The organism is Streptomyces sp. NPDC000134, assembly GCF_042899225.1.
Lineage (GTDB): Bacteria > Actinomycetota > Actinomycetes > Streptomycetales > Streptomycetaceae > Streptomyces.
The window spans coordinates 1-57671 of the sequence record NZ_JBIAZN010000017.1; the positions used below are offsets into that span (position 1 = coordinate 1).

48 protein-coding genes, 1 tRNA gene and 2 pseudogenes (1 of these 51 running past the window's edge) are annotated in these 57671 nt (G+C 68.7%); 17 read left to right on the forward strand and 34 right to left on the reverse strand.

Features of this window, described 5'->3' with window-relative positions; translation table 11 throughout:
- Positions 1-315: 315 nt before the first annotated feature.
- From ACFY32_RS24230 to ACFY32_RS24240, 3 genes are all read left to right on the forward strand, one after another.
- Positions 316-837, forward strand: coding sequence for a hypothetical protein (locus ACFY32_RS24230; protein ID WP_359204724.1), 522 nt, complete (start codon positions 316-318; stop codon positions 835-837).
- A 68-nt stretch (positions 838-905) separates the two neighbouring features.
- Positions 906-2414 carry a flotillin family protein gene (locus tag ACFY32_RS24235; protein ID WP_390675224.1) on the forward strand — a complete coding sequence of 503 codons (1509 nt, stop codon included), beginning with the start codon at positions 906-908 and terminating at the stop codon, positions 2412-2414.
- Between the two features lie 43 nt (positions 2415-2457).
- Positions 2458-3528 (forward strand): PucR family transcriptional regulator, encoded by a 1071-nt coding sequence (locus tag ACFY32_RS24240; protein ID WP_390675225.1) that lies wholly within the window; start codon positions 2458-2460, stop codon positions 3526-3528.
- A gap of 50 nt (positions 3529-3578) precedes the next feature.
- Here the strand turns inward: ACFY32_RS24240 and ACFY32_RS24245 are convergent.
- The 4 genes and pseudogenes from ACFY32_RS24245 to ACFY32_RS24260 form a co-directional block, all read right to left on the reverse strand.
- Positions 3579-3791, reverse strand: a pseudogene (locus ACFY32_RS24245) (transcriptional regulator); the annotation flags it as partial.
- A 98-nt stretch (positions 3792-3889) separates the two neighbouring features.
- Positions 3890-4288 (reverse strand): hypothetical protein, encoded by a 399-nt coding sequence (locus ACFY32_RS24250; RefSeq protein WP_390675226.1) that lies wholly within the window; start codon positions 4286-4288, stop codon positions 3890-3892.
- A 26-nt stretch (positions 4289-4314) separates the two neighbouring features.
- Complete coding sequence (locus tag ACFY32_RS24255; RefSeq protein WP_390675227.1) at positions 4315-5940, reverse strand: hypothetical protein; 1626 nt, start codon at positions 5938-5940, stop codon at positions 4315-4317.
- Between the two features lie 374 nt (positions 5941-6314).
- Complete coding sequence (locus ACFY32_RS24260) at positions 6315-6455, reverse strand: hypothetical protein (protein ID WP_390675228.1); 141 nt, start codon at positions 6453-6455, stop codon at positions 6315-6317.
- Positions 6456-6993: 538 nt separating this feature from the next.
- Here ACFY32_RS24260 and ACFY32_RS24265 point away from each other — a divergent pair.
- A complete protein-coding gene (locus ACFY32_RS24265; protein WP_390675229.1) occupies positions 6994-7926 on the forward strand; it encodes an FAD-dependent oxidoreductase in 933 nt (310 codons plus the stop codon).
- Positions 7927-8109: 183 nt separating this feature from the next.
- Here the strand turns inward: ACFY32_RS24265 and ACFY32_RS24270 are convergent, their stop codons facing one another.
- Positions 8110-9252, reverse strand: a complete 1143-nt coding sequence (locus ACFY32_RS24270) for an FAD-dependent monooxygenase (RefSeq protein WP_390675230.1) — start codon at positions 9250-9252, stop codon at positions 8110-8112.
- A gap of 174 nt (positions 9253-9426) precedes the next feature.
- Here ACFY32_RS24270 and ACFY32_RS24275 point away from each other — a divergent pair, with 174 nt between their 5' ends.
- Positions 9427-9762, forward strand: coding sequence for a winged helix-turn-helix domain-containing protein (locus tag ACFY32_RS24275; protein WP_309052126.1), 336 nt, complete (start codon positions 9427-9429; stop codon positions 9760-9762).
- 186 nt (positions 9763-9948) lie between these two features.
- Here the strand turns inward: ACFY32_RS24275 and ACFY32_RS24280 are convergent.
- Positions 9949-10296, reverse strand: a pseudogene (locus ACFY32_RS24280) (transposase family protein); the annotation flags it as partial.
- Positions 10297-11112: 816 nt separating this feature from the next.
- Here ACFY32_RS24280 and ACFY32_RS24285 point away from each other — a divergent pair.
- From ACFY32_RS24285 to ACFY32_RS24295, 3 genes are read left to right on the forward strand one after another with little or no spacing between them, the layout of a single operon-like run.
- Positions 11113-12288 (forward strand): RNA polymerase sigma factor RpoD/SigA, encoded by a 1176-nt coding sequence (locus ACFY32_RS24285; protein ID WP_390675232.1) that lies wholly within the window; start codon positions 11113-11115, stop codon positions 12286-12288.
- Positions 12285-15335 (forward strand): DEAD/DEAH box helicase, encoded by a 3051-nt coding sequence (locus tag ACFY32_RS24290; protein WP_390675233.1) that lies wholly within the window; start codon positions 12285-12287, stop codon positions 15333-15335. The genes ACFY32_RS24285 and ACFY32_RS24290 overlap by 4 nt, the downstream gene beginning before the upstream one ends.
- A gap of 19 nt (positions 15336-15354) precedes the next feature.
- The gene (locus ACFY32_RS24295; protein ID WP_390675234.1) at positions 15355-17109 is read left to right on the forward strand and encodes a hypothetical protein; all 1755 of its coding nucleotides are present in this window, start codon (positions 15355-15357) and stop codon (positions 17107-17109) included.
- A gap of 119 nt (positions 17110-17228) precedes the next feature.
- On the opposite strand, the gene ACFY32_RS24300 is transcribed toward ACFY32_RS24295, so the two are convergent.
- From ACFY32_RS24300 to aspS, 8 genes are all read right to left on the reverse strand, one after another.
- Complete coding sequence (locus tag ACFY32_RS24300) at positions 17229-17795, reverse strand: hypothetical protein (protein ID WP_390675235.1); 567 nt, start codon at positions 17793-17795, stop codon at positions 17229-17231.
- A 56-nt stretch (positions 17796-17851) separates the two neighbouring features.
- Positions 17852-19510: a DEAD/DEAH box helicase gene (locus tag ACFY32_RS24305; protein WP_390675236.1), complete on the reverse strand. Its 1659-nt coding sequence runs from the start codon at positions 19508-19510 to the stop codon at positions 17852-17854.
- 14 nt (positions 19511-19524) lie between these two features.
- On the reverse strand, positions 19525-21858 hold the full coding sequence (locus tag ACFY32_RS24310; protein WP_390675237.1) for an ATP-binding protein: 2334 nt from the start codon (positions 21856-21858) through the stop codon (positions 19525-19527).
- A gap of 362 nt (positions 21859-22220) precedes the next feature.
- Entirely contained in the window at positions 22221-22886 is a 666-nt protein-coding gene (locus tag ACFY32_RS24315) for a very short patch repair endonuclease (protein WP_390675238.1), read from the reverse strand.
- Between the two features lie 191 nt (positions 22887-23077).
- Positions 23078-24367: a DNA cytosine methyltransferase gene (locus tag ACFY32_RS24320; RefSeq protein WP_390675239.1), complete on the reverse strand. Its 1290-nt coding sequence runs from the start codon at positions 24365-24367 to the stop codon at positions 23078-23080.
- A 744-nt stretch (positions 24368-25111) separates the two neighbouring features.
- Positions 25112-25960 carry a hypothetical protein gene (locus ACFY32_RS24325; protein ID WP_390675240.1) on the reverse strand — a complete coding sequence of 283 codons (849 nt, stop codon included), beginning with the start codon at positions 25958-25960 and terminating at the stop codon, positions 25112-25114.
- A gap of 70 nt (positions 25961-26030) precedes the next feature.
- Positions 26031-26654, reverse strand: a complete 624-nt coding sequence (locus ACFY32_RS24330; protein ID WP_390675241.1) for a nucleotidyltransferase domain-containing protein — start codon at positions 26652-26654, stop codon at positions 26031-26033.
- A gap of 71 nt (positions 26655-26725) precedes the next feature.
- Positions 26726-28036, reverse strand: coding sequence for an aspartate--tRNA(Asn) ligase (gene aspS / locus ACFY32_RS24335; protein ID WP_390675242.1), 1311 nt, complete (start codon positions 28034-28036; stop codon positions 26726-26728).
- 610 nt (positions 28037-28646) lie between these two features.
- Here aspS and gltX point away from each other — a divergent pair.
- The gene (gltX, locus tag ACFY32_RS24340) at positions 28647-30020 is read left to right on the forward strand and encodes a glutamate--tRNA ligase (RefSeq protein ID WP_390675316.1); all 1374 of its coding nucleotides are present in this window, start codon (positions 28647-28649) and stop codon (positions 30018-30020) included.
- 7 nt (positions 30021-30027) lie between these two features.
- On the opposite strand, the gene ACFY32_RS24345 is transcribed toward gltX, so the two are convergent.
- The 9 genes from ACFY32_RS24345 to ACFY32_RS24385 are packed head-to-tail and all read right to left on the reverse strand — an operon-like array spanning position 30028 to position 39236.
- Positions 30028-31014 (reverse strand): glycosyltransferase, encoded by a 987-nt coding sequence (locus tag ACFY32_RS24345; protein WP_390675243.1) that lies wholly within the window; start codon positions 31012-31014, stop codon positions 30028-30030.
- Positions 31011-31625: an HD domain-containing protein gene (locus ACFY32_RS24350; protein ID WP_390675244.1), complete on the reverse strand. Its 615-nt coding sequence runs from the start codon at positions 31623-31625 to the stop codon at positions 31011-31013. The genes ACFY32_RS24345 and ACFY32_RS24350 overlap by 4 nt, the downstream gene beginning before the upstream one ends.
- 5 nt (positions 31626-31630) lie before the next feature.
- Positions 31631-33346, reverse strand: a complete 1716-nt coding sequence (locus ACFY32_RS24355) for a carbamoyltransferase (RefSeq protein ID WP_390675245.1) — start codon at positions 33344-33346, stop codon at positions 31631-31633.
- Between the two features lie 17 nt (positions 33347-33363).
- On the reverse strand, positions 33364-34155 hold the full coding sequence (locus tag ACFY32_RS24360; protein ID WP_390675246.1) for a radical SAM protein: 792 nt from the start codon (positions 34153-34155) through the stop codon (positions 33364-33366).
- A gap of 17 nt (positions 34156-34172) precedes the next feature.
- Complete coding sequence (locus ACFY32_RS24365; RefSeq protein WP_390675247.1) at positions 34173-35291, reverse strand: hypothetical protein; 1119 nt, start codon at positions 35289-35291, stop codon at positions 34173-34175.
- Positions 35291-36400 (reverse strand): radical SAM protein, encoded by a 1110-nt coding sequence (locus ACFY32_RS24370; RefSeq protein WP_390675248.1) that lies wholly within the window; start codon positions 36398-36400, stop codon positions 35291-35293. The genes ACFY32_RS24365 and ACFY32_RS24370 overlap by 1 nt, the downstream gene beginning before the upstream one ends.
- Positions 36401-36403: 3 nt before the next feature.
- Positions 36404-37402 (reverse strand): D-2-hydroxyacid dehydrogenase, encoded by a 999-nt coding sequence (locus ACFY32_RS24375; protein ID WP_390675249.1) that lies wholly within the window; start codon positions 37400-37402, stop codon positions 36404-36406.
- Positions 37399-38709, reverse strand: a complete 1311-nt coding sequence (locus tag ACFY32_RS24380) for a glycosyltransferase family 4 protein (RefSeq protein WP_390675250.1) — start codon at positions 38707-38709, stop codon at positions 37399-37401. Before ACFY32_RS24380 ends, ACFY32_RS24375 begins: the two co-directional genes overlap by 4 nt.
- 44 nt (positions 38710-38753) lie before the next feature.
- A complete protein-coding gene (locus ACFY32_RS24385; protein WP_390675251.1) occupies positions 38754-39236 on the reverse strand; it encodes an ATP-binding protein in 483 nt (160 codons plus the stop codon).
- 246 nt (positions 39237-39482) lie between these two features.
- Here ACFY32_RS24385 and ACFY32_RS24390 point away from each other — a divergent pair, with 246 nt between their 5' ends.
- Both ACFY32_RS24390 and ACFY32_RS24395 read left to right on the forward strand, forming a co-directional pair.
- Entirely contained in the window at positions 39483-40928 is a 1446-nt protein-coding gene (locus tag ACFY32_RS24390) for a carph-isopro domain-containing protein (RefSeq protein ID WP_390675252.1), read from the forward strand.
- Positions 40929-40938: 10 nt separating this feature from the next.
- Positions 40939-41892, forward strand: a complete 954-nt coding sequence (locus ACFY32_RS24395) for an FAD-dependent oxidoreductase (protein WP_390675253.1) — start codon at positions 40939-40941, stop codon at positions 41890-41892.
- A gap of 48 nt (positions 41893-41940) precedes the next feature.
- On the opposite strand, the gene ACFY32_RS24400 is transcribed toward ACFY32_RS24395, so the two are convergent.
- Complete coding sequence (locus ACFY32_RS24400) at positions 41941-42645, reverse strand: nucleotidyltransferase domain-containing protein (RefSeq protein WP_390675254.1); 705 nt, start codon at positions 42643-42645, stop codon at positions 41941-41943.
- A 189-nt stretch (positions 42646-42834) separates the two neighbouring features.
- Between ACFY32_RS24400 and ACFY32_RS24405 the strand changes: the two genes are divergently transcribed.
- Positions 42835-43188, forward strand: coding sequence for a DUF317 domain-containing protein (locus tag ACFY32_RS24405; protein ID WP_362107902.1), 354 nt, complete (start codon positions 42835-42837; stop codon positions 43186-43188).
- A gap of 68 nt (positions 43189-43256) precedes the next feature.
- Positions 43257-44078, forward strand: a complete 822-nt coding sequence (locus tag ACFY32_RS24410; protein ID WP_053637949.1) for a DUF317 domain-containing protein — start codon at positions 43257-43259, stop codon at positions 44076-44078.
- Positions 44079-44333: 255 nt separating this feature from the next.
- On the opposite strand, the gene ACFY32_RS24415 is transcribed toward ACFY32_RS24410, so the two are convergent.
- The 6 genes from ACFY32_RS24415 to ACFY32_RS24440 form a co-directional block, all read right to left on the reverse strand.
- Complete coding sequence (locus tag ACFY32_RS24415; protein WP_390675255.1) at positions 44334-44714, reverse strand: hypothetical protein; 381 nt, start codon at positions 44712-44714, stop codon at positions 44334-44336.
- A gap of 102 nt (positions 44715-44816) precedes the next feature.
- The gene (locus ACFY32_RS24420; RefSeq protein WP_390675256.1) at positions 44817-46553 is read right to left on the reverse strand and encodes a relaxase/mobilization nuclease domain-containing protein; all 1737 of its coding nucleotides are present in this window, start codon (positions 46551-46553) and stop codon (positions 44817-44819) included.
- Positions 46550-46942, reverse strand: a complete 393-nt coding sequence (locus ACFY32_RS24425) for a plasmid mobilization protein (protein WP_007492055.1) — start codon at positions 46940-46942, stop codon at positions 46550-46552. The genes ACFY32_RS24420 and ACFY32_RS24425 overlap by 4 nt, the downstream gene beginning before the upstream one ends.
- 318 nt (positions 46943-47260) lie before the next feature.
- Entirely contained in the window at positions 47261-48550 is a 1290-nt protein-coding gene (locus ACFY32_RS24430; RefSeq protein WP_390675317.1) for a hypothetical protein, read from the reverse strand.
- 211 nt (positions 48551-48761) lie between these two features.
- Complete coding sequence (locus ACFY32_RS24435; protein WP_087774235.1) at positions 48762-49463, reverse strand: ATP-binding protein; 702 nt, start codon at positions 49461-49463, stop codon at positions 48762-48764.
- Positions 49460-50392: a hypothetical protein gene (locus ACFY32_RS24440; protein ID WP_362107910.1), complete on the reverse strand. Its 933-nt coding sequence runs from the start codon at positions 50390-50392 to the stop codon at positions 49460-49462. The genes ACFY32_RS24435 and ACFY32_RS24440 overlap by 4 nt, the downstream gene beginning before the upstream one ends.
- Before the next feature lie 510 nt (positions 50393-50902).
- Between ACFY32_RS24440 and ACFY32_RS24445 the strand changes: the two genes are divergently transcribed.
- The 4 genes from ACFY32_RS24445 (at position 50903) to ACFY32_RS24460 (ending at position 54167) form a co-directional block, all read left to right on the forward strand.
- The gene (locus ACFY32_RS24445) at positions 50903-51160 is read left to right on the forward strand and encodes a helix-turn-helix domain-containing protein (RefSeq protein WP_053212833.1); all 258 of its coding nucleotides are present in this window, start codon (positions 50903-50905) and stop codon (positions 51158-51160) included.
- A gap of 46 nt (positions 51161-51206) precedes the next feature.
- The gene (locus ACFY32_RS24450) at positions 51207-51587 is read left to right on the forward strand and encodes a helix-turn-helix domain-containing protein (RefSeq protein WP_053637906.1); all 381 of its coding nucleotides are present in this window, start codon (positions 51207-51209) and stop codon (positions 51585-51587) included.
- 50 nt (positions 51588-51637) lie between these two features.
- Entirely contained in the window at positions 51638-53146 is a 1509-nt protein-coding gene (locus ACFY32_RS24455; RefSeq protein WP_390675257.1) for a LacI family DNA-binding transcriptional regulator, read from the forward strand.
- A gap of 178 nt (positions 53147-53324) precedes the next feature.
- Complete coding sequence (locus ACFY32_RS24460) at positions 53325-54167, forward strand: PE-PGRS family protein (protein ID WP_390675258.1); 843 nt, start codon at positions 53325-53327, stop codon at positions 54165-54167.
- On the opposite strand, the gene ACFY32_RS24465 is transcribed toward ACFY32_RS24460, so the two are convergent.
- The 4 genes from ACFY32_RS24465 to ACFY32_RS24480 all read right to left on the reverse strand — a co-directional run.
- Complete coding sequence (locus tag ACFY32_RS24465) at positions 54097-55743, reverse strand: PE-PGRS family protein (protein WP_390675259.1); 1647 nt, start codon at positions 55741-55743, stop codon at positions 54097-54099. The two genes, ACFY32_RS24460 and ACFY32_RS24465, sit on opposite strands and share 71 nt — an antisense overlap.
- A gap of 225 nt (positions 55744-55968) precedes the next feature.
- Positions 55969-56042: transfer RNA gene (locus tag ACFY32_RS24470), tRNA-Pro, on the reverse strand.
- 66 nt (positions 56043-56108) lie between these two features.
- Complete coding sequence (locus tag ACFY32_RS24475; protein WP_359203628.1) at positions 56109-56852, reverse strand: Pr6Pr family membrane protein; 744 nt, start codon at positions 56850-56852, stop codon at positions 56109-56111.
- A 97-nt stretch (positions 56853-56949) separates the two neighbouring features.
- On the reverse strand, positions 56950-57671 hold the 3' portion of the coding sequence (locus ACFY32_RS24480; protein WP_390675260.1) for a metallophosphoesterase. 208 nt of this gene lie beyond the right edge of the window; 722 of the gene's 930 nt are visible here — the last part of the coding sequence; its start codon lies beyond the right edge, outside the window — the gene reads right to left on this strand; the stop codon is at positions 56950-56952.

Sequence of the window (57671 nt, forward strand, 5' to 3'; positions counted from 1 at the left end):
GGCGGCGGGGGGGGCCGGCGCGGGGGGGGGGGGGGGGGCGCCGGGGGGGGGGGGGGGGGGGGGGGGGGGGGGGGGGGGGGGGGGGGGGGGGGGGGGGGGGGCCCCCCCCCCCCCCCCCGGCACCCCACCCGCCCGCCACCCGCACACCCACCCCCCCAGCCACGTACCTGGACACCACAACACCACCCACCCCCTGACCAATCGCGGCATCAAGAACACATAAAGATTGCCGAACCCCGGCAATGACACCCCGCCACCCCGAATGCAACGATCCCTCCCACCGGAGATCGGCGACGGGGCGAGAGGGGGCAGCACATGGCCTGGCTTCTCGGCCTGGGCATCACGGGGACCGTGCTGCTCGCCCTGTCGCTGATCTTCGACGGGCTACTCGACGGAACACTGGACGGCGCCCTCGGCGGCGCCCCCGACGGCATCCTCGACGGCTGGCTGTCCCTCCCGGTCATCGCCGGATTCACGGCGATGACCGGCTTCGGCGGCGCCATAGCCCTGGGCACCGGCGCCACCGGCCCCACCGGCGCCGTCACCGCCGGCGCCCTGACCGGCGCCGGAACGGCCTGGCTGACGTACCACCTCAGCCGCGTACTCATGCGCGACCAGACCTCCGTCACCCCCACCGCGGACCACCTCCTCGGCACCTCCGGCAAGGTGGTCACCCCGATCCCGGCCGACGGCTACGGCGAGGTACTGCTCCGCCTGGCCGGCCAACCGCTCAAGTGCGCGGCCCGCAGCGCCCGCCCGGTGCCCCTCGGCACCGAGGTGTGGGTGGAGGCGGCCCCGACCCAGTCGTCGGTGGTCGTCCGCCCGGTGGACCACTGAATCCACCGCTCTCTCCCGATCAACTCTCTTCCGATCAGCTCTCTTCCGATCAACCAGGGGGATTCACCATGAGCCCTGTCGTCATCGCGCTCGCCGGAACCGTCGTACTCCTGGTGCTGCTGGCACTGGTGGTGGTCAGCCGGTACAAGGTGGCCGGCCCGAGCGAGGCGTTCATCGTCACCGGCCGGCGCGGCAAGCGGTCCACCGACCCGGAGACCGGCCGGGTCGTCACCGACAACAGCGGCCAGAAGGTCGTGGTCGGCGGCGGCGTGTTCGTCGTGCCGTTCGTGCAGCAGCGCTTCACCCTCGACCTGTCCTCCCGGCACATCCCGGTCGCCGTGCGCGGCGCGGTCACCCTGCGCGGCGTCAAGGCCAACCTGGACGGCGTCGCCATCGTCAAGGTGGGCGGCACGGAGGACGCGATCCGCGCCGCCGCCCAGCGCTTCCTGATGCAGCAGGACGGCATCGTCGGCTTCACCCAGGAGGTGCTGTCCGGCGCGCTGCGCGCGATCGTCGGCCGGATGTCGGTGGAGGACGTCATCCGCGACCGCGCCGCCTTCGCCGGGCAGGTCGCGGAGGAGGCCGAGGCCAGCCTCTCCGGCCAGGGCCTGGTGCTGGACGCCTTCCAGATCCAGGACATCACCACCGAGGGCTCGTACCTGGAGGACCTCGGCCGCCCCGAGGCGGCCCGCGCCAAGCAGGAGGCCGACATCGCCGAGGCCGAGGCCCGGCGGGCGGCCGAGCAGGCCCGCCTCAAGGCCGAGGAGGAGATAGCGGTCGCGCAGCGCACGCTGTACCTGCGGCAGGCCGAGATCAAGGCCGAGACCGACCAGGCGTCCGCCCGCGCCGACGCCGCCGGCCCGCTCGCGGAGGCGGCCCGCCGGCAGGACATCCTCGCCGAGCAGGAGAAGGTCGCCGAGCGGCAGGCCGCCCTGAAGGACCGCCAGTTGGACACCGAGGTCCGCAAGCCCGCCGACGCCAAGCGGTACGCGGCCGAGCAGGAGGCCGAGGCCCGCCGGGTGGCCCGGGTGAAGCAGGCGGAGGCCGAGCGCGCCGCCGAGATCGCCGCGGCGCAGGCCGAGGCCGAACGCGCCCGGCTGACCGGCGAGGGCGAGAAGCAGCGGCGCGGCGCGCTGGCCGAGGCACAGGCCGTGGAGGGCCTCAAGCAGGGCGAGGCCGAACGCTCCCGCCGCGCGGCGATCGCCGAGGCCGTACGCCTGGAGGGCGAGGCGGAGGCCGCGGCGATCGGCGCCCGGGGCGCGGCCGAGGCCGAGGCGATGGAGAAGAAGGCCGCCGCCTTCGGCAGCTACGGCGAGGCGGCGGTCCTCCAGATGCTCATCGAGGTCCTGCCCCAGGTGGTGGCCAAGGCATCGGAACCCCTGTCCGCCGTCGACAAGATGACGGTGATCTCCACGGACGGCGCGAGCCGACTGTCCCGCACGGTCGCCGACAACGTCGCCCAGGGCATGGAACTCCTCACCTCCACCACGGGCGTGGACCTGGCCGCCCTCCTGAAGAACGTCACGACCCGCGAGCCCGGGACACCCACGCCCACCACCCAGATCCCCGTGGGCTAGAAAAGAGGCGGAGAACGCGGCGCGCACAGGGGGGGCTGGAGAGATGGCGACGAACGAAAGCACCACCGCCGCCACCGCGTACCTGGAGGGCTACGCGCGCATCCTCGCCGACGCCTCCGCCACCGGCCGCCGCCTCACCCGCGAGGAACTCGACTCCCGCCGCGCCCTCGGCGAACAGGCCGCCGAGGCCGGCCTGGGCCTGCGGGCCCTGGTCGGCGCCCACCTGGCCGCCACCCGCAGCCACTGGCCGACCGGCAACGGCTCCACCCCCGACACCGTCCTGGCCGCCGCCGCCCAGGCCGTCGACGCCCTCGCCGAGGGCTACGAACGCGCCCAGCGCCACGCCGTACGCCAGGAAGAGACGGCCCGTCGCGAATTCATCGACGACCTGCTCTACGGCCGCACCGACCTGGGCCGCCTCGCCGAACGCGCCGCCCGCTACGGCCTGCGCCTCTCCTCCGCGCACGCCGTCGCCGTGGCGAGCGGCCGGACACCGTACGACGACGGCGACCCGGTCCCCCGAGACGTCGAACGCTCCCTCATCGGCCGCTTCGGCGACCGCAGCATCCTGCTCACCACGAAGGACGGCCGCCTGGTGTGCATCGCCCCCGGCGACCAGGACGAGGTCCTGTCCTACTTCGCCAAGCAGGCGTACGCCGCCACCGACGGCGGCCAGGTCGCCATCGGCCGCTCCCAGCCCGGCCCCGCCGGCGTCGTCCACTCCTACGAGGAGGCCCTCAACGCCCTGGACCTGGCCGACCGCCTCGACCTGGACGCCCCGGTCCTGCGCGCCGCCGACCTCCTCGTCTACCCCGTCCTCACCCGCGACCGCCAGGCCATGGCCGACCTGGTCGAGAACACCCTCGGCCCCCTACGCGCGGCCCGAGGCGGCCCCCAACCCCTCCTCGACACCCTCACCACCTACTTCGACACCGGCTGCGTATCCGCCGAAACGGCCCGCCGCCTCTCCCTCTCCCCCCGCGCCCTCACCTACCGCCTGGCCCGCATCCACGCCATAACAGGCGCCGACCCCACCGACCCCACCCACCGCTACACCCTCCAGACAGCGGTCATCGGAGCCCGCCTACTGGACTGGCCGACAAAGCCCCTATGAACGCCCCCCAGGCAGCCCTCCCCACCACCACACTCCCCCCACCAACCTTGCTGCCCCGCCCGGAGCCGAGACCGGGCACACCGCCCTTCGGTCTGCAACAACCCGGGCACCACATGAGCCGCATACTCACGTACGACGACGGCTCGCTGGGACAACGCAATGAACGCACACGACCAGTCAGGGAACGTCTCCCGATACACATAGGGCCACAACTCGACCAGTAACTCACCCGCACCAAGCACCCGGCCCAGCACACGCCGCAGCCTGTTCCTGATCAACGCCCTGTCCCGCCACTGGGGCACCCACCCCCGCCACCCGCTGGGCAAGACGGTATGGGCCGAAATCGTGCTCCCCCGCCGGCCTAGGAGGAACCGGGCAGCAGCGCCGTGACGGTGGACCGGACGAACTCGGCCGCGGCAAGGACGCCAGGGATGCCTCCGCACCGTTCGACGAGGTTCTGCAGCATGTATCGGAGGGTGCCGGGATCACTCCCGGGTTCGGCCAGGCGCGGGGCGATCGCATCCAGGTCGCGCAGGGCCGCGTCCACCTCGGGATACAGGCCGCGCAGTGCCTCCAAGCGCCGGCGTAGGTCATCGATGCTCTCCCGTGCCCTGTCGATGGCTTCGTTGGTGATGTTGTTGACCTGGGTGGCGTTGTGGGAGAACGGCGCGGCTTGGGCAGGACCGCTCATGTGCCCGGTGTTGAAGACGCCGAAGTTGGGGTTGTTCGGGATGGAATCGGGTTGGCGGCGAGAGGCCATACGTAACTCCAGGAGTACTCGGCGGGTCAGTTCGTCATGGATGAGTCGACGGAGAAGGGCGTGGCCTGTACGGGCCCGGTCATGGTGCCGCCGTTCATGACGCCGAAGTTGTAGATGGCAGTGGACTGCTGGCGGTACGACGCGATGTCGACATTGTGGTCGCGAAGGAAGGCCTCGGTGGAGTCGAAGACCCGGCGTTGCATCATCTGCACGTAGTAGCGGGCGTCGTCGTGCATGTGCATGTCTTCCAGCCAGCGGACGCTGTAGACCTCTCGGAGGCTGACCGGTCCGCTGCCCGGGTCGAGTTCGGGGAGCGGTCGGGCTTTGCGGCGAACGAGCCGGTCGAGGCCGGCACAGACGTCGACGAGTGCGTTGAACGCGGCACGGCCCAGCCACTTCGGCGTCCCAGGGTCGGTGGAACGGAGACCGGCGACCTTCGGGTTGAGGGGACCCATGATGTGCGGACGTACGGTGGCACGGAGGAAACCGCCCTGGTAGGCGAAGTGAACGAGTACGGCGGCGATGAGCTCGCCGTTCCACGCCGTCACCCGTGCCCATACGTACCGTCGGGCGACCTCTTCGGCGGGCTTGTCACCGGTGTCGTCCACGGCGAGGGTGTGCAGGCTACGCCAGGAGGCGTCGTCAATCTGATCCCAGCGCTTTCGGTGGATGCCGGCGATTCCCACGACCTCGACGCGCGGCTTCGGATGATCACGGTGATGGGAAGGTGCCGGATCGACCAGGCGGCGCTCGATGTATGCGTGCAGTTGACCAGCGGTGAAGTGCTTCAACGGTTTCCGGATCACCGGCTTGTTGTGCTGCTCCAGCGCGTTCAGGACGGCTTGGGCGATCTCGGCCATGTCAGGGCGGTCCGGCTTGTGCGACGGCGAATCGGAACTCGGCAGCGGCCCCGGACTGGCGTCCTCATCGTCCTGGCTCTCGGGTGCGGGCTCGACATCGATACCGATGACCGCCTCCGGCCAAGCCTGGAGACCTGCTCCGACGAACCGGTGCCGATCACCGTTGCGACGCCGCTCGTAGAAGTACGGCAGGGCATGAGCCTGCTCCGCCTGTTCTGGTGCGCGCAGTTCCCCGGCGAGCAGGGCATTGACCCGAAGCTGCGCCAGGTAACGCTCGACCAGGTGAACTCCCCACAGCGTGATCAGCAGAACAAGAAGCGCCCAACCCACGCTCAGGAAACCGACGATGACTTGCCAGGACGTGATCACGACGGCGCCCACGACGACCAGTCGACGCCGCCGCATGTGCCGAATGGCACGGTCGCTAGCATGCACGACGGCTTCCTGATGGAATCCGTAGACCGGCACCGACCGTGCCGACATCTTGATCCGGCGACGGACCCACACGGCATAATCCTCGCCCAGCACGACCATCGGCGGCTGCGGTTCCGTCGTGCCTGTCGTCTGCTCGACCGCCTCGGCGGGCAACAGCCATCGCAGGTGCCGCCGCACGGCTGCCTTCATCTGCCGCCACAGCCGCGTCAGCACAGCGCGGAAAACGGCCCACCAGTCAGTACGGGCGAAAGCGGCGGCACTCAACCGGCGCGAGATGCCCTCGGTGTACGCCCCCTGTCCGAGCATCTCTCGGGTATCGGACGCGGCCCCCAAGGGCACCGCGGGTGCCGAGAACACAGACTGATGCTCCGCGAACGACAAGTCCCCACCCCGTCTTCCCCCGCGTCAGCCGCTACCAGGTCAATGGCGGACGCAAAGGGGCATTGTCTTCGCGTTCAGACATCCTCGCAACCTCTCAAACCTGCACAAACCGCGCACAGAGCCACTTCGATCAGATAATGACCGAAAGCTCTCCCAGGCAAGCCAAGCTAGCGGCCATCTCGCTGCGGGCTGATAGTGGTCGTCACCACGTGCGCATCGAACTGAAAAGCTCATGAAAGGGGAAGGTGTCGGCGCACAAGCAGTCACCATTGCCAGGATGACTAGCCCATGCCCACTGATAGGTGGCTCCGGCGCCCCGTGTCGCCGGACTGCACCTACTTCCCTGCTACCTACTTCTGATCCTTCGCCTTGAGAGCGGCTTTCACCTCCCTCAGGGCGTCCACCGCTTTCACGATCCGCTTCGCGATCTGCGGGATGTGATCGAGTGTTGTGTTCAGCACGAGAACCGCACCACTCACGACTCCGATCACGGCAAGGACCCAAGCCCCGTCCATCGGCCTCCCTTCACCTCTGTTGTTACTGCACCTCAGGCCGTCGCCTGAGGCATTTCGGGAGAGGCATCGGAAGGTCGATGGCAAGCAGCGGGGCGTGCGGAAACGACGTTAGCAGCAGGGGGACTTGATTACATACGAGTCGGTTGTACAGAGAGGAAGCGGGCGCCCTCTCCTCCCAGGCGGCGAGTCGAGGACGCCCCGCGGACGCCATCGCCCTCGGTGAGGCCGCCCGCCGGGCGAGCGACGCGGCCCCGCTGGCTGTCCGGGCGTCCGTCCTGTCCCGGCTCGCCTACGCGTACGCCGCCGCCGGCCGTGACAACGACTTCGCCTTCACCGCGGCGCTGCTCCGCCAGCTTTGCCGCCGACCTCCGCCGCCGACAGCGCAATCCTCACGTGCGCGGCTTCCTGCCAGCCCTGGAGGGCGCACTCGCCCGATACGCATCATCGACGCAACCCGGCCGTTAGGGTCAGGTTCCTGACCGCAGGGGAGCGCGTTGTCGTTGTCGGGGCTGGGGTGGCTGGGCTCACCACGGCCGTTGTTCTGTCCGAGGCTGGGGCTTCGGTGCACGTGATCGCCGAGCAGGTGCCGGGGGTCACGTCGCTGGCGGCCGGGGCGATGTGGGGGCCTTACCTGGTCGAGCCGAAGGACAAGATCGACCAGTGGGGACAACGGTCCCTGGAGATTTTCCACGAGCTGGCCCAGGACCCGGCGACGGGCGTCCGGCTCACCAGTGGCATCGAGGCATCCCGCACGGCCGAAGCCGCGCCGGACTGGGCCACCACTTTGCCTGGCTTCCGACCGTGCGAGCGGGCCGAACTCCCGGCCGGGTTCACGGCGGGCTACCGGTTCACCGTGCCACTGATCGACATGCCCACCTACCTCGACTACCTCCTGCGCCGGCTCCGCGATGCCGGGGGTGTGGTCGAGCGGCGACGGCTGACCTCGCTCTCGGAGGCCGGTCCGGCTTCGGCGATCATCAACTGCGCGGGCCTCGGGGCGACACCGTCGTCCTGGGCGGCACCGCGATCGACGGCGAGGGCGATCCGGCCCCCGATGACAAGGCGGCGGCCGGTATCCTCGCCCGCTGTGCCGAGGCCGAGCCCCGACTCGCCCAGGCCCGTGTCCTGGAGCACCGGGTCGGCGCTCGACCGACCCGCGCCACGGTCCGGGTGGAGGAAGAGGTGGGGGAGGACGGCACCGTGGTCGTGCACAACTACGGGCACGGGGGTGCTGGCGTCACGCTGTCGTGGGGGTCCGCCGAGGAGACTCGGGTTCTCGGCGGCTGGAACCCGCACCGGTCGGAGAGGCAGCAGCCTGCGGCACGGCCCGAGCCGCCGAAGCCGTGGCGCGGCTCTATCGACGCACGTCAGGATCAAAGCTGGCGATATGGACGCCAAGGTCGCGCTCAATGGTGGAGACGATGAGCCTTTTCCAACCTCAGGTTGAGGCGTGACGAAGGGCGGGGATCGTCTTCACGATGGCGGTGACTCGGTTGGTGCTACAGCGGAGTTTCCGCCGGGGCGCCAGCCCTTCAGGGCGGCCATGGCTTGCTCGCATGGCGGCGCCGACCCGGTTGGGAGCTACAGGGGAGCTGCGCACCGGCCGGTGAGCAGTCGGTGCGGGCGCGGTCTACCGGTTCGCGGCTCCGCGAGTGGCGCTCCGGTGCGTGCGGCTGACCGCGCGGCCCACCGTATTGCGCACTGCGAGGCCCGGCCGGGTGCGGGGCACCATGAGCCTGGAGAGCGGACCGACGCGTCGCTGCCGTGGGCCTACCTCGCGGCGGAGACGGGACTCGTAGACGGCGAAGGCGCGGGCGTGGTCACCGGGTTGGGCGGCGAGCTCTTCCGCGAGGGCGTACGCGCCCGCCATCGCCATGCTGGACCCGTCGCCCAGCAGGGCTGTCGCCGCCGCCGCGTCCCCGAGCAGGACGACCCGTCCGCGGGACCACGAGGGCATCCGGAGGGTGGTCAGGGGGTCGAAGAACGGGGCCGGGTGGTCGAGGAAGGCCGCCACGAGTTCCGGTGCCCGCCACCCCACGCCGGCGTAGGCGTCGGCCACGGTCTGCTTGTGAAGGGCAATGTTCTTGCGGTCGTGGGGCGCCAGCCGTGCGGCCCGGAAGGTGAAGATCGCAAGCGGAGTGGTCCGCGAGGGATGGACGACCAGCATCCGGTTCGGCACAGTCAGCATCGTCATCTCACTCGGGTCCTCGACGGCGTCGGGTTTCAGCGGCACGGTCGCGCCGTACAGGCCCAGGTCGCTCGCGAACTGCCGCTCGGGTCCGAATACCAGGCGCCGTACGGTGGAGTGCATCCCGTCGGCACCGACTACCAGGTCGAAGCGCCGTGGCGCGGACCTACGGAAGGTGACGTCCACCCCGCCTTCGTCCTGGTCGAGAGCGGTGACCGTGTCGTCGAACAAGAACTCGGCCTCGGTCTGCGCCGACCGGTGGAGCACCTCGGACAGGTCGGCTCGGGTCACCTCGACCGTCGGCGCCTTGTCCGAGGTGAGCGGGAGCTGCAGGATTCGCCTGCCGCCGGGGTCGAGCAGGGTCAGTGACCGATTGCGGGTGGCGAGCCCGCGCAGCTGCGGGAGGATGCCCATGCGGTCGGCGACCGGGATCGCGGGCCCCTTCACGACGACCGCGCTGCCACCGGAGCGCAGCTGCCGGGCATGTTCGACGACCGTTGGCCGGTAGCCGTTCCGGGAGAGCCAATATGCGAGCGCGGGCCCTGCGATTCCGGCACCGACTATCAGCACCTCGGGCTTCTTCATGACGATGACCTCTCGGAGTGTCGAGGATGACCAGCTCCCCGGCGAGTGCCGGGGTCGGCTCTCAGAGCGCGGCGGGACGGGCAGCGCAACCGGAACCAAGGTACGAAAGATTTCGTACCTCAGTGGAGCACATTCTTCAGGTACGATTCAAGTCGTACCTGAAGGAGGTGCCGCGTGGCCGGGAAGAACCTGGTCGGCCCGGAGGCCGATGCGCTCGATCTGGGGACGGTGTTTCGCGCCCTCGCCGACGAGCACCGTCGTTCGGTGATGACGGAGTTGGCCGCCGACCGCAGCGACAGCGAGCGGGGCTGCAACTCGTTCAATCTTCCGATCTCGAAGCAGACCCAGACCCACCACTTCCGAGTCCTGCGCGAGGCAGGTCTCATCGACGAGATCGACTACGGCAACCGCAAGGGCATCCGACTACGACGCGCGGACATCGACAAGAGATTTCCCGGGCTGCTCACGCTCCTGGGCGCAGAGTCCCCGGGCGGTACTGCTCCTCGCTGAGCACGGCTGAGCACGCCGGAGGGGAGTCCGGGTTGAGCCGCGAGCTCGGCCGAATCCAGCCCGCGCCCGGCTCGCAAGTAGCTGGACCCGACGCGGGCACAAATGGGATCGGTGTCGCTTCGACCACCGTTCCGCGCTTGTTATCGGCGCCGAACTCTTCCGCGCACTGAGCCCTCTCCATCTTGATCAGATGGTGAGTTCGAGAGTGACGATGGCACGGACGACGGTAGTGATCCTCGTGGTGCTGCAGCGCAGTTTGCGGAGTACTCGCCAGCACTTGAGGGTGGCGATGGCGCGTTCGCCGAGGCTTCGGATCTTTGCGTGATCGCGGTTGTGGCGGCGGCGCCAGCCGCGCAGGTGCTTGCCCCGGATCGGGACGCGGACGGCGGGTCCGGCGCCCTGGTATGCCTTGTCCGCCCAGCACTTGATGCCGTCGGCGGCGAGGGCGGCGGGTATGCCGTGGGTGCGGGCCGCGGTCAGATCGTGGACGGCGCCGGGCAGGGCGTCCGAGACCCAGAGCAGTCGTCCGGCCGGGGAGCCGGTATCTGGAAGCCGGCTCCCAAACGGCTCCCAAAACGGGGCGACAAAGCAAACCAGGCCCGGTGCTGATCTCTCAGCACCGGGCCTGACCTGGTGTTTCGGCTGTCGGGGTGGCGGGATTTGAACCCACGACCTCTTCGTCCCGAACGAGGTTCGGTTGGTGAGCCTGCCAGCAGCGACGACATTTCCGCAGGTCAGGCGCGGGGGAACGGTTGGTCTCGCGTAGGCTCGAAGGGGCTCGGGGAGCGGGTTGGCTCCCAGATGGCTCCCAGCATTGTCTCCGAACGGCTGCAGGGGCCACCTCATTCTGCGGTGCTGGCTCACATGAGTCCTCCACCTGCCGCCCTTTGAGAGGAGCCTCAGGGTCCGCCCACGATGATTGGACTCGGCAGACACCGACCGCGAATTCTCTCACCGCGTGATAGCGGGACGTCAGAAAGTGCATGCGCCAGCGCGCAAGGAATTCTGTGTGCGACGAGCGGCCTGCGAGCGCGTACAAGGCGAGGTTGCCAGCCGCTGACGCGGAACTCCTCGAACACATGATCTAAGATCGAGTTTCAGCCTGTGCGGCAAATGTAGCGGCCCGGAGGCGGCGAGTCAACGAGTCGGGCCTAACTCTCATATTGGCCTTCCTGGGAAGCATTCCGGCAGTCGGCCTTAAAAGGCGTTGAGTAGCCATAAATTGAACTTCCGCTTGCGCTCGCTAGATCTGCGGTCCTAGCTTTCTTCCACTGGGTCGAGGGGGCGGGGAACAGCATCGCTCGGCGTCCAGGAAACTCGTTTTTGATTTCAGGGGAGGGCGTCTTCAGCGTGGAAGACGTGATCGAAGCCTGCGTCGAGGCGTTGCTGGAGGACAGTGAGCGCCTTGGCCGACTTGAGCGCGCTCACGTAGTGCAGGTGGCCAGCCGCCGGGGTATTGATCCACAGCGGTTGGGCCGTGTCCTGGCCGTCCTGCGTGAGCACGGGGTGCTGAGCGAAGAACCGCAGAACAACGCTTTGGCCAGTGGCGGAGCCGAGGCGGACGCCAGGCCCACGGGCTTCAGCGGTCGAGAACAGTCGGACGCCTACCCGGGGCGGCTGGGACGTCATCGGATCCTGGCGGCCGAGGAAGAGGTGGCGCTGGGGCGACGCATCCAGATGGGGCTGCGGGCGGAGGAGTCTCTGAGGACGGAAGAGCCCGCGGCCAACTGTGAGGCGTCCGGTGATGTGGCTGAGCTGATTCGTGACGGCGAGGAAGCTCGCAAGACACTGGTCCGGCACAACGTACGCCTTGCTATCGACATCGCGAGGCGCTACCTGCCGAGTGCTGGCGACCTGGAACTGGATGACTTGATCCAGGAAGGGGTTCTCGGTCTCAACCGCGCGGCGGAGAAGTTCGATCCGACCATGGGTTACAAGTTCTCGACGTACGCGAGTTGGTGGGTGCGGCAGTCGGTAACCCGGGCCATCGCGAACACCGGCTCCGTGGTGCGCTTGCCGGTGCATGTTCGTGACGACCTGCGCCGCGTGGAGCAGTACGCGCGACGTTTCGAGGAGCGCAATGGGCGCTCCGCCACCGTGGTGGAACTGGCCGAGGGGTTGGGGGAGAAGCCGGAGAATATCCGCGCACTGCTGGACTACTCCGCCCCGGTTATCCACCTGGATATTCCGGTAGACGAGGAGGGCGGCGCCACGCTCGGCGATCTGGTACTCGCGTCCAAGGTGGAACGGCCGGAGGACGAGATCATTCGGCGGCTCTTGAAGGATCAGATCTTGGGGACGATCGGCGCCATGCTCACTGACGCCGACCCACGCTTGGCGCGGTTGTTGGAGGGACGGTTCGGCCTGGACGGCGAGGATCCCATGACGCTGGAGGCGTTGGGCAAGGAATTCGGCTGCACTCGTGAGCGGGTGCGGCAACTGGAGAAGAAATTGCTCGAGCGTCTGCGGGATAGCTGCCGCCTTAAGCGGCTGACGCTGGAGTTTTTGGCGATGGAGGCGGCGTGACGCAGGACGCGGTGGATGCACAAAGCCGGTTCGTGGACTGGCTCGACAGCCAGGTAACCGCGGAGGGTCGAGGCGATCGGGACGACGTCCTGGACGCGGACCCTGCCGGGGTGTACTGGTTGGGCCGGCTGGCTCCGGAAAGCGAGGCGGCCACAGTACGCAGGGAGCGGCGCATGGACCCATGCGCGATTGGCCTGCGAGTGCGGCCTGAGGGCGAGGGGCCATGGACCTTGCGGGCGCGCGTGCGGGCGCTGGCCTGGAACCAGGTGCGGGGTTCGGAGGGACGAGGCGAGAAGTGGGAGAAGACGGCGTCGATCGACGTAGTGTTGCCGATCGAAGTCCCCTTGGGCGCTGCGGGAGCGGCCTTCGGTGGGCGCCAGATCGCCGAGGCCCTTGATGCCGCGGGGGCGGTGGGCTCGTGTGCGGAAGTGCGCGTGACAGATGAGTCCTGGCGCGGCAGTCCTGAGCTCGTGGTGGAACTCGTGAACACCACGCCTGAGGGTTCACGTCAGCGAGGCGAGCGCCATCTCTTCGAGGTGGAACTGACGGTCCTCGACCTGTTGACCACTCCCTTCCTGCTCGAATCCCTGCCCGAGAGTTTTCGCTACGACCGGCGCCTGCCGGCCATCGGCATCAACTGTGGCGTGGCTGTCCAGAGCGCCAATGAACTTGTAACGACCGATCAGGTGGTTGTTGATCGATGCCGTCCTGAATACACCTTTGAGCGAACCGACGCACGGCTCCTGCCGTTGACCTTCGAGAACCTTGCCCAAGAACCGGTGGCCACCCTCGCGCGACTGGTAGAGGCGTACGAGGCATGGGGGCTTGAGCACTGGTCTTCGGACGCCTTGCAACGCCGCGCCACAGAGGAATCTTGGAAGCCGGAGATGCTTCAAGAAGCCGTAGAAGCCGCTGCGGAGCATACGGCCGAACTCCAGCGGCTACGTGCGGGCGCGGCCGTTCTGGAACGGGACGCCGATCTACGCAACGCCTTCCAGCTCATGAACCGCGCCATGCGCCGCGCGGCCCGTGGGCGCTACGCCGGCTGGCGCCCGTTCCAGATCGGCTTCATCCTCTCAGTGCTGCCCTCCCTGGTGAATGAAGGTGAAGACTGGCAGCAGGTGGAGATCGTGTGGTTCGCCACCGGTGGCGGCAAGACCGAGACGTATCTCGGTCTGCTCGTCCTAGCCGCCTTTTACGATCGGCTACGCGGGAAGCTCGCAGGCATCACGGCCTGGAGTCGATTCCCGCTACGCATGCTGTCCCTCCAGCAGACCCAGCGCTTCGCGGATGCCCTGGCCGCAGCCGAGCTGGTGCGTCGCGAATGCACGATCGGTGGAGAGCCTATTTCCCTGGGCTACTTCATCGGCGCTGGCGCGACCCCGAACGAAGTCCCTACCGCGCCCACCGATCACAACCCCATCGACGTGGACGAACCTCGTATGGCGGACCGTTACCAGGTTCTCACCGCCTGCCCTTTCTGCGGGTCCAAGGAGATCCGCATGAAGTTCCACCGCGGTGACTGGAGCCTGCGTCACCTGTGCGTCGCGACTGGGTGCCCCAGCGAAGGCAAGCCGCTACCGGTGTACGTCGTCGATCAGGAGATCTATCGCTTCCTGCCCACCGTCGTTATCGGCACGCTGGACAAGGCCGCTCTGATCGCCATGCAGGGCGGCATGCGGGGATTCTTCGAGGGGCCGGCCGGGCGCTGTTCACGTCCCGGCCATGGGTTCACTTACGCGAAGCGAGCCAAACGGCCAACCGGCTGTCTGGTCCCCGATTGTCCTGGTGACACCACCCCCCTGGCAGCTCGGGACCGTGCGCGATTCGCCCCCTCCTTCCGACTGCAAGACGAACTGCACCTGCTCCGGGACTCCCTCGGCGCGGTGGACTCTCACTACGAGTCGTTGCTGGACGCCTTGCAGACGGAACTCACCGGCCGAGCCCCGAAAATCATCGCCTCGTCGGCGACTCTCACTGGATTTGAGCGCCAGGTGGAGGTCCTGTACAACCGACGAGGGCGTGTCTTCCCGGTTCCAGGGCCTTCCGCTCGCGAGTCCTTTTGGTCTCGTGAGACGGATCGGCTGCTGCGCAGGTTCGTCGCGGTGTGGCCGCGCGGGGTCACACTCGAGTGGGTTTCAGACCGCACTACGACCATCCTCCAGCAGTCCGTACGCCGCCTGCTCGACGAGCCCCAGGCCGTATGCGCTCAGGCAGGCGTCGACCTCGTCCACGTGCCCATGCTCCTGAACCTCTACGGCACTCATGTCGTGTATGGCAATACCGTGCGTGATGTCGAGGCCGCCCGGCGCTCTCTCGGAACCCAGGTCCCCGTAAGCCCACTCAACGCCGCCCAACTCACAGGGCAGACTCCTTTCGAAGAAGTGCGCGAGACCCTGCAGCGCCTCTTGCGCCCGGAGGCCAACTTCCTGGAGCGCCTGCACATCGTCACTGCGTCCTCGATGATCTCGCACGGCGTGGACGTCGACCGGCTGAACGTGATGACGGTGCTCGGTGTGCCGCTGACAACTGCGGAGTTCATTCAGGCTACGGCCCGCGTAGGACGCGCTCATCCCGGCTTGGTTTACGTCATCCACAAGATCGGCCGCGAACGAGACTCCGCCGTCTTCTCCCAGTTCCGGCCCTTCATCGAGCAGGGCGACCGCTTCGTGGAACCCATCCCCATCACCCGCGCCAGCCGTCGTGTACTGGAGTTGACTACCAGCGCGGCAATCGAGTCCCGCCGTCTGTTCGTCCACGAACCGCGTTCTGCTGGCGGACGGTTGACCACCGTGGACCTGCTTCGCAAGTTCACCACCCAGACAGGCTTGACCGCCGAGGAGGAGGCCAGAGCTTGCGCCGCCGCCCTGGGCGTGGCTGAACAACACCATCTGACCTTCTCTGACGTTTCCCGGCAGCTCGAGACTTACTTCATGCGCCTCGAGAACCCCGGAGACGGAGCCAAGTGGCCCAACCAGCTGCTCGCGCGCGCCCCCATGCGTTCCCTGCGCGATGTCGAAGCCCAGATCCCCGTCAGCGACGACTAACCACAGGGAAGGCACAGCGATGAAGGACGAGCGCAGCGGATCCCAGATCCTCTACAGCTTCCTCCCGCAGCAGACCGCTGACCTCAAGGGCGGAATCTGGCGCACCACCGAATGGAAGGACCCGCGCCCCGTTGATGTCGAAGACTCGATCATCAGAGGCCGCCTAATCTCCGAACTCGAGGGCTGGGTGGGCCGCGGCTTGGACGCCACTGCGGTGAACTACCTGCGCGCGGGCGGTCCGGTCGAAGTCGTCCGCGTTAATCCCGAACGAGGAGTGCGCGTCGAGCGCTTCCCCTTGGTATGGGTGTGCAGAGTGTGCCGGCGTGTAGAGACCGGCGCCGCCAAGACCTGCCAGTGCGGGAACAATCACTGGCGACAGCTGCACTTCGTCGGATTCCACGATTGTGGACTGCTGGAGCAACCAGCGATTCCTCTATGCCGTGAGCATCGGCAGGTCCGCATGCCCCATCAGTCGAGCATGGACGCCGCGCGCATCCGATTCGAGTGCCCCGTCTGCCAGAAGGAGATCCAGAAGGGCTTCGCATGGCGCAAGTGTCCCTGCGGGCGTAGGTACTCCGAGGCCAAGAACGCTGAGTACCTACGCTACAACGTCCATCGATCCGCCAGCGTTTATACGCCCCAGACCTTCACGCAAATCAACCCAGCAAGCCGCGCCGCGATGCGCCGTGTAACCGAGTCTGGGGGACCGCGTCGTGCCTTGGTTTGGGCCTTGGGTGGTTTTGAGGACTCCCGGCCAGGCGCGGGCCGCCAGACCGAGACCTCCCTAGTCGACCAGCTCGTCGCTTCTGGGCTGACCCGCGCGGTTGCCGAGAAGATGGCCGCTGTGGCTGGCGAAGCAGGTGAACTGGGTGCTGAGGAAGACTTCGGCGAACTCGCCAGTGCCCCCAGCCTGCAAATCGAGGCCGCTGAACGGGAGGCCGTAGACGTCGCCTTGGCGGCGACCGAGAAGGGCTCCCGCCAGCGCATTGCCGACCTCATCACCCCTGCGACTCCGGTCGCCGTTCGAACCCGCTATGAAGGCGATTATCCTGCGGCTCTGCGGCGCGCTGGCCTTTCGGGGGTGGATTTGTTCACAGACTTCCCCGTCCTCAAGGCCGTATACGGGTATACAAGAGGCGGAGGCGAGCCTGGTACCTCCCGCCTTAGTCTGTTCACGGGAAAGAGCGGGCGACGAATCTACGCTGATCTACGATCCACTGAGGCGCTGTTCTTCCGCCTCGATCCGCTCCTAGTCCACACCGTCTTGCGTCAACGCGGGCACGTGCTCCCGCCAGCAAGTGACGCACGCACCGCACGCACTGTTCTCGCCGCCCACGTGACCCCGCCTTCTCGCTTTAGTGACCCGGAGGACGCGTCGCCTGTCGGCCGGGACCTTCTCACCCTCATCCACTCCTACGCACACCGGGCTATCCGCCAACTCGCTGTCTTCGCTGGTGTCGACCGAGAAGGACTGGGCGAATACCTCATCCCTCGACACAACGGCTTTTTCGTTTTCGCTGCCAGCCGCGGCGATTTCGTCCTGGGTGGCCTGCAAGCTGTCTTTGAGAACGACCTACACATTCTGCTCGGCAGCATCGCTGGCGCCGAATCCAGATGTGCCATGGATCCGGCCTGCGAACGTAATGGCGGCGCTTGCCCCGCCTGTTTGCACCTAGGCGAGCCAGCGTGTGACCACTTCAATCGATACCTGAACCGCACTGCCCTTTTCGGCCCCGACGGCTTCCTCGCCACCACCGCACACCACAAGTCATGACTTGAACGCCATCGCCTCGGCGCTCGCCCTTCCAACCAGGTGGGGCGAGCGCCGGCCTCACCCTCCAGGGCCTTGGCCTGCGGAGCTAGGCGGCTGTGGATGATCCGGAGGGTCGTGATCTATGGCATCGTGATCAGGACGGGATTATCGATCATGGAGCGGTGCAGGTGATCGAGATCGACGCCGCAGTGATTCGCCAGCCGAGCCTGACGCTCGCGCGTGTGCTGGGAGATCGTCTCGCCGTCCCTGGTCGTGATCACGATGCCGGGGCGGGTGGTTGAGTCGATGGCCTCATTCAGCGCTGCCCAGATGAGGTCCTTCAAGACCCCGGCCTTACCCCAGCAGATATATCGCGTGACGTTGCCGTCAGTGGCGAGACAGTGGTTGGGCTTGCCCTCCACCGAGTCCGGGACAACTGACCAGTCAGTTCCGCAGAAGAATTGGACGATCTCGTCCGCCCCGCGAAAACGCCGGCGGACGTACGGGACGAAGTTGCCGATACCCTCCTGAGCCCTGGCGTACTCCTTCATCGGTACGTCCTTGATCCATACCCGGACGTCCTGGTCGCTGGCGAACCTTCGCAGCTCCCCGCCGATGTCTGGGTCATCGAACCATCGGCGGTACTGAGCGGTCTTCCCGGGGTTACTCAGGAACTCCCAATCCAGCTCGTCGGCGGTGCGGTACATGCTGAGGAGGATGCGACGTCGAAGAGCTTCCGGAAGGTTGAGCTGCGGCAAGGCGGCTACTCCAAGGCGGCGAGGGCGGACGGGAACTGCAGGCGGTGCTCGTCGTACGCGGTTTCAAGACTGGCCGCGTCCTTGATCCACTCTTCCATAAGGGTCGCAACCCGTTGGTCGTTGAACTCAATCTGTGATGGGGCGACTTGGCCCAGAACCTCGACCTCGCCGCCCTCCAGGCTTCGCTTCATGTTGAGGGCTGCCGCGATCCGGCGTAGATCGCTGACGAAGTCCAGCACCGTCACGCGTTCCTTGCCCTCCCGGAGTCGGAGCCCCCTCCCCAGCTGCTGGACGAAGATGCGCCGGGAGTGAGTCACCCGGGCGAAACAGAGGATGTTGACGTCGGGGACGTCCACCCCCTCATTGAGGATGTCAACCGAGGTGAGGATGGGGACGTCGCCGCTACGGAAGGCTAGGAGGCGGCTTTGCCTCTCACGTTTGGCCAGGCCGGCGTGCAGGGCCAGCGCGCCGGACCACAAGGGAGTGCGACGCAGTAGTTCGGCCAGTCGCTCGGCGTGCTCAACTGTGCGGCAGAACACGATGGCTCGCGGATTCGCGGTTGCCGCCCACGCGGCAGCCAACTCATCACGGATGGACTCATCTCGCTGTGGCAGGAAGAGGCGGGCGTTCAGGTCAGCCAGACCGTACTCGTGCTCACTAGCCGCCTTCACGACATCCCAGTCTACGTTGTCGACGAACAACCGGTAATCCACTTGCGCCAGATAACCCCGACGCATGCCCTCCTCGATGCCGAGCGTGAAGCTCGCCGGTCCGAAATGGTGGCTGATGTCGTGCGAGTCTCCTCGCCAGGGTGTGGCCGTGACTCCGAACTGCCTAGCGGTAGACAGCACGTCGAGCAACTCATCGTACTGACCGTCCTCGCCGACGTGGTGAGCCTCGTCAACCATGACGAGTGCCGGCCGGTAGCCGAAGCGGGCGGCTGGCAGAGCGGAGCCCACCGTCGCACACGTCACTCCGGACAGGTCGTCCGGGCGAGTGTCCCCAGTCAGGAGACGGGTCGGGATGTCCTTGGGGAGGTGTCGCCAGAGGGCGCGCTCCAGCTGCTGGACGAGATCCTTGGCATGAGCGACTACGAGAACCTGATCCGTGGGGTGACGGCGGAGGTGCGCCGCGATGACCTCGCCGCCGACCACGGTCTTGCCGAGCCCCGTAGCCAGGATGAGCAGGGCGCGTCCGTGTGAGTCCAGGTCCTTGTCCAGGGCCCAAAGAGCCTCGGCCTGGTAAGGGCGAGGCGTCACCTCTCCGAAGCGGGGCGGGATCCCTTTGAAGCTGCGGGCGAGGTGACCGCCCTCCCAGAGGTGGATGCTGGGACGGATACGGGACAGAACGTCGACTCGGCGCCGGGCTTCCGAGCTGAAGCGGCTGTTGGTTCCGACGACGGCCTGATGCGCGCTGTAGTGGTCTCGCGCGTTGTCGACCTCGTCCACGGCGTCAGCGCCGACGACCCCCCGTCGCTTCCACTTGCACTGGAAGACCCACAGCTCTCCCTTCCGACGAGCGAGGACGTCGCCACCCTCGTCACCGGAGCCATCGATAACGGCGACGTCCGTGAAACCGAGATGCCACAGGAGCCGCTCGACACGCCTAGGGAACTGCAGTGGCCCGGCGTCGAGAAGTGGGCCCGGGTCCAGGAAGCTGTGCATCGCCTCTCCGATCCTCAGCTGTCGTCCGCGAGGTCACGGGCGATCAAGCGGCAGCTGACGCGAATACGCCCCAACTCTTCTGGAGTGACCTTCGGCCGGTGCTGTGCGAGGAGCGCCAGGTCGCTCAGAGGGTTCATCAAGCGTTCCACGATCAAGTCACGGGCGTCCGAGGCCGACAGCGCGGCATAGGAGCGTCGGAAGACCTTTCCGTCCATAAAGAGGGCTGGCGACTCGCTGATGACGCGCAGGACGGCACTGGCGGGAGCGAAACGGATGAAGTCGCCATTGTTCACCGCCTCGTTCCAGTCGAGCCCGGGCTCGGACTCCAAGGCGAAACGCTCCTCAGCGGCCTCCCTCTCATCCGCTCGCAGTTGCAGCCAGTGAACAGCAGGGGTCTCCGCGATCACCGGGGCCATCAGGGTGCGGATCCGCTCCAACAACCGCTCGGCCTCGTCGGCCATCGCGGTCGGGGTGAGGCGGGGGCTGGAGGAGCGCTCCTTGAACAGGAGCAGCAACTGCGACAGCGGCGTGGAGTTGTCGTTCTGCCGGACGCGCATGTACTCGGCCGCCTCCAACAGCGCGATGTCACGCATGTCCGCCCCGTGCTCTCGGTAGAGCTGGTGATCGGAGTCGACGAAGACCTCCAGCTGCGGAGAGCGCAGCATGATGGCGAAGGCCGGAGTCTCCTGATCCTTAGCGTTGGTGAGTCGCTGGTCCCGCACGGCCCAGACCCTCAGTTCGATCCGACCCATCTCGGGAATCAAGTACTCGCCGGCGAGGTCGGGGAACTGGTCCGCGTTGTCGCGATAACGCTGCAGCCGTTGTTCCAAGGTTTCTGCCGGCGCCGGATCGTCGGCTGGCGGTACGTCCTCTGCCCCAGGGACTTCCTGATCGTCGTCCTCCTCGCCAGGAGTTACGGGCCCAAGGCCCGGCAGGAGCTCGTCGGTGTCGCTGTCCGAGTCGGAACCCGGGTCGTCTTGGTGCGGATGATCGTGGCTGTAGGCCGCCTCGTACCAGATGTCGTCGCTCTGGTAGTCGGGATGGTCGTCCCGAAACAGCTTCGCCCACTGGACGGTCTTCTCGTGGATGGCTTCCTTGCCGTTTCCGGGTACCAAGTAGTTCAGGCCGGGGTCCTGGCGGCGGAAGCCCGAGTACAGAAGCGCGAGCGGACTGTCGTTCTCCGGGAGCTGGCGCCGCTTGGCGATCTCCGGTCGCAGCGGGCTTTCCCCACGAATGGCCCGCAGCACCTGGTGCCACTCGGCGGTCTCGAACTCGAAAGCTGTCTTCTGGTAGTTCGGGGTGACGTGGTCGCAGTGAATCTCCCCGACGATGCGCCCAGTCGCCGCTTTGGAGTCGATCGGATACTCGAGTTCCGGCTCGCCGAGGCCGTCCTCGTCGGTCCAGTAGAAGACCCGCTTGTCCTTGAGGAGGATCTTCCGGCCGTTGCGCAGGAAGTCGATGCCATAGTCCGTGCGGTGCACGTAGCGCTGGATCCCGAGCCAGCCCCAGATACGGCGGGAACGAACCTCCAGCCGGTCCTGGTCACACTCACGGCAGCGATCAACGTCGAGCGGGTTCCAGTACCCGCAGGCCATGCACGCCTTCTTGTCCGAGAGGGGGACGTCTATGCGCTGAACGGCGCTGATCTCCACGCCTCGCCGCGTGACGGTGCGCTTCTCGTCCCAAACGCAGGGCTTCCTGGGAGGCAGCTTCTTGCCATTGATCGTCAGCCGGAAGCCCCGCTCGGTGAGGAGGTAGCTGTACACATCACCCAGCTTTTCCCTGATCACCTTGAGGGCGTTGGGGCGACGAAGCGCCTCGAACTGCTCCCCCTTGAGGTCGCTGATGGTGATGACGGTCCCATGCTCATCAGGGTTTGCCTTGGGCACCTGGCGGTACGGAGCCTGGTAGGCGGCCGACGCCTCGATCTGCGGAAGATCAAGCGTGACCTCGGTCCAGTAGGAGTCGCCGGAACGCCCTGTACGGACGACGGTCTTGCGACCGAGGCGGGCGGTCGCGATGTTGAAGCCCATGCCGAACAGGCCGAGAGCGCCGTGTCGGCCGTTTCCGCTCCAGCCGGCGCTGATCGCATTACGCACCTCGTCCAGACTCATGCCTCGGCCGTTGTCCTGGACGATCACTTCAGCCGTAGACCGGGAGTCCTGCGCGGTCGGCAGCGAGATGCTCACGGTGGGCCTCTCGCCGCCCGTCTCGGGAGAGGACTGGAACACGTCGAAGGCGTTGTCCACGAGCTCGGCGAGGCACTGCCAGGCCGCGAACTCGATGTCCCCCAGGACACCGAGGATGCGGGGGTGCGGCATCACGTTGATGTACTGGCCCTCAGACATGCGTCGTTGCTCCCCGGGTGACCGCGTCGTCCTTGATGAAGTGCGTATGACCGGCGGGGACTGAGCTTCGCGTTGCCCGCGACTCGCCCCCCGAGATACCTCGCGTCAGCATGCGTTTACTCTACTGACGCCCACTGACAATCAGTTCGGGATCCGCAGGACCAGCCCGCGCACCAGCGGCGACGCACCGCCGACGATCCTTCCTCACGCATGCCAGACTGGTTCTCATGATCCGAGAGCCCGCCGAGGTAACCATCGATGAGAACGGCCGGGTCGAGCTGCCCATGGGCCTACTGGCGGAGGCCGGCCTTGGATGCGGCAGCCGTCTGCTCGCCTATAGCGCGGGCGACGGCCGCATCGTGCTACGTCGCGCTGAGGACGCCGTCGCCGACCTTCTGGGAGATGGCGACCTGTGAAGCACGCGTCTTAGGAGCCGTGACCCGGCGCCGCGCCCTCACGAGGGCGATGATCTTGTCAGCCGCCTCCGATGGGTCCTCGTGCTCCCAGACCCGCACAGGCAGCCACCCCGACTGCTCCAACAGGCGGTTGGTCTCGGAATCCCTCGCGCGGTTCCCCTCGATCTTGTCTCGCCAGAACTCCTCGTTCGTTCCCGGCCACCGACAGTGATCCGGACAGCCGTGCCAGAAGCACCCATCCACGAACACGGCCACCCTCACGCCGGGGAAGGCCACGTCAGCCGTTCGCCGCACACTCGCCATAGGGCGATGCGAGACGCGGTATCGCACGCCCCGCTCATGCAGGTGTTTGCGTAGGAGCTTCTCCGGGGTCGTGTCACGTGATCGGTTACCCCGCATGGAGGCACGAACCGAGCGGCTCGCCGCCCAGGACGACGCCGGCGTTTCCTCCTCGGGCAGCACGTGGCCGCGCTCGATTGCCCTGCGCCAAGCCTCGGCGAGGTTCTCGCGTCGGGTGTCGTGGTCGACCTCCCCGAGGTACACGGGCTTTCGCGTGGTCCCCCTGTCCGACCAGCGCAAATAGGCCCGGATCCGGCGGGTCTTGGTCAGCATCTTAAGCTCGACAGACGCGCGCGCTCGGCGGCCATCGCCCAAGTCCACCCAGCGCCGGTCCGGCCCGCCCGCGGCTTTGTCCTGCTCCGCCGTCGCTTGAGCCCTCGTCCTGCCAGGTCGCCCTTTCCAAGCCCGCTCGGGTGGCTGCTTGTCTTTCCAGCGGGCCTGGCGCGGAGTCGCTTTCGCGGAGGTCACCGCTTGCTCCGCGCGTTGTCCAAGGCGGTAGCCACTGCCTTAGCGAAGACCTCGCCCAAGAGAACCGGAACGGCGTTCCCGAGCTGACGCATCTGCTCTCCTCGTGGACCCTCCAGCACCCAATTGTCCGGGAACGTCATCACGCGAGCCGTCTCCCGGACGGTCATGTACCGGTGCTTGTACCTCCATCCGCCCGGAGCGGAGGGGTCGCGAACGCGGTCGTCGGTCAGCATCACCGACTCACCGCCCGGCACCCCGTGGACGCCCGCCTTCACCGTTTTCGCCGGGCGGTCCAGCTCGTTGGGAGTGTGCCCCTTGTAGATGCGCGCGCCGGGCCAGCCGATATGGTTCGTCACGCCGCCCAGGTAGCGCTCCTGCCGGTCGAGGTGTGCCCAGGGAACGGGCGGCAGGGGCGGCTCACCGTTCAGTCCGGCGAGCGCGTCACGGAATGTCCTCCAGGGAAGGAGTGACGCCTCCTCGGTATCGAAGGCGGTCTGCTTCGGCAGCTCCGCCATGACTCGCTCGCGGACGTGGTCCGGCACTTCGTGGCGGTCCCAGTAGTCGCCCTCCCGCATGGAGCGGACCAGGGCGGCATGTGAGTGGGTGGGCTTCACGCTCCGCTCGAACGCCTCAACGTCCACCCCGAGGTCTCGGCGGAAGGCGACGATGATCACCCGGTTCCTGACCTGCGGCACCCCGTAGTTCGCCGCGTTGACGTTAGTAGCGACGACGTCATATAGCTCGTGGCCTCCGGATGGGTCGGAGGTACGTCCGGCCTTCAAGTCGGCATCGTAAGCACGCAGGAGCGCGTCGTGCTCCTGCCACGTGCTGTCCGGATCGCGTTCCAGGTACGGATAGGCCAACTCCCGCAGGATGTACTGGAAGTAGGGCTCGAAGGACTTACGCCGAAGACCGACCACGTTCTCGCAGATGACGGCCTTCGGCTGGATCTCGCGAACGGCACGGAACATCTCTGGGAACATGTTCCGCTTGTCCTCGTCCCCCTTGGCGATCCCCCCCAGGCTGAACGGCTGACAAGGCGGCCCGCCAGCCAGCACGTCAACCTTGCCACCCAGGTACTTCATGTCGAGCGCGCGGACATCGCCTTTGACGAGGGGGACGGGCCCGCCAGGCTCCGGGATCCACTCCTCCGGGCCCCGCTCCTTGGCGCCGTTCGCCTCCAGCGTCTCGCAGGCGCGTGTGGCGACCTCGCTGTAGAGGAGCGGCCTGAAACCCGCCCGCCCGACGGCCATGGCCAGGCCGCCACCGCCGGCGAACAGCTCCACCGCCGTACGGTCAGGAGATCGTTCTTCTTGCTGCTCAGACATTGTAAAACCATACCGCGGAGTAGGTCCCTCTGGGAAGCGGAGTGCACTGATTCAACATTCGAGTCAAGAGCGCGCAGGCGTGTGCGAGGCCGTCTGGGTGGTGCGGCGACCGTCTCCGAGAGGCATCGAGCACCGACACACACAGGTGGTGAGAAGCGCGGCTTCGCCACTACCAGCCGGAGGGCCGTAGCCTCGGTGCATGAGCGTGCGCTACGAGAGCAAGGGGGCTCCGCTGGAGCACTACCACCTGACGCCCGCGGACCACCGTCGGCAAGAGGTAGCCGTGCGCATCGCGAGTTGGGTCCAGAGCCAAGTCGCCAAGGCTCCGCCCCTGAGCCCTGAGTCAAGGGAGCGAATGCAGGAGCTGCTGGGGGGTTCAAAGCCTCGGCAGGCACACATGAGTTGGCGGGTACGCCTCTACTGCGGGCACGTCCAATTGATCACGCGCCCGCGTGGCTGTTTCCGACCGGATGACGGCATCGCGGGAGAGGAGACCTGCGGTGACTGTGGGCTCGACCCGGCAATTATCGTCGCGTACGAGCCCGTGGAGACGGATTCGATCAGGCAGGACTAAGTTGCGCGCCCCCAGTCCGAGTCGCGTCACGTTTCGGACAAGTGCGCAGTGCGGACCCTGGAGTGGCGGCGTCGTCGGGCCGGGCCGCTCCTTCGCGGTACACGCGCTCCTCCTTGCGATCACCCGGCCTAGAGCTGCTTGATGACCTCCTCGGCCATGCGTCCTGCTGGCCGCAGCCGGGGATCCTCAGGGTGCGCGTACGGACCAAGAAGCCTTGAGCAAACGAACAGCGTCATCACCTTGCCGTCCCGAGTCTCGAAGTCGCGCCGGCGCTCCAGCCACACGCGATCAGCCAAGGCTGGGACCGCAAGGGCACTCGCCCACAACGTCGCGCTGTCCAGCCCCAGGGGCGCGCTGCCCCAGTCCTCCCAGTCGAAGAGACTGAACACCGGCGCGGTGATATTGGCCCAGTTCAGGTCTGCGTGAGCTGACACCCACCGCTCGACGGTCGTTTCGAAGTCCCCAGGGAAAACACTGCGGATGGACGCGGTGACAAGCTCCTGGGTGATGGTGGCGGTGTCCGGCGTGGCGATCCGCCTCGTGGGCTGCGACGCCAGCGCGTCCAAAGTGGCGTTCAACGCCTTCCACCACTCGTTCGGAAGCTTCGGAGCCTCGTTCAGCACAGCGGTGCCGACAGGAGGGCTCGGCAGGAGATCGGTCTCGTCCGCCCGCCACATCACCGAGCCGTCTCCGGCTCGCCAGACCATACATCCGTGCCATTCAGGCTGGGCGACGCCTTCGAGACGTGCGGCACACTCTGTGCCGTTCCACCCCTGTTCTGGGATCTTGGCGAGTGCGCGCCGCTCCACCCGGACCCACGTGTCACGGTCTGTCCGGGCCCCGACGGTCCGACGCTTGCGGATCACCGAATCCGGGAGCAGGGACACCTGGAGACATCGCTCAACCCGATCAAGAACCTCGTCGACCGGCTCCACCCGTAGATCAACTGGCTGCGTAGCGGGACTCGAGAGCGCCATACCGGCGACCGTAGCAGCGGAGCGAGCCCGGCTCAGGCGGTCGAGGCATCGGCGCAAGACGGCTGGCCTCTCAGGTTCGGTCTGCGGACAAAAGACGTTTCCGCCAGGGATGGTCTGGGGCGGTCACCGCGATCGAGTCCGCTAGCCAGACGCGTTGCGACTCGTCCAGCAGCGGCAATACCGCTTCGAAGTCAGTCTCGTCCTTGGCCCGTGTGGCCTTCGTCTTGTAGAAGAGCTGCACCTCGGGCGCAAGGTAAGGGATTCCGGTCGGACTCCTCCGTCCCACTCGCCCGAGCGGAAGTCGGACCCCTGGATCGCGCCGCGAGACCCAATGGGCGCCCTCGGCCTCGTCCAGCATGAGTTGCACTGACCAGGGCGCCTTACGTGTGCGTCTGCACCAGATGTCGTGGAGGGGCACTTCGAGCATCTCGCCCGGACGCCAGGGACGAAGGCGCCCCGCGCCAGGCGGGTCCGCAACGTGCATGTCCCAGTCGCTCAGCATCTCCCGCGCGAGCGCCTGGTCGCGGCGGAGGACCAGGACGTCGAGATCACCGTGCGGGCGTAGCTCGCGACCGACGGCGAGTTCGATCGCGTACCCGCCGGCGATCCACCACGGGAAGTCGGCTCCGGCGAACATCACGGCCAGGTCCTCCGGACGAGCAGGCACCCAGCGCCCCAGTTCGTGAACACTCATCCGTCCATGCTTTCAGCGAACGAGGCTCTGGTAGAGGGGGACATCGCAGGTGGGCAGAATGCAGTGGTCGGCTATGGGGTGAGCCGGTTCGGCCCGCGGAAGAGGAAGGTGGCCTCGCGGATCGACTCCAGGCCGAGCATGACCATCAGTACGCGTCCGAGGCCCATGCCCAGACCGCCGTGCGGCGGGCACCCGTACCGGAACGCGTTCAGGTAGTCCCGCATCGGCTCCGGGCTCATGCCCTTCTCGGCGGCCTGCTTCAGCAACACGTCGTAGCGGTGCTCGCGCTGGGCGCCGGTGGTGATCTCCAGCCCCTTCCAGAGCAGGTCGAAGCTCAGGGTCACGCTCGGGTCGTCGGCCGGCCGCATGTGGTAGAAGGGCCGGATACCCACCGGGTAGTGCGTGACGAACACGAACTCGTGGCCGGTGGCCTGCCGGATGTGGGCGCTGATACTCCGCTCTCCCTCCGGGTCCAGGTCCTCCTTGATCCCCTCCGGGTGCCAGCCGCCCTTGCGCAGGATCTCGTGCGCCTCGGCCATGGTGATGCGGGGGAAGGGCGTCGTGGGGACCGTGATCTGCACGCCGTACTGCTCGCGGACGGCCTGACCGTGGGCGTCGGCGACCTTGGCGATGGCGTGGGTGAGCATCTGCTCCTCGAACGTCATCACGTCCTCCACGCCGTCGATCCAGGCGAGCTCGACGTCGACGCCGGTGAACTCGGTGGCGTGCCGGGAGGCGAACGACGGCTCGGCACGGAAGACGGGGCCGATCTCGAAGACCTTCTCGATGCCGGCCGAGATCGCCATCTGCTTGTAGAACTGGGGCGACTGGGCCAGGTAGGCGCTGCGGCCGAAGTAACCGAGCTCGAAGACCTCCGCTCCGGATTCCGAGGCGGTGCCCATGAGCTTGGGGGTGTGCATCTCCGTGGCGCCCTGCGCGTAGGCGTACTCGCGCAGCCCCTGTTCCAGGGTGGTCTGCACGGCGAACATCAGATGGGCGGCGGGACGACGGCGCACGTCCAGGAAGCGCCAGTCCAGCCTGTGCTCGATCCCCGTCTGCTCGTCGATCGGCAGCGGGGTGGTGGCTGGGTTCAGGACCTCGACGGCCTCTGGCACGATCTCCAGCCCGCCGAGCTTGACCTGGGCGGCGTCCATGACCCGTCCGGTGATCTTGACGGCGGATTCGGGAGTGAGGGCTTGGAGCCGGGCCTCCAGCGGCCCGTTGTCACGCTTGTGGGTCACCTGCACCATGCCGGTTCCGTCGCGTACGACGACGAATTGCATCTTGCTCTGCAGGCGCAGGGTGTTCACCCAGCCGAAGACGGTGACGGTACGGCCGACGTGTTCTCGCAGGTCGGAGACGTGTACGCGGCTTTGGATCATTGCGGTCCTCCGAAGGACATCGTCATGATCCCTTGGGAGTGCGGGCGAGAAGGGCAACTCGCGGTACCACCGCACTTTCACCGCCACCAGGTGGCGGCCTCGTTCTGGCCCGGTGACGGGGGCCGGCCGGCGGGGCATTGGGCCATAAGAGGGGGCCGTTCCTCCCCGCACTCGGGAGGGTCTTCGCCTCGGGGCGCGAGACCGCCTTCCCAGCTGCCGGCGGCTCTCTCTGCTCGCGTGGTCCCTGGCTACTCGTCTCCGTCAACGCGTTGCCCGGAAGGATACGAACGCCGCGATCGCGTCCGCAATCGAGAATGCGAGGGCAGCGTCGTGGGGCTTTGTATCCGGCGTTGCGTCGCATATCCGTGCGAGCGTGGAGCGTGTCCGGGTGGCTGCCGTCGAGGTCGGCTGGAGCTGTGGCGAGCGGTCAGCCGAGGTAGGGGCACGCACCTGCGGTGGAAGGGGACGGGCGAGGGGGAGTACCGGGTCGGCCGAAAAACGTCGGTGCGGAGGTAGGGCGAGTGGTCCGAGGCGTAGGCCCGGCGTCGGTACCCTGGAGCGCATGTCTACTGCCCCGGTTCGCGTTCGTTTCGCCCCGTCCCCGACCGGCATGTTCCATGTCGGTGGTGCACGGTCCGCTCTCTACAACTGGGCGGTGGCGCGACAGTCCGGCGGCAGGTTCGTCCTGCGGATCGAGGACACCGACGCGGCCCGGAACAAGCCGGAGTGGACCGAGGGCATCATCAGCGCGCTCGCGGCGATCGGCATCCATGGCGAGGACCCGGCCTTCGAGGGGCCGTACTTCCAGTCGCACAACGCCGACCGGCACCGGGAAGCGGCTCAGCAGCTCTTCGCGGCCGGCCGGGCGTACTACTGCGACTGCACCCGGGAGCAGCTGAAGGAGCGCACGGGGTCGGAGCACCTCGGGTACGACGGGTTCTGCAGGGACCGTGGGCTGGCCTTCGAGGAGGGGCGGGCGCTGCGGTTCCGGACGCCGGACGAGGGTGAGACCGTCGTGGTCGACCTGGTCCGCGGGGAGCCGGCCTTCCCGAACAATGCGATCGAGGACTTCGTGATCGCCCGCGGCGACGGGTCGCCGGTCTTTCTGATCGCCAACGTCGTGGATGACCTGGATGAGGGAATCACGCAGGTCATCCGTGGTGAGGAGCACCTGTCGAACACGCCGAAGCAGCAGCTGCTGTGGGAGGCGCTCGGTGCCAAGCCACCCGTGTGGGCGCATCTGCCGGTGATCGTGAACGAGAAGCGGCAGAAGCTGTCGAAGCGCCGGGACAAGGTGGCGCTGGAGGACTACCTCGCCGAGGGCTTCCTGCCCGAGGCGATGGTGAACTACCTCATGCTGCTCGGCTGGGGCCCGGGTGACGACCGGGAGATCAGGCCGTACGAGGAGCTGGAGCAGCTCTTCCGGATCGAGGACGTGAACACCGCACCGGCCTTCTTCGACGTGAAGAAGCTGACGGCGTTCAACGGCGAGTACATCCGCGCCCTGTCGCCGGAGCAGTTCGCCGCCGCCTGCGCGCCGTGGCTCGTCGCCCCGTACGCGCCGTGGCAGCCGGAGGCGTTCGACAAGGACGTCTTCGAGGCGGCGGCTTCCCTTGCACAGACCCGGCTGGCGCTGCTTTCCGAGATCACCAGCTATGTGGACTTCCTGTTCCTCGACGAGCCGGTCGAGGACGAGGCGTCGTGGAACAAGGCGATGAAGGCGGGCGCCGGCGACATCCTGTCGGACGCCCGCGCCGAGCTGGCCGACGTCGCGGACTGGAAGGCGGACGACCTGAAGGCCGTCCTGCTCGCCGTCGGGGAGAAGCACGGGCTGAAGCTGGGCAAGGCCCAGGCGCCCATCCGGGTCGCGGTCACCGGCCGGACGATCGGACTCCCGCTGTTCGAGTCCATGGAGTTGCTCGGCCGGGACCGCGTGCTGGCCCGTCTGGACGCCGCCAGCAAGAAGCTGGCCGCGCAGGCTTAGCCGCTGGTCAGGCGACCTGAGCCAGGAGGTTGCCCCAGGCGTCGCCGAAGTAGTTCAGGTCGAACCGGGCCAGGGCCTCGTACGCGGCCTTGGCCTCGGTGTGGCGTGCCGCCGCGCGCTGCCGGACCTGTGCCGGGAGGCGGCGGAGGTCCGGGGCCGGCTGGCCAGCCAGCGCGGCGAGGTCGCCCAGGCCGGCCACCGGGCGGATGAGGCAGGGCAGGCCGAGGAGTAAAGCCTCGGCGGCGCAGCGGCTCCAGCCCTCCCGCATCCGCGGGAGGAAGACACCGACGTCACAGGCGCGCAGCAGACGCAGGTACCGCTCGCGCTCGACGTCGTAGTGCGCGCTGTCGAGGCCGATGGTGTTGCTGCCGCTGGTGATCACCCGCAGTCCGGGAACGCCAGCCAGGGCTGCCGAGACCTCCTCGGTCCCCTTCCAGTGCACGGCCTTGCCCGCGTAGACGCCGATCACGTCGGGTGGCAGGCCGAACTCGGCGCGGCACTCGGCCCGGTCGTAACCGCGTGCCTGCTCTACTTCGGCCATGTCGAAGGCGTTGTAGATCACCCGTACGTTGCGGACGCCGCGGGCGCGGAGCTGGTCGGCCCAGTACGGGGCGACGCACACGACGGCGGCGCACTGCGGCAGAACGCGGAACAGCCGCTCCCAGAGCATGGCCTCGATGGGGGCGGAGTCATGTTGGAGCGGCTCGTAGTGGTGCAGGAGAAACACCGTGCGGGCGCGCATCTCGGGCGTGAACAGCAGCAGGCTGAGGTCGTCCCATACGAAGGTGCCGGTGGTGCCGTGCAGCGCCCGTATGGAAGGGGCCAGGCGGGCGAGGTGGCGGAGCTTGCGCCAGCGGCGGACCCGGTAGGTCCGCTTGTGGTCCGGGACGGTGCGCCATTCCACGTCGTCGGCCGTCACCTCGTGGAGCATTCGTAGGTAGACCCGGCCGCCGGTCCGGCCGACCGGCTCCATCGAGTAGACGACCCGTTTCACGGACGTACCTCCTGTATGTGGTGGACGTACTCGTCGTGCAGGCGCGCGTGCATGGTCTCCAGATGGGGGTCGAGGCCGCGGGCGGCGTCGGCGAGGGGGAGGTGGAAATCGCCCAGGGTCTGGAGGAACCGTCGGCGCCGGTCGAGGTTCGGGGACGCGGCGAGGTCGCGCAGGTTGTGCAGGCGGTCGGCGAGCCGGACGAGGAGGCCCTCGGGCGGGAGCGCGGCCTGCTTCGCGCGCCAGCGGGTCTCGTCGCCGACGGACTTCGTGCGCTGTTCGAGGCGGTGGTCGGCCGTCATGGCACGCAGGCGTGCGGTGAACGGGCCGCCGAGGTGATGGACGAGCAGTGCCTCCGACTCAGGGGACACCTCCAAGGCGTCATGGAGGAGAGCGAGGAGGAGCGTCTCGGGGTGACGGACGCCGATCTCTGTTCGCAGGAGCCTGACGACGGCCAGTGGGTGCTCCAGGTATGGCGTGCCCTGGTCGCGGGTGTGGCCGTCGTAGACCGTGAGCGCGAGGCCGGCGGCCACGCGGGCGCGGGACTGCTCGTCCGGGCTCCACGCGGCGGCACCGAGCACGGTCAGGACGTGGTCGAGATCGATGGGATCCATCCGCCTCACCTCGTACGAAGGGTCTGGGAACGGGGATCGGGGACGTGGTCGGCGAGTAGCAGCGTGTCCCCGACGGCGAGGGCGTCGAGGCGTAGGTCCACCGCCGCTGCCACGGCTTGCTCAGCGGTCCGCAGGATCGGGGTGCCTTTGCGGTTGAACGATGTGTTCAGCAGCAGCGGCAGTCCGGTGAGGTCGCGGAACTGCTCAAGGAGGTCGCGCAGGCCCTGGTGGTCGGCTGCGATGGACTGGACGCGGGCGGTGCCGTCGTGGTGGGTGACCGCCGCGACGCGGTCGGCTCGGCACCGTCGGACGGTGGCGACGCGGTTCATGAAGGGGTCGCCCGCCGACATGAACCATTCCGTGGCGTGCTCGGCGAGGACGGCCGGCGCGAACGGGCGGTACGCGGCTCGCTTTTTGATCGCGTTGAGTCGGTCCCGCGTGGCGGCGTGACCGGGGTGGGCGAGGATCGAGCGATGGCCGAGGGCACGCGGCCCGAATTCGAGTTGTCCCCGCACCCAGCCGACGATGCGGTGCTCGGCGAGCAGTGCCGCCACCGTGGGTGCCAGGCCGAGCCCGAGGTGGGGCAAGGCGTGGTAGCCGGTCGGCACCGTTGTCGTCGGCAGCGCGCCCGGCTCGGGGCCCCAGGCCGCGTCGGTCGGCACCAGCACGCGCTCCTGCCCGAGCTGGTAGTGCCAGCCGTAGAGCGCGGCGCCCACGGCTGTGCCGGCGTCGTGCGGTGCCGGTGCGACGAAGAGGGTGTCAAAGCCGCTGTCGGCGGCCAGCTGGCCGTTGAGGTGGGAGTTCAGGGCGCATCCGCCCGAGAACACCAACGCTGAGGCCCGAGTGAGTCGTTGCAGGTGGCGGGCGATGTGGACGACCGATTCGGCGAAGACCTCCTGGACGGCGGCGGCCAGGTCGGCACGCTTGTGTTCCGGCTGTTCCGCGACGTTGTCGGCGGTCCACGCCCGTCCATCCAGGAGCAGCGGTGTGCTGCTGTCCGCGGAACCCCACGGGTGGTCGATGCGGACCTCGCCCTCGTCGCCGAGCCGGACCAGTTCGCGGATGTGTGTTCCGTAGCGCTGGGGATCGCCGAAGGCCGCGAGCGCCATCATGCTGCCTTCGGGCTCGTCGCCGGGTGGGATCACCCGCCGGGCGAGGTTCCGGTAAAAGTGCCCGAGGGAGGAGTGGACCCGCCGGGGCCCGACCGGGCCCGGCACGATGGCGGGCATGCCCTGGTGGAGGCGGTCGATGCGATCGGGCCACAGGTCGTACCCGGTGATGCGCTCCCGGCCGGGGCCGAAGTCGGAGCCCAGGGAGGAGCCGCCGGCGTCGATGACGAGGCCCGCGGCGTGCTCGTGCCCGGAGAGCAGGTAGCCGGAGAGCACGTGGGCCGTGTGGTGGGAGAGGAGGCGGAGGTGTTCGCCGAGCGGGGCGGGCAGGAGGGCGGCGAGTTCCTCCCGTTCCTCGGCCAGCCACCAACCGGCTGCGGGGGTGGGACGCATGGAGGCCGCCCAGACAGTGTCCACATCCTCCGGCTCGATGCCGGCGGCCTCCAGGCAATACTGGAGTGCACGGGTCGGGACGGTGAGCGTGCCCTTGCGGGTGGGGTGGTTGTGCTTGACGCCGCTCCAGCGCTCCTCTTCGGCGGCGTAGACGCGGCCGTCGACGACTAACGCGGCGGCCGTGTCGTGGTGGAAGTTCAGTCCGAGGACTGCGGGCATGGTGGTGTACCTCCCGATCAGACGGTGAGGGCGGGGACGAGTGCGGCGCCGGAGTCGGTGTACTCGTGGCAGCGCAGGCAGAACCGGAAGTGGTGCCCCCGGGGCGCGAACACCTTGGCCGCGAAGTCCTCGTCCCAGATGCTGAACTCGCTGTCGTCCTTCGCCATGGCGTTGAAGCAGCGGTAGCAGGACCCGTCCATCTCGATCATCAGGTGCTTGTCGAGGTATCGGTCGCAGAGGCCGCGCAGCTCGTTCGCCGGCTGGCCCACGTCGACGTGGTGCACGTGGTTGGTGACATGAATGGCGCCGTACTGCTCACACAGCGCCCCGAGCTGCGTGAGCCGGGTGGAACTGATGCCTTCCAGGACACTGTTGACGACCACGGTCTTGCCTGCTTCGCGGAGGCGGGGCACGACGGCGTGCACCTCGTCGTAGTTCCCGTGTTCGTCGTCGCAGCCGATGAGGATCTGGTCGTAGGAGCGGAGGGTCGCCTCCATGATCGGCTGGTTGCGGGCCAGCGTGATGGCGTTCGTACCCAGGACCATGACCTTGTCCGGCAGTCGCGAGCGGGCGGCGTCGCTGAGTGCCGGGAAGTCCCGGTGCACGGTGGGTTCGCCGCCGTTGATGTGCAACTGCTGGAAGGGGATGGTCTCCAGCCGGGTCAGGATGGTGGAGAACAGATCCAGGGACATGTTCTCGCCCTGGGCGCCGTCGGCGAAGATGCAGAAGTCGCAGTGCCGGTTGCACTTCGTGGTGATCTTGACCTTGGCCGTTTTGAGGGTGCGGGGCACCGGCGCACGCGGGGTCATTGGCGAGACTCCTTGGGTCAGAGGTGGACGTCGTCGGGTGTGAGGCTGAGGAAGTCCTGGACGGTGGTCTTCTGCCGGTGCCAGCGCGCGAGGGCTGCGCGCAGGATGTCGGCGCTGGTGGGCCCAGTGGGGATCAGCGCCGCCATCCGAGCGGCCAGCCGCTGGGCGGCAGTCGCCTCGTCTGCCGCGAGCACGGTCAGCGTTCGCGCGGCGGAGCGGAGTTCCTTCGCCTCCCGCCGGATCAGGTACTCGGTCGCCACGCCGGGCGGCGGATCGAGGTAGTACAGCCAGCGGGCGACGCGTACACGGAGCATGCCGGCCGTCATCACCCAGTCAGTACGAGCGTGCTCCCGGCCCTGGCCGTCTGGGCGGCCCTCGTCAGGAACGCGGCGCATGGCCGCCTCCAGGGCGACATGGGCCGCGCGGAGCAGGTGGCGCGGGCTCCGTGGTCGGACATCGGCGCGGTTCTCTGAGTACCGGAGGAACAGCTCGGCGTATCCGTCCAGTCCCTCCGGCCGCCACTGGGTGAGGGCCGCCGTCTTTCCGGGGCAGCGGGTACGGGTCGCGAGTGCGGCGGCAGCGAACCAGCACGGGGCGAGGTAGTGCCACGCCACGCAGTGGCGTCGGTACGCGGCGATGTCCTCGACCACGTTGTCCGTGCTGTCCGCAGCCAGCTGGTATCGGCCGCCCATCCGAGCCTGGAGGATCCCCCGATAGAACCGCTCATCGACCTCGCACCAGGGCGCCATCTGGGCGCGGGACTTCCAGCGTTGGAAGTCCCGCGCGCTGCCGCTGATCAGTGACCAGGTCGCGAGTTCGGGCGCGGAGACGAGTCTCCCGTCCGTCTCGGTCACGGTGAACGCGAAGCCGGGCGGGTGCTCCAGGAGACGTCGATGGAAGACTTCCCGGTCGACTGCGGCGGTGTGTGCGGCGGCCAGGCGGTGGTTCCACTCTTCCCAGTCCGCAGGTGCCTGGCGCAGGATGACGCGTACGTCGATGTCGGAGTGCGGAGCCAGCAGGTCGGCCGGCTGCCACTTGTGGGTGAGCATCACGGCCCCGACGCCGTGAGCGTCCAGCTCGCCTTCGTACAGAGCGCCGAGCTCCTGGTAGAGAGGCGGCGCGTCGACCACGACCATCACCGCTCCCCGGTGGAGGCGCGGGCGCAGGAGGGGCCGGCTGCCCCCGTGGGGAGGACGGGCAGCAGGGGCAGGACCGGGGTGCCTTCCGGGCGCTCCATCCGGTCCCAGCGCAGGTCGTAGTCGACGTAGTGGAAGCCCTGCCAGGCGTCGTTGGTGCTGCGGTCGAGCATGGCCTGGAAGAGGTGAGCGAAGGCGTCGCCGAGGGTGCCGTCGGCGAGGTGGGGCTTCAGGGGGATGTCGCGGTTGTGCAGGATGCAGGGTCGCGCCACTCCGGTGGGCGTGATCTTGATCCGGTTGGCGTCGGAGCAGGTGGCGCAGCTGGAATTGGAGATGAAGCCGATCGACCCTGCCCATCCGTCGGGACGGAGGTACTGACCGGGGCTGCGGACGCCCAGCTGGTTCCGGGGGACTTCGCCGGCGTCCGCGAACCACTCGTGGAGACGGTCGCGGACCTCTGCCTCGGTGATGAACTCGGTGTCGAAGAGCGCTTGGGCGGGGCCGATGTTCTGGAGTTCGATCAGGCGGACGGCGACGGGCAGGTCGCGGGCGAGTTCGGCCACGGCGAAGGCGTCGTCCAGGTAGGTGCGCTGAAGCACGCAGTTGATCTTCACTCGCAGGCCGAGGGAGAGGGCGGCGTCGAGGGTGCTCCGGGTGGTGCGCGGGTCGCCGCCGCCCATGATCGCGGCGGACCGCGCCGGGTCGAGGCTGTGGAGGCTGAGGTTGAGGTAGGTCAGGCCGGCGTCGTGGAGCTGTTCGACCTTCAGCCCCCGACGCAGGTTGCCGTGGCTGGTCATGCCGATCGCGGCGTCGGGCCCGAGGCCGTCGGCGAGGCCCGCGATGACGTCGAGGATGTCGGCGCGGAGGGTCGGTTCACCGCCGGAGCAGTGCGCCTTCCTGATCTCCCAGGCCCCGGCCTCGGTGGCGATGGCCGCGTAGTCGGAGGCGGTCAGGGGCCGGGCTTTGTGCCCGTAGTCCGGCATGCACCGGGGCTTGCAGAAGACGCAGTCCAGGTTGCACAGCGAGTTCAGGGTGAAGGCCAGGTAGGGGTGGTTGCGGCCGGCAGCGGCAAAGGCGGCGGCCAGGTCGTCGTGGTCTGCGGTGGGCATTGGTCAGCCTCCTACGAGCGGAGAGCGGGTGGCGGGCGCCTCGGCCAGGCCGTTGAGGGGCTGGCCCGAGAGATAGCGGTGCAGGTTGTCGGCGAAAAACGCCACCGCCTCGTCCATGTACGCGCGGCAGAACACCGAGCTTTTCGGGGTGAGCACGACCCGGGGGTGGAGCCGCAGCGGATGGCGGGCGGGCAGCGGTTTCGGATCGAACACGTCCAGGGCCGCGCCGCGCAGGTGGCCGGTGTCGAGGGAGGCGAGGAGGGCCGACTGGTCGACGGTTGCCGCGCGGCCGAGGTTGAGGAAGAGAGAGCGGGGCTTGCACGCCGAGAAAAGGTCGTGGTCGAAGTAGTGGTCCGTGGCCCGGGTCGCGGGCAGCAGATTGACCACTACGTCGGCGACGGACACTGCCTGGTGCACCGCCGTGGTGTTTACCCACGTGATCCCGCCCTCGGCAGTCACAGGTGGTGTCCGGCATACGCCGATGACGTTCATGCCGAAGGCCCGAGCGGCCTGGGCGAGGTGACGTCCGACGCTGCCGCAGCCGACGATGGCCATCGTCGCCCCCGCCAGGTCGAAGAACTCCTCGGCCAGGTCGTCCTTCCACCAGGCACGGTTCCGCTGGACGCGCTGGCTGATGAACAGCCCGCGGGAGAAGCCCAGGACCAGGCCCATGGCGTGCTCGGCCATGGGCCTGCCGTGAAAGCCGTACGAGCGGGTCAGGGCCACCCCGACGGAGTGCGCCTCGGCGGCGGGCAGATGGTCAGTGCCGGCGGCCGGGGAAGCGATCCACTTCAGATGTGGCGCGGCGAACAGCCACGATGGCGCGAATCGCCACCCGAAGTAGACGTGTGCGTCGGCCAGCTGGTGAGGCACGGCCTCCTCGGTCGCCCTGCGGAACTCGACGCCGGGGAAGGCGGCGGACAGCGCACGCTCGTGCTCGGAGGACAGCCGCCAGAAGGAGTGCGGGGACTCCAGGCTGATCAGCACCACCGGCTGGTTCATCGCGCGCGGCCCTCCGCGGTGGCTGACTGGGCCAGCGCCCAAGGGGCGATGCGGTCCATAACGGAACCGATGCTGGCCTCGTAGTCGTGGCGGGAGCGCACCAGGGCCGCCCCAGCGCTCCGGAGCCGATCGCGTTCTCGGGGCAGGACGGTTAGGGCCTGGTGCAGGGCGGACGCCAGGGACCTGGGGTCCTGCGGTGCGGCCGTGAAGCCGGTCTCGCCGTCGATGACGGTCTGAGCCAGGCCGCCGGCCGTGGTCGCGACCACCGGGCCCGCACCGGCTGCGAACGCCTCCAGGGGTATCCGGCCGAAGGGCTCCTCGCGAGAGGGAACGATGACCGCGCGCAGGGCCGGGCTGTGCAACCAGGCACGGATCGCGGGGGTGAAGCGAGTGATCAGAGTCGCGTCCAGATCGTGCGCGCGGATGTGTGCCGCCAGGTCCTGCTGGTACGAGGAGGGGCGCTGGTGTTCCTCCGAGGTCACGGCAGCCAGCAGCAGGTGAGGAACGGGGACACCGCGTTCCTTCAGCAGGCGCAACGCCTCCAGGAGATCTTCGAAGCCTTTCGTCGGGACTGCGCGGCCCATGGCGAGAAGGAATCCGGCACGGGCCTTGAATGGCAGCGGCAGAGCCGTAGTCGGCCTGACCATCTCCTCACGGATCAGCCCGTTAGGGATGCTCACGATGCTCGACCGAGGGACGGCGTAGTTGACGACGAGGTGGCCTCGCATGTGGGAGGAGATGGCCCCGACGCGCGCACCTCGGAGTGTCGCCGCCCGCAGGGCGTCCCGCTCCCAGCGGACGCGGGAGACGTCCTTGGGCCGCGTCAGCGCGGTCGTGGAGCGGGGCACGAGCAGCAGGTCCGTGGTCGGCGACGTGTAGGGCGCGAGCCCGAGGAACGGGATGTCCAGGCCGACGAGGAGGCACCGGCCCGCCCGCGCGGCGATGCGTATGGCCGCCTCGCCCGCCAGGTCGCACAGCTGAACCGAGCCGCGGACCGAGTCCGGCGGCGCGTTGACCTTCGGGATCGTGATGACCTCGGCCGCGGCCTGCCGCAGCATCTGCCGCACCTCGCCGGCCCACCGTTGATTGTGCGCTCCCGCGGCCTCGGGCACGTGCGGGGTGATCACTGAGAGGCGGCCTGTCGGCAGGAGCCGGGCCAGTGCCGTGAGGAAGGCGCGGTTGCTGAAGCCGGTGCCCGACGCCGCGCCGTAGAAGCCCTCGTGGAGAGCGACGACGACCCTGGGCTGACGAGCGGCCTCCGGCGCAGCCATGAGTGAGGGTGGGGAAGTCGCATGGTCGATGCGCACTGTGTGGTGCCTCCTTGGAGGACGGATTTCTGCAGGCGTGGACATCAGGCGCCGGCGGACGAGGAGCACGGCCTGTGGGTGAGTCGGCACCAGGCACGAGAGCCGCTGGTGCCAGTCGTCAGCGACCAGGCATCGGCCAAGGCATCGACGATGACCAGTCCCCGTCCTGATTCGGCCTGCTCGTCGGGAGCGGTAGGAGAAGCGGGTGCCGGGCGGGAACAGCCGCCGTCGGTGACAGTGATCTCGATCTCGAGGCCGCCGCTGGCCAGACTCCTGCGGTCGACGCACAGAACCAACGGAGGACTGCCCGAGACGAAGGCGTTCGTCGCGAGCTCCGACCCGATCAGGCGGGCGTCAGCAAGTACGTCCGTCTCAGTGCCACGCAGCGCCAGCGCCACGGCGCCCCGGGCGACCTCGGCCGCTTCCGGTCCGTACGGCAGATCCGTGATCAGGGTGGTCGTTCCGTCGTCAGCGACGAGCCCGCGTCCGGGGGCGGAGGTTGGTCGTTCGGCGTCACGGTCCAGCACATCGCCTGGTCGGCCTGGGGAGGTGCTCGTGTGCTGTCTCAAGGCCCACCTCTTTCTCCGTCGGCTCGGAAGACGGGCGCCTCCGCCGAGATCCAAGAACACAGGAGGGGGACGGTCAGGCAGGACCCGATCAGTGGGTCAACTCGGTCAACTTCTATGCGGCGGTGGTGAATCGTCCGTCCAGGGGCATCACCATGGGGCTCGTGAAGTGATGGGACGAACCACTGGAGCGAAGGGTGGTCGCACGTGGCACCGCAGGCAGGCGAGCCCAACGCCGTACTGGCGGAGTGCCTCGACGAACTCGGGTGGAGCCCGAAGGCGCTCGCTCGCAAGCTCAACCGGGTCTTCGGCGCGGGGACGGTGGCCGAGTCGGCGCCGTACCACTGGCGGGACGCCGGCTCCCTGCCGCGCTCGCCGTTGCCGATGATGGCCGCCTACGTGCTCTCCCAGGAGCTGGGTAGGAACGTCTCGGTGGCCGAACTGTGGCAGGGCCGTGTGGGCGACTCGTCAGCGCTGGTCCCCGCGGACACAGATCTCGCGCGGCCTTGGACCGCGCAGGGCATGGAGGCGATCGTGGAGGACTGGGTGATGGGAGGGCTTGTCGACCGTCGCCGGTTCCTCGCGATCTCGGGCGCGGGACTCCTCGCGATCGTCGCCCAGTACCTCGACGGCACCGCGGGACGCGGTCAGTACACGCCTCGAATGACGTCGTCGCTCGGCACCGATCCGCTCGTGGACCAAGTGGAGCAGCATCTCCCCATGCTCCAGTTGCTCGATGACGAGCACGGAGGGGCACGTCATCTGCCCTACGTTGGAGCGCAGTTCCGGGCTGTCGGACTGCTGATTCGCGAAGGCGGCCACCCTCCGGCTGTCGCGAGCCGTCTGATCCGCGCGCTCGCGGAGATCGGTCAGCTGGCCGGCTGGATGGCCTTCGACGCGGCCGACCACGGACTGGCGCAGCGCTACTTCGTCACGGCGCTTCGGGCCGCCCATCAGGTCAATGATCTTCCCCTGTGTGCCCACATCCTGGGCGACCTGTCCTTCCAGGCGGCGAGTCGCGGACACCCCGCGGACGCCATCGCCCTCGGAGAGGCCGCCCGCCGTGCGAGCGATGCCGCTCCGCTGGCTGTCTGGGCGTCCGTCCTGTCCCGGCTCGCCTACGCGTACGCCGCCGCCGGCCGTGACAACGACTTCGCCCACACTCGTGGCGCTGCCCGCGAACTGATCGCAAGCCGGGACGGCCGCCAAGAAGAGCCCCGCTGGATGTACTTCCTCACCGACAACCACCTGGACTGCCAGGCTGGTTACGGCCTCATCCAGATGGGTCGTGCACAGCAGAAGGCGGAGAGCGGAAAGAAGAGCCGCCGCTTCCTCGCCCAAGGGACCGAGATGCTCAGATCCGGGGCGTACGACGTCCCGCGCGGCGACCCCAGCCAGCGCCGAGCCATGTTCGAGGGAGCCTGGCTGGCCCTGGGCCACAGCGCCCACGGAGACCTGGAGGCAGCCTGCGAGATCGGCCAGATCGCCGCCGACCGCCTCGATGTCGTCCGCTCGCCTCGCAGCGCGGCGCTGCTCCACCAGCTTGCCGCCGATCTCCGCCGCCGACAGCGCAACCCTCACGTGCGCGGCTTCCTGCCAGCCCTGGAGGACGCCCTCGCCCAACACGCCCCATCGACGCAACCCGGCCGTTAGGGTCAGACACATGACCGCAGGGGAGCGCGTTGTCGTTGTCGGGGCTGGGGTGGCTGGGCTCACCACGGCCGTTGTTCTCGCCGAGGCCGGGGCTTCGGTGCACGTGATCGCCGAGCAGGTGCCGGGGGTCACGTCGCTGGCGGCCGGGGCGATGTGGGGGCCTTACCTGGTCGAGCCGAAGGACAAGGTCGACCAGTGGGGACAACGGTCCCTGGAGATCTTCCGCGAGCTGGCCCAGGACCCGGCGACGGGCGTCCGGCTCACCAGTGGCATCGAAGCGTCCCGCACGGCCGAGGCCGCGCCGGACTGGGCCACCACTTTGCCGGGTTTCCGACCGTGCGAGCGGGCCGAACTTCCGGCCGGGTTCACGGCGGGCTACCGGTTCACCGTGCCACTGATCGACATGCCCACCTACCTCGACTACCTCCTGCGTCGGCTCCGCGATGCCGGGGGTGTGGTCGAGCGGCGACGGCTGACCTCGCTCTCGGACGCCGGTCCAGCCTCAGCGATCGTCAACTGCGCGGGCCTTGGTGCACGCGACCTGGTTCCGGACCCTGACCTCCGGCCCATCCGCGGCCAGCACGTCGTCGTCACCAACCCCGGGCTGACCGAGTTCTTCTCCGAGGACACCGGTCTCTCGCCCGATCTGCTGTGCTTCTATCCTCACGGCGACACCGTCGTCCTGGGCGGCACAGCGATCGACGGTGAGGGCGATCTGGCCCCCGATGACAAGGCGGCGGCCGGTATCCTCGCCCGCTGTGCCGAGGTCGAGCCCCGACTCGCCCAGGCCCGTGTCCTGGAGCACCGGGTCGGCGCTCGACCGACCCGCGCCACGGTCCGTGTGGAGGAAGAGGTGGGGGAGGACGGCACCGTGGTCGTGCACAACTACGGGCACGGAGGTGCTGGCGTCACGCTGTCGTGGGGGTGCGCCGAGGAGACTCGGGATTTGCTGTCGATCGCGTGATCTGCACGTGGAGGAACAGACGTTGCGACGTCCGCAGCGTGGGATCGCTCAGGGCGCCCCGACACGCTTGTAGCCGAACCACAACCGGCCGCCGGTCTGCCCGAGCACCTCGTCCACGACGGCCACGAGGGTCTCGACTCTCCCGTCCAGTACCTCCTGTAGGCCGTGGTGGAGGCGTGTGCTGAGCCCTGGCGCGGTTGTCTCAAGGCGGCGTGCCAGCCACTTCCCACCGCCACCCCACGAACCGCCAACGGCCAGTGCCAGCTCACCGGTGCGTCGCACCAGTTCGGTCGCGATGAACAGGCGCTCGCTCTGGTCGTCGCTTCCCGCGAGGTCGTCGAGGAGGTCGGTGATCGCGTAGCGGCGGTCGTCGATCTCTTCCGACGACACCGGGGGTGGTCCGGCGGCGGTCAGCTTCCGGGCCTGTGCGGCGAGGCGGGTTCCGAGTCCATCGGTGTCGAAGAGCAGCAGCCCGTCGGCACACATCCACAGCAGCGGTGACCGGCGCTTGCGCAGCTCCCTTTCGACGTAGGCGTGCCATGTCGCCTCGGTGTGCACAAACATCTCCACTGGCCAGTCGGCGTACTGGAGGCTTGCCCGGTAGGGGGCTGGGGCGCCGTGGAGCAGGACCACGACGTCGAGGTCCGAAGTGGCCGTTCGGCGGCCGGTCACGACGCTGCCGCCCAGGAACGCGGCTCGTGCTTCGGGGTGATGTTCCTCTACGACGGCGCGTGCGGCCTCGATCGCATCCATGCGGCAACTATCAGCACTGTCCCCGCCGCGCGCACGCTCTTTCTCTGTGTGACTGCGATGTCTCGCCCTCTGCTTCTCAGTTCGCCGGGGGCAGACAGCGAAGATCCACGAATGACTGGCCAACGCGGCAGCGGCATGTGAACCTGGACGACCTTCTCGCGAAGCACCAGGTCAGAGAGGTGATTGTCTGTGACTGCGGCGCCCCAGGGGCCCGGATTCTCCACCACTGTCGAGGCCCTGCGGCTGCGCGAGTGGCTGCTCGGCCCGGGCCAGGCCACGCTCGTAATGGGTCAGTTCTCCGCCGACGACTTCCACCTGGTCGTGGACGACCGCGCGGACGTACACGTCAATTCGAAGGACGGTCGCTTCTACCTTGGATGGTTCCCGCTCGGGCGCCCTGGCACCGACGGCGAGGGATGGAAGATCGCCGTCACCGGTACGGCCAAGGTGCGCGGCTACCAGATGTCCTTCGACACCGAGACGCCGGCCGATGTCGTCGCCGCCGCTGTTGCTCGCGTGCTGGAGACGTCCCAGCAGCTGTGACTGCCAGAGGCTCCAGCCCCTCGGGCACCCTCGACGTCCGCGCTAGCGGCATCAAAATCACCAAGCTCTTGGAGGGGTACCTGCATCCCGACTTCCCGATCGGCCCACCTAGCCCGGTGAACGTCCCGTCCGCGTACTGGGTCGGTCCACGGCACCTGGCCGGTGACGACGGACGCCTGTACGACGCTGTCGCCGATACGCTCGCTGGCCTGGGCTGGACGAGCCTGACGATCGTCCGCGGGCGCCAGCAGCCGGACGAGGCGCTGGAGGACCGACAGGTCTTGCGCAGCACCGTCCTGCACATCAGTCCCGACTCCCTGCGGTGGGCGCAGTGGGTCTTGCCGGACGAGCCGTTCCACCTGGGGAACCTGCCGATCGCCTGGCAGGTGTCCGCTCGTTCGGACCCGAGCAGCCCGCTCGCCCAGTGGTCGGCCTACTTCACCCCCGAGGTCCCCGGAGAGGTCCTCGGCACCTTCCTCGCCGCGCTCGACGCCCGCGATCAGCCGGCCATGCCGCTCGGTGGCCCCGAGCTGGTCCTCGACGCGGTTACGGCGCACGGGTGGCTGCGTGACGTAGACCAGCCCGGCACGGGAGCGGTGGACCCGACGTTCGCCTCCCACGTCCGCCTCGGCGAGGTGCCGCCCCTCATCCAGGATGGCGACACACTCGCGCTGGTGGCTGAGGCGGACGAGGCGGCCCTGGCCGGGTGGCAGGCGTGGGCGGAGCCGGTGCTCGGAGCGGGCTACCTGTGGGCGGCGTCCTTCGGCCCCAGCGTGCCGCACGACCTCGTCGCCGCCTTCGCCGATTCCCTCAGTTCCAGCGCACCGGTGCTGCGTCGGGTGGTGCCGGAGAGCACCCATGACCGGCTCCTGCGCGCTCCAGCCGGCTGAGGGCCATCCAACGCATAGAAGCCGGGCCTCCCCTCGGGGAGGCCCGGCTTCATGCTGCTGTGCCCTGGTCGGCGTCCTCGTGCGTCACGGTCTGAGGTTGTTGAGAGCGGTCCGCCTCCACGCCTGGTGCTTCGTTCGGCGTGACGAGTCCTACCGGCTATCGCATGGGACGCACACGCCTCTGTGTCAGATGCCGGATCGGTCTTTGGAGCCGGTCACCAGCGCGTTGGGTACGTATCGGCGCGGGGGCCAGGGTCAGAAGGCGTAGGGGGTGAAGGGGCGGATTGGGTCGACGATGAACCCGAGGAGGCGATCGAGCTCGGCTCGCTCGTCCTCATTCATGAGCTCGACGGCGTTGCCGAGCCTCTTCACGTCGAGTCGCTCCCAGAACGGGGCCAGGAACTGGTCGAGGGCATCCGGAGCTTGGTCCATCGTGCGCCGGTAGTCCTCGTATCGCTTGTGCTGCTTCCTGATCTCGTCGAACTCGGCGCGAGTGGCCCTGCGGAGGAGGCTCAGCTCGTCCTTGCTGAACGGGCGTCCGTCGAGGTGGTACCACTTGCTGGTCTCACGCTGGCGCTCGACGTCCGTGTCGCAGAGCAGGACGACGATCTCCGGTCGTGCTTGGGTGTTGGGCATACGGGAGTTCCTCCTGGGAGTGGGCGGGTGAGACATAAATGGTCCGGAGAACCGCCGGTTTGCCCAACCGGCGATCGTCGGCTATGTTGCGTCGCTTTCCGGTCAGCGGCGGCGGCCGGAATAGTTCGCGGTGTCCTGCCTCAGCGGCGTGTTGGGCACTGAGGGCTTCTGGCGGTGACTGCCTTGGGCGAGTGCCTCGTGGGAGCTTTCGGGTAGGGCGGGCAGGTGGGCGCTGCGGCGCAGGCGCCAGACGAGGACGTCGCTGATGGAGGTGGCGGTGCCGAGCTCGCGCCGCCGGGCAGCGTCAGCCAGCAGAGCTGCCGGGTCGTGGCCAGCCCTCCGGGCGTCGTCGAGGGTGGTGGCCAGTGCGGACCAACCGTCCTCGGCCCGGATCCGTTCTGCCAGCTCCGGTAGCACCTGGCGAACAAGGTCGGCCTGCCGCTGCCGGACGCGCGGGGCCAGGCGCTGGCCTCGCTGGCCCAGTGCGGCCATGGGCTCCCCCGCGGCGGCCTGGTAGGCGGCGCGCAGATGCTCGGCGGTTTGTCGGGCGGCTGCGGCCTGCTGGCTGTGGTGCTTCTTCGCGTGCCAGTTCGCGGTGGCGATGGCGAGGAAGAAGGCCATGTCGATGAGCATCGCGGTGGTGGCGCCGTCTTCGCCGCGACCGAGGGCTGGGCCGCTGTGGACGAGGTCGCGGGCGGCCTGGCGCAGGGCGCGGTCATGCCCGCGTACGGCCCTCACGTGGGAGCGGCTGGCCCGCTCGAATGCGAAGGCCGCTTCGCGGAGTTCAGCGCGGGTGTGGGCGGCGGAGGTCTTGGCGAGCGCGTCCAGGACTTCACCCGCTGCGGCGATCTGGGCAGCTGCCGCGCCGTCATCACCGTGATCGATGATCATGAGGGCCTGCCAGGTGGCGCCGGAGGCTCGGCGCCGCGCGAACGCGGGACCGGTCACGTCCGGCAGGACCGGCTGCTCCCGCCCTGAGCCGTCCGCCGAAGCGGCCTCCGTGGGCAGCGCCCAGCGTTCACGGATGCGGGGCAGGGACAGATCGGGCGCGAGCGTGGAGCCCGCGTAGAACACCGGCTCCTTCTCACCGTTGCGGTCGTCGGCCAGGGCGACCTTGTAGCCGAGCAGGTCGCCGGAGGGCGCGACGCGCTTGCGGATCAGCAGGCCGGCGGCGGCCAGGCGGTCGAAGAACTCCTCCGTGGAGGTGGTGCCGGCGACGGCGCGGCGTACGGTCTCGCGCAGTTCCTCACGCGCGGTGCGCTTGCGGTCTTCCCGTTGGGCTTTGTGGCGTTCGGCGCTGGTGGGCCGCTGGGCGGCGGTGCCGTCGCCGGCGTGGAGGCGGCGCAGCCCGTAGTCGTTCTCGATCTTGCGGGCTTCGGCCTGGGAGCGTTTGCCGTCCTGGCGAAGGCGGGCCTGGCGGCCGTCCTCGCGGACGATGGTGGCGATGATGTGGATGTGGTCGTCGGCGTGCCGGACGGCCGCCCAGCGGCAGGCGGCGTCGTCGCCGTCGGGGGCGATACCGGTGGCGGCGACCATCCTGCGGGCTATCTCGCCCCACTGCTCGTCCGACAGGATCGGGTCCTCGGGGGCGGCGCGTACCGACAGGTGCCACACGTGCTCGGCGGGCCGCCGGCTCTCGGGAATGGCCATGACCGGCTGGTCGAGCAGCCGCTGGAGATCGCCGTACGTGGCGTCGGGGTCTCGGCCGGGATCGGGGGCAAGGCCGTCCCAGGCGGCCACCAGGTGCGGGTCGATGTGCTCCTCGTGCGTGCCGGGCCCGTACAGGTAGTGGAGCAGGCCGATGGTGCGCCTGCCCCTGGTGTGGACGCGCGGGATCACGCAGCCGCCTGGTTTTCCAGGTGCTGCTGGGTGAAGGCGTCGACTCGCTTGGCGGCACGCTGGACGGCGGCGAGGACGGCCGCGGCCTGCGGGGCGTCGGCTCCGGAGTTCAGCGCTTTGGCTACCTGGTTGAGGTTGTTGCCGATCTGCCCGAGGTGCCGCCGCAGCGCGAACAGCTCCTGCAGCATCTCTTTCTCACCCGCGATGTCCGCCGCGGTGCGGTTGAGGTCGCGGGCAGCGTTGAGAGCCGCGCGGGCAAGGAACCCGGCGACGCTCATATGGCACTCGGCGGCTGCGCGGACGAGGAGTTGGTACTCGTCGTCGTTCATGCGGCAGCTGGGCTGGCGCACGCGTTTCTTCTCGTCGCGCAGACGCTCACGCTGCTGCACACGGGGCTTCGACGGAGCAGCGTGAGCGCAGTCGGTGCTGTGGCACGTGCGCGGTTCCTCCCTCTCAGGATGCGATCCGCCCTCGGTCGCATCCTCAACGATCGGCGCCCCCCGGTGCCGATCCGCTCCTGCCACTCCCGGGGCGGGAGAGGCAGGAGCATTGCTCCCGACGGGAGCGATGCTCCTGCACCAACTTGCTCCCGATGGGGCAGGGGTGATCAGCAGGGATTCCTCGTGGGGCATGGGGTCTTCGTGGTGCGGGGCGTGCATGGGGCCCTTCGGGTAGGGGTCTGGTTGGGAGTGCTGGTGCTGCGGGGATCAGCGGAGTGGATCGCCGGCTGCTGCCTTGAGCTGGGCCTTGAACTCGCGGACGACTCGTCCGACGCCGTCGCTGGAGACGGTGTAGCCGGCGGCGCGCAGGGCGTCCTCGACCCGGTCGCGGCCGACGCTGCCGGTCTCCTCGTAGATGCGGCGAGCGTGCTTGAGGATGACCTCGTCGGAGGCACGGGCTTTGCCGGCGTCGCGCTTCTTCCGGGCAGCCCCCTTCCGTTCGCGCTTGCCCGACACGCTGCCCGGGCTGTTGCCCGTCGGCGCCGGGCTGTCTTCGGCTTCTGCCCGTGCGGACAGCCCGGGCACCGGGCGGGCAGTCTCCGGGCGGGCAGCCGGAGGCACCTCGTCGTCACCCGCGTCCGATGGGTGTGGGCGGGCAGCTTCCTCTGCCCGCGGCAGTGGTGCCGGGCGGCTGTAGCGCGGGCGGCTGTGCCCGGATTCACGGAGAGGGTTGGAGGCCGGAATCTGCCAGCGCGGCGGCAGCGTGATGGAGGCGAGGTCGAGGGCCTGCTTGCGGGTTGCGAGCTTGCGCAGCAGCAGCTCGTCCTGGAGCGGGTCGCCGTCGACGCCGGCCCGCTCCAGCGCTTCGTGCAGACGTTCCGTCAGGCGTCGTTGCCGCCGCCTGCCGCGCTTGCGGTCGGTCATCGACTCGGCGCGCAGGATCAGGGCGACGGCTTCACTCAGCGCGCGCTCACGGATGAGGCGGGTGGCATCGGCGTCTTGGTCGGCGATCCCGAGCCGCGCTAGGAGGCGTTCGCGTGCCTGGCGGACGAGGACGGCGGCCAGGCCGCGTGAGGCGGCGTCGGGGGTGCGGTGGCGCAGCTCGATGCCCATGGCCAGGTGCCACAGCATCGCGGCCATGACCGGGCCGACGAAGGCTCGCACGGTGCCGCCGACCAGCCCGGACTCGGCGTAGGCGGGCAGGATCTGGACGGTGGTGATGACCCAGGTGAGGGTGCCGGGCAGGCCGGGTGTTTGCTTCGGGCCGTTGAGGTTCTGCCGGGCCATCAGGGCGGTGGCGAACAGGGCCAGCTCTGCGGCGGCGAACATCGCGACGCGTTCGGTGGTGCCGCCCATGTCGAGGTAGTCGGCGGCGAACCGCCAGCTGGTGTCCGCGCTGTAGGCGGTGCAGCCGAGCGCGGCCATGGCCGCGACGGGCACCGCGACGGTCCCGCGCCAGCGTTTGCTGCCGGGCGGCCGGCGGCGCTGCTGGCGGATCAGCCATCCGGCGAGCAGGCCCAGCAGCACGAGAGAGATGAGGAGCGCCAGGGTTGTCACCGGGGAGGTGACCCAGTCCGGGCGGAGCGGCGTGCCGCTGTTCCGGGTGGCCAGGGAAACGAGGGTCAGAGAAGGCAGGAGGGTCTCCAAGGTGTAGGGGAACCGGGGAGGGCCGGACGATCACGGCGGAGCGTTGAGCGGTCCTGCCGCGCGGGCCGGCGCAGGCCAGGCGTGAGCGCGCGCGGCGCGGCGAGGCAGGTGGGGAGGCCGGTCAGGCGGAGGGCGCGGTGCGGCGTCGTCGGTCGGGGCCTTTGAGGATGACGCGCTCGGTCATCTCGGCGAGGCGGGAGGCGACGCGGTCACCGAGGGCGACGCGTAGCTGCTCCGTCGGGAGATTGGTGGTGATGAGGGTGGGGAGCATGTGCTCGTACCGGTGATTGATGAGCCGGTAGGTGAGCTCCTCGGTCCACTCGCTGGTCTTGGCCGCACCGAGGTCGTCCAGGCACAGCAGCGGGCAGCGTGCCAGGGTCTGCAGTTCACGTTCGGCGTCATGGCCGGCGCGTGGACGCAGGCGAGCGTGGAAGTCGGCGGTGGTGGTCGCCTCCCAGCGAAGGCGGACGCCACGGGCGAGCAGGGTGCGGATGGCGCCGTACGCCTGGTACGTCTTGCCCGTGCCCGTGGGGCCGGCGATCAGCAGCGACGGGCCTTCGGCGATGCCCGGCCCCCCAGGGCCGGGGCGTCCGGCGCGGGCGATCTCGTCGGCCCAGGCGGTGACCTTCGGGTGGTCGGCCAGGGCTCGGCGGTATCGGGCGGGGATCCTGGCGTCGGCGAGTTCCAGCGCGGTGACGGGCTCGGCGTGCCCTTCTTCGACGGCGGCGGTGGCGAGGTCGATGCCGCGACTGGCAAGGATGCCGTTGAGCCGGTCGGCGAGCGGGCCGACCCGGTGGGGCTCGCGGGTGAGGGTGGCGGTCAGAGGTCACCTCCGTAGGCGGCTTCGACATCGACGGGGTTTGTCCACGCCCTGTGGACAACCGGCGCGGCGGGGGCCGCGTTCATGGCTTCGTGCACGAGGCTCGGCAACGTGCTGGGGTGCAGGCCCTTGGCGCGGTGCAGTCCGAGTCCGGCCCGGATGTGATCGGGGGCTATGCCCTCGTCGAGCAGCTTGCGCACCTGCTGGCCGAGATGGCCCAGGACGTCCTTGGGTGGCCGGTGTGTGCAAGCGGCGGCGTACTCGGCGATGAGCTGGTTGGCCGAGACGGTGCGAGGTGCGGGGGCGCTCGCGCCCCCCGAAGGGGTATCTCCTAGATCCATGATCCTAGGTCCTAGATCCGGACCGTGAGGCGTCACCGCTCCCGCACCGAGCCCTCCCTGCTTCCTCACGGAGGACTCCGTGAAATCGTCCTGACCTGCAGGTTCGCCATTCGGAGCGGGATTCACCGCAGGGTTGCGTACTTGCCCGGACCCCTCACGGAGGGCTCCGGGAGACAGCGGTGCGGGCTCCGTGACGCCAGCCCCCGCAGCCGGCGTGCCGACGCCGGACGCGGTGCGAGTCGGCGTGTCGTGGCGCGGGCAGGCTGGCAGGCGGCTCGCGCTGGGGCGGTTGATCTTCTGATGCTGCCGCCAGGTGACGATGTGCAGGTAGCGCTTGTCATCCGTGCCCTTGTAGCGGCATATCAGCCCGGCGTCGGCGAGCTGGGCGAGGTCCTGCTCGACGGCGGAGGGCGTGTGTTCCGGGCGCAGGACCCACAGTTGCCCGGCGATGATCGCGGCATGGTCGCGGTGGCGGCCCTGGTCGTCAGCCTGGGTGAGCAGGCCGAAGAAGGTGCGCTCGGCGGTCAGGGAAACGGCGGCCAGGGACTCGGAGACGAAGGCTTCAGGCTTGATGGTGCGGATTCGTGCCAAGAGGGGCGGTCCTCACTCGGTGGCCGGTGGGCTGGGTGCCCACGGTTCACCGTCGGTCGGGGGCGGAGACGGGTGTGAAGGGCGGGAATGTACGGCCGTTGACGCGGGAGCGTTGATGGCCGCTCGCGCTTTCCGGGGTGTCGTCAACATAGCCACACCCACGGCGCGCAAGTCCAGCCCTATCCGGCGCAATCTCTCACGGCAGAAATGCCGCTGGAAATCGAATCGGCGAGGGCGGTGCGAAAACGGTAGGGCACGATCGGCGGTTGACCAAATAGTTGCCCCGCACCCCGAGCCAGAAGGATCACATCGGGAAGCCGTTGACGTCCTGCGAGCGACGAAGCTACAACACAACACCCCACGTCAGAGAGGTCTCTGGATGTTGGGACCCGTTCGGGGATCCGGCCTTGCGCAGCACCCCGACCGCCTCGCTCACCGATTGAGCGCGGCGCAACATAGCCGACGATCGCCGGTTAACCAAACCGGCGAATGCACGCTACAACTGGAGCCATGGCAGCACGATCTCTGGAAATAGGGCCCGCAGGAATGCTGGCGGCTCGCACCATCGAAATCCTCCGTACGGAACGCGGCCTTGGGCAGCGCCAACTCGCCGCGCGGTGTACCGCTTTGGGCCGTCCTATGTCCAACACGATGCTGTCCCGCATCGAACTCGCCAAGCGGCGATGCGATATCGACGACCTCGTCGCCATCGCCGAAGCCCTGCAGGTATCGCCCGTCGCCCTCCTCCAGGGCCCGGGCGCCACCTGAGCCGCCCACGCATCCCCCCCCGCCCTCGCGACCAGGAGCCGCCCCCTTGCACCGACCCACGCCCGCGCCCGTCCCCCACAGGCCGTCCGACGCCCCTCCACCCCGCCTCTACCGCCCCGAGGAGATCGCCGACACCCTCGGCTGCTCGTCCTGGTGGGTCAAGGACCGAGCGCGACGGCGTCTGATCCCGCACACCCGGGTCGGCCGCGCCTACCGCTTTACCGCCGAGCACCTCGCCGAGATCATCCGCCTCTACGAGGAGCGGCCGGCACAGCCCGCGCAGACAGCCGCCCGGGCGACCGAGCCGCTCTCCGAGCCCGGTACGCAGACCGACTCCGCGCAACGTCGTCGCCCCGCCGTGGCGCCGGCGACTCGCCTGCGGGCCCGCCCGCCGCGTCGACAGCAGCAGTACAGCACTGTCGCGTGACCCGATCGCATCTGCCGTAGCCGAGGACAACCAAGAGGGGACAGCGGGACTTGGGTTTCGCGGAGAAACGCGGAAACTACTGGCGCGGCCGGTACAAGGTCGCGCCCGGCAAGCACAACACGGTCGTCGACGAGAACGGCAAGGCGATCAGGTTCGCCACCAAAGGCGAGGCCCAACGGGCAGCGGCCGAGGCCGAGAACAAGTACCGTCGCGGCGACTGGCGCGACCCGGCCCTCGGCCAGGAGACCTTCGGCGAGTACGCGAACCGCTGGTACGAGGCCCAGGACCTGGCGGCCTCGACCATGCAGAACTACAAGCGGCACATCGAGGAGCACCTGCTCCCCGAGTTCGAGGACAAGGCGCTCGCCGGCATCCTGCGCACGGACGTCGACCTGTGGGAGAAGAAGGAGAAGGCCCTCTACGCGGCCTCCAGCGTCAAGACCTGGCGCTCGACGCTCCACCTGATCTTTGAGGACGCGATCGACGAGGGCCTGATCACGTCCAACCCGGCCGCTCGGCGGCGCGGACGCGGCAAACGCGCCGGCCGCTCCCGAGACCGTGGTCCGGAGAAGGTGGTCACCGACGCGCTCGGCATCCTGCTGACCGCCGAGCGCGCCGCCCTGCTCTCCGGCCGTGATGACGAGTTCGTCGCCGTGGTCCTCAAGGGTTACACCGGCATGCGCTGGGGCGAGATCGTCGGCCTGGAGACCGCGTTCGTCCGCCCTGGAGCCGTCCGGGTCGAGTGGCAGCTGTACGAACTCGACACAGGGGAGTTGGTGCGCTGCCCGCCGAAGGACGACAGCTACCGCACCATCGACTCGATGGACTGGCTGTCCGCGCTGGTCGCCAACCACATCGCCCGCACGAAGCCCATGCCGTGCCCCTGTCACGGCAAGACCTACGTCTTCCGAGGACAGGGCGCGGCCCGTACCGGGGGCCACCAAGGCGCGAAGCTCGTCGACGTCGCCCGCCGTGCCGGCGTCTCGACCGGCACGGTGTCCAACGTCCTCAACCACCCCGAACGCGTCACCGAGGCCACGCGAGAGAAGGTCGAGCAGGCCATCGCGGACCTCCGGTTCGTCCGGGGCGGCGTCGTACCGGAGCATGCCGCCCACTGGCGCAGGAACGGTTTCGCAACCTGGCTGTTCACGCCGGCGGTCTCCGGCTGGTACCCGAAGAAGGCACCCCAGGAGCCACGACCGGTGCCCTTGCTCGGCGAGCCGTGGCCCGGCGTCCCAGCGCGGGGGCGAGGTGCCAGCGACCGGGCCGACGCCTGCTGGCTCCCGATAGCCAAGGGACTCACGCCCCACGGCCTTCGCCACACCCACCGGACGATGATGGAGGACCTGGGAACCGAGAAGGTGCTCATGGACGAACGCATGGGCCACATCGACGGCTCGGTCTCGGCACGCTACGCCCACGTCACCCCAGGCATGCGCAAGCGCCTCATGCTGGGGCTGACCGAGCAGTGGGAGGCAGCGCTCGACGCACGTTTGGCCATGAGCGCCACGTCACCAGTGCGCGTGCTGAGTGATCTCCTGCGGGCACGCGGAGTGTGACGCGTGCCCGTCAAGTCGTAGCAAGCAAAGAGCTGTGCCCTCCGGCGACCACTCCCGGAGGGCACAGCCGCATCCCCGATGCCTCCACTAGGCCGCGTCAACTCCGCGCGGCCGTCTCACTCCAGCAGTTACGACGATTGCCCAGTAACGGGACCAACGGACCTGGCTCAATAGGCACATGGAGATTGGCGAGCACTGGGCCTACCGTGCGAGGCCCAAGGACTTGGGCAGCCCTGTCAGGCGGGTGGAGATCGTTCGGGTGGGCGGCCGTGGCAGGTCTGACTGGATCCACATCCGGTTCCTGGAAGGGGATGACGCCGGCCTGCAGGAATGGGTGAGTCCCGGCTGCCTCGTACCACCGTGGTCAGACGTCTATGCGTTCCGCGCCGATGACGAGGCAGAACTCAGACTGACCGAGGCGTCACGCCATGCACGAGGGAGCACCAATTTCGAGGCCGCGCGCCTGATCCTCGGGTTCGTCCGGCCGAAGAACAGGCTGCGCCTCCGCCGAGGGGTGGCGGACGCGGGAGTTCTGGAACTGAGCCGACTCGACGAGACCGCGCCGCTCATCGGAATGGACGCCACCGCGCTCCGCAGTGACCCGATGGTGCACGAGAACCGCGCCGGCATGTGCCTGGCCGGCTGGCCGGTCACCGAGCGCGTCGCCCGTCAGGTAGCGGGCCACCTCGCCGACGAGATCCTCCCGGAGGTGGACCGCAAGCAGCAGGACATCGAGCAGGAGCGCGCACAGCCCTCCTGGTACTCGTACCGTCGTCGGGACGACCGCAAGTTGGATGCGGATGCGGCCGTCCTGCGGACCGTCCGGGTGTGGTGCGGCGAGGACAAGGCTGAGCGCTACGACGAGCTGGTCGCACTGCGCGAAGAGGTCATCCGGCTCGGCCAGCTGGTGGAGAAAGCGGTCAAGGCCCTACGCGACCGTGGGCACGGCGTCATCGCCTCCACCATTGAGCGCGACCTTGGCGTCCATATCGCCAGCCTTGATCCTGACGTGCGTCGATAGAGCCGCGCCACCGCTCCGGGGTCGGCTTCGGCGGCTCGGGCCGTGCCGCAGGCTGCTCCCTCTCCGGCCGGTGCGGGTTCCAGCTGCCGAGAAAGGGCCGTAGCTGATCTCCCGTCGGCTCCGCGTGGAAGTCGAGAACGGCCAGGCCCCTGCCGGTCATGGTGGGGTTCAGCCGGTCGGCCTCCGCCTTCCCCCAAGCCGACCACTCTCGCAGCCTCTCGGCTTCGACGGCGTCGTCCGATGTGGCGGCGGCTTTGTCCAGAGCGACGCAGAACACCCGGATCTCTCCAGTCACCTTCCACTGCTCCAGGGCTGTGCCGAAGTGCTCCGCCCGTAGGGCGTGAACCGCCTTGATCGAGGCGGCACTGACGGCGGACTCCCACTCCCGCCTCTCACGCTCCTCCCGCTCCGACTCCAGACGCCGACGCTCCGCCTCCTGCAGCTCCCGCTCCTCTCGCAGGCGCCGCTGCTCCGCCTCCCGTTCCAGCCGAGCCCGCTCCTGCTCCTCCGCGCGCGCCTTCAGCGCGCGGAACACCGAACCGACCTGCTCCTCCAACGGCTTCTTGGCGGTGTCGGCCCATTCCTTCTTCCAGCCGTAGCTGTGGCCGTAGCCGTAGCCCGAGTGCTCGCTGATCAGCAGTTCCAGCTCGCCGGAGGGCTCGAACCTGTGCGCCGGCGTCACCCGCTGCCAGTCGTACGTACGTCGGCCCGGCTGCTTGGGCACGTACCGGACCTGCTTCTGCCGTTCGCGGAAGCCGACCTCGTACGTCCTGCCGTGGACGGTGAGCAGGGGCCTGGGCTGCTTTCGCTTCTTGGACACCGTGATCTCGCCGTGGCGGGCGAGTGCCTGCTCGGCGAGGAGCCGGAGGAGCGAGAGGACTCGGGGCAGGACCTCCTCCGAGATCTCGAAGGCGCTGTGGTCCGCAGTGACTGCGGCGATCACGTCCTCGACATCGCTGATCACCCGGCTGCGCGCCAGCCGGATCCGGTTCCACTCGGTGTCGTCCTCCCCGGACACCCTGAGCAGACCGAGGAAGAAGTCCCCCTTCGCCCGGCCGCTGTACTTCAGGTGATACCCCTCGGGCGCACACTGCCGGGCCGCGTCGAAGGTCCTGCGGTAGCGGGCTCGCTCCTGGTCGCTGGGGTTCGGGATCCGGAGGAACCGCCCAGCCTGCTGTACTTCCGCGATCAAGGCGGCTCCGATTTCCGCTGGCGACGCCTGCGGGTGCTTGGCGGCGCGTTGCGGCGCCGGCTTCGTCGTGGACGGAGCTGTGTCCTGCTTCTGCGGAGGAGGGGCCGGCCGTGTCCGTTGCTCGGAACCCGCCGACCGCTGCTTGCGCGGCGCCGGTTCCGGCCGGTCCGGGTGATGGCCGTGTTCCAGGTAGAAGCGCCCCGCGTCAGTGATCTCCGCCTGCCACTTCCCATCCTGCTTGGGCATGGTGATCAGACGCCGCTCCTTGAGCGCGCGGGCGGTGAGGGCGAACTCTGGGCTGTCCGACGTGACGGGGTCGGCTCCGTCCCCGATGCGGGTGAGGAGTGCGAGCTGCCGGTCATTTAACGGAGACCATCGATGCATGGCGATCGTCGTACCGCCTGTGATCGGCCTCGCACAACCATAGGGATGACCCTTTCCCAGCGTGAGCGGCAAAGAGCGGACTGGACGGCGGACGGCCGCTCGCTGGGAGCCGCCGGGAGCCGGTTTCTGGAAGTTGGCTCCCAAACGGCTCCCAAAACGGGGCCGCAAAGCAAATCAGGCCCGGTGCTGATCTCTCAGCACCGGGCCTGACCTGGTGTTTCTCTGTCGGGGTGGCGGGATTTGAACCCACGACCTCTTCGTCCCGAACGAAGCGCGCTGCCAAGCTGCGCCACACCCCGAGTGTCGTCGCTGTCGCGGCGACGTCGTTTACTTTAGCCCACCGTGCGCCGGAGACGAAATCCGATTCAGTGGCGGCAGCGGAGGGGGTTCGGGCGGGCGTGGTCCGCGCCGACGAGGAGTGCGGCGACGGCGTAGCCGGCGAGGCCGAGGAGGAGGGTGTTGCCGAGGACGCTGCGGTAGCCGTGGGCGTCGACGTCGAGGAAGGGGTAGAGGTAGCGGGCCGGTGTGCCGGGGAGGAGGAGTTCGCCTCGGACGAGGGAGAACGCCAGGTAGGCCAGGGGGTAGGCCAGCCAGGCCGCCGCGTGGCGGAGGCGGAGGCGGCCCGGGGCCGTCAGGAGGAGCCAGTCGGCTGCGACGGCCAGGGGGACCGCCGTGTGGAGGAGGTGGCCGGCGAGTGCGTGCAAGCCCGTCGGGGTGCTCGTGAGGGCGTAGGGGCTCGCGGTGTTCGTCAGGAGCAGGTGGTGCACCAGGGCCGTGGTCACCGCGTAGAGGAGGGCCGCGCCCGTTACGGCGGGCGGCAGGGGGCGGCCGGCGGTCCAGGCCCTGTGGGCCGACAGGGTCAGGACGGCGGCCAGGAGGATGCTGCTCTGGAGTGTGAAGTAGCTCAGGGTGCGGGTGATGTCGCCCGTGGCCAGTTCCAGGGTGACGCCCGTGGCGGCGAGCAGGGCGGTCAGGAGGCGGAAGGCCGCCGTCGCCGGGCGGCGTACCGGGGGGAGTACGGCCATGGCCGGGACCGGGGCGGGCAGCAGGGCGGGCGGGCCCGGGACCGCGGGCAGGTCCGGGAGGTCCCTGGGTATCGGTGCGGTCATGCCCCCACGGTAGGGAGATGGGGTAAAAGGGGCGATTGGGGTGGGCTGGATGGGGGATCGGCGGGATCACGCAGGGTTTGCCGACCCCCTTTTCCGCCTAGTCCTCCCGGCTCACCAGCGTCAGCAGTGTCGCCTCCGGGGGGCAGGCGAACCGTACCGGCGTGTAGCGGTTGGTGCCGCAGCCCGCGGAGACGTGGAGGTACGAGGTGTGGCCCTCCGACGTGTGTGTGGACAGGCCCTTCACGCGGTCCGTGTCGAGGTCGCAGTTGGTGACCAGGGCGCCGTAGAAGGGGATGCAGAGCTGGCCGCCGTGGGTGTGGCCGGCGAGGACCAGGGGGTAGCCGTCCGCCGCGTACGAGTCGAGGACGCGCAGGTACGGGGCGTGCACCACGCCCATCGAGAAGTCGGCCGAGGGGGAGGGGCCGCCGGCCACCTCCGCGTACCGGTCCCGCTTGATGTGCGGGTCGTCCAGGCCGGTCAGCTCCACCGAGACGCCGTCGATCTTGAGCGTGCCCCGGGTGTTGGTGAGGTTCAGCCAGCCCGCGGCGTCGAAGCTGTCCCGCAGGTCCTCCCACGGGTTGTGGACGACGTCCTTGGCGGGCGGGTTGCCGTTGAGGCCGTGCTTGCCCTGGAGCTTCTCGACCAGGTACCGGGCGGGGTTGCGGAGCCGGGGGCCGTAGTAGTCGTTGGAGCCGAAGACGTACGCGCCCGGGAACTCCATCAGCGGGCCCAGCGCGTCCAGGACCTCCGGGACGCCCTCCGGGTCGGAGAGGTTGTCGCCGGTGTTGATCACGAAGTCGGGGCGCAGGCCGGCCAGGG

Bases quoted from the DNA above. Each gene is read 5' to 3' on its own strand.
- ACFY32_RS24230 (WP_359204724.1), top strand. From the start codon at position 316: ATGGCCTGGCTTCTCGGCCTGGGCATCACGGGGACCGTGCTGCTCGCC.
- ACFY32_RS24235 (WP_390675224.1), top strand. From the start codon at position 906: ATGAGCCCTGTCGTCATCGCGCTCGCCGGAACCGTCGTACTCCTGGTG.
- ACFY32_RS24240 (WP_390675225.1), top strand. From the start codon at position 2,458: ATGGCGACGAACGAAAGCACCACCGCCGCCACCGCGTACCTGGAGGGC.
- ACFY32_RS24250 (WP_390675226.1), bottom strand. From the start codon at position 4,288: ATGGCCTCTCGCCGCCAACCCGATTCCATCCCGAACAACCCCAACTTC.
- ACFY32_RS24270 (WP_390675230.1), bottom strand. From the start codon at position 9,252: ATGAAGAAGCCCGAGGTGCTGATAGTCGGTGCCGGAATCGCAGGGCCC.
- ACFY32_RS24295 (WP_390675234.1), top strand. From the start codon at position 15,355: ATGAAGGACGAGCGCAGCGGATCCCAGATCCTCTACAGCTTCCTCCCG.
- ACFY32_RS24300 (WP_390675235.1), bottom strand. From the start codon at position 17,795: ATGTACCGCACCGCCGACGAGCTGGATTGGGAGTTCCTGAGTAACCCC.
- ACFY32_RS24305 (WP_390675236.1), bottom strand. From the start codon at position 19,510: ATGCACAGCTTCCTGGACCCGGGCCCACTTCTCGACGCCGGGCCACTG.
- ACFY32_RS24310 (WP_390675237.1), bottom strand. From the start codon at position 21,858: ATGTCTGAGGGCCAGTACATCAACGTGATGCCGCACCCCCGCATCCTC.
- ACFY32_RS24315 (WP_390675238.1), bottom strand. From the start codon at position 22,886: ATGCTGACCAAGACCCGCCGGATCCGGGCCTATTTGCGCTGGTCGGAC.
- ACFY32_RS24325 (WP_390675240.1), bottom strand. From the start codon at position 25,960: ATGGCGCTCTCGAGTCCCGCTACGCAGCCAGTTGATCTACGGGTGGAG.
- ACFY32_RS24330 (WP_390675241.1), bottom strand. From the start codon at position 26,654: ATGAGTGTTCACGAACTGGGGCGCTGGGTGCCTGCTCGTCCGGAGGAC.
- aspS (WP_390675242.1), bottom strand. From the start codon at position 28,036: ATGATCCAAAGCCGCGTACACGTCTCCGACCTGCGAGAACACGTCGGC.
- gltX (WP_390675316.1), top strand. From the start codon at position 28,647: ATGTTCCATGTCGGTGGTGCACGGTCCGCTCTCTACAACTGGGCGGTG.
- ACFY32_RS24350 (WP_390675244.1), bottom strand. From the start codon at position 31,625: ATGGATCCCATCGATCTCGACCACGTCCTGACCGTGCTCGGTGCCGCC.
- ACFY32_RS24355 (WP_390675245.1), bottom strand. From the start codon at position 33,346: ATGCCCGCAGTCCTCGGACTGAACTTCCACCACGACACGGCCGCCGCG.
- ACFY32_RS24360 (WP_390675246.1), bottom strand. From the start codon at position 34,155: ATGACCCCGCGTGCGCCGGTGCCCCGCACCCTCAAAACGGCCAAGGTC.
- ACFY32_RS24365 (WP_390675247.1), bottom strand. From the start codon at position 35,291: ATGGTCGTGGTCGACGCGCCGCCTCTCTACCAGGAGCTCGGCGCTCTG.
- ACFY32_RS24370 (WP_390675248.1), bottom strand. From the start codon at position 36,400: ATGCCCACCGCAGACCACGACGACCTGGCCGCCGCCTTTGCCGCTGCC.
- ACFY32_RS24375 (WP_390675249.1), bottom strand. From the start codon at position 37,402: ATGAACCAGCCGGTGGTGCTGATCAGCCTGGAGTCCCCGCACTCCTTC.
- ACFY32_RS24395 (WP_390675253.1), top strand. From the start codon at position 40,939: ATGACCGCAGGGGAGCGCGTTGTCGTTGTCGGGGCTGGGGTGGCTGGG.
- ACFY32_RS24400 (WP_390675254.1), bottom strand. From the start codon at position 42,645: ATGGATGCGATCGAGGCCGCACGCGCCGTCGTAGAGGAACATCACCCC.
- ACFY32_RS24415 (WP_390675255.1), bottom strand. From the start codon at position 44,714: ATGCCCAACACCCAAGCACGACCGGAGATCGTCGTCCTGCTCTGCGAC.
- ACFY32_RS24445 (WP_053212833.1), top strand. From the start codon at position 50,903: ATGGCAGCACGATCTCTGGAAATAGGGCCCGCAGGAATGCTGGCGGCT.
- ACFY32_RS24460 (WP_390675258.1), top strand. From the start codon at position 53,325: ATGGAGATTGGCGAGCACTGGGCCTACCGTGCGAGGCCCAAGGACTTG.
- ACFY32_RS24465 (WP_390675259.1), bottom strand. From the start codon at position 55,743: ATGCATCGATGGTCTCCGTTAAATGACCGGCAGCTCGCACTCCTCACC.
- ACFY32_RS24475 (WP_359203628.1), bottom strand. From the start codon at position 56,852: ATGACCGCACCGATACCCAGGGACCTCCCGGACCTGCCCGCGGTCCCG.